The sequence below is a fragment of the Paenibacillus sp. P3E genome (assembly GCF_001909045.1).
GTDB classification, from domain to species: Bacteria; Bacillota; Bacilli; order Paenibacillales; family Paenibacillaceae; genus Paenibacillus_AQ; species Paenibacillus_AQ helianthi.
Map to the genome: position 1 here is coordinate 1 of NZ_LVWH01000114.1, position 57671 is coordinate 57671.

General features: G+C 48.5%; 56 protein-coding genes and 1 pseudogene (1 of these 57 running past the window's edge). 50 read left to right on the plus strand and 7 right to left on the minus strand.

Annotated features, from left to right (window positions below):
• Positions 1–41: 41 nt before the first annotated feature.
• The 20 genes from A3842_RS10190 (at position 42) to A3842_RS10285 (ending at position 17831) form a co-directional block, all read left to right on the plus strand.
• Positions 42–614 carry a TetR/AcrR family transcriptional regulator gene (locus A3842_RS10190; protein ID WP_074101297.1) on the plus strand — a complete coding sequence of 191 codons (573 nt, stop codon included), beginning with the start codon at positions 42–44 and terminating at the stop codon, positions 612–614.
• A gap of 639 nt (positions 615–1253) precedes the next feature.
• Positions 1254–1841 carry an RNA polymerase sigma factor gene (locus A3842_RS10195; protein WP_074087633.1) on the plus strand — a complete coding sequence of 196 codons (588 nt, stop codon included), beginning with the start codon at positions 1254–1256 and terminating at the stop codon, positions 1839–1841.
• A gap of 152 nt (positions 1842–1993) precedes the next feature.
• Positions 1994–2440 carry a hypothetical protein gene (locus tag A3842_RS10200; protein ID WP_143186235.1) on the plus strand — a complete coding sequence of 149 codons (447 nt, stop codon included), beginning with the start codon at positions 1994–1996 and terminating at the stop codon, positions 2438–2440.
• 156 nt (positions 2441–2596) lie between these two features.
• Positions 2597–3184, plus strand: a complete 588-nt coding sequence (locus A3842_RS10205; RefSeq protein ID WP_074087635.1) for a histidine phosphatase family protein — start codon at positions 2597–2599, stop codon at positions 3182–3184.
• A 90-nt stretch (positions 3185–3274) separates the two neighbouring features.
• Positions 3275–4360, plus strand: a complete 1086-nt coding sequence (locus tag A3842_RS10210; protein WP_074087808.1) for a hypothetical protein — start codon at positions 3275–3277, stop codon at positions 4358–4360.
• Between the two features lie 107 nt (positions 4361–4467).
• Positions 4468–4974, plus strand: a complete 507-nt coding sequence (locus A3842_RS10215; protein ID WP_074087636.1) for a gamma carbonic anhydrase family protein — start codon at positions 4468–4470, stop codon at positions 4972–4974.
• An 18-nt stretch (positions 4975–4992) separates the two neighbouring features.
• Entirely contained in the window at positions 4993–5172 is a 180-nt protein-coding gene (locus A3842_RS10220; protein WP_020427670.1) for an IDEAL domain-containing protein, read from the plus strand.
• A gap of 192 nt (positions 5173–5364) precedes the next feature.
• Complete coding sequence (locus A3842_RS10225; protein ID WP_074101301.1) at positions 5365–5784, plus strand: DUF2487 family protein; 420 nt, start codon at positions 5365–5367, stop codon at positions 5782–5784.
• Positions 5785–6008: 224 nt separating this feature from the next.
• On the plus strand, positions 6009–6563 hold the full coding sequence (locus A3842_RS10230; RefSeq protein ID WP_074087638.1) for a Rieske (2Fe-2S) protein: 555 nt from the start codon (positions 6009–6011) through the stop codon (positions 6561–6563).
• 5 nt (positions 6564–6568) lie between these two features.
• Positions 6569–7240 carry a menaquinol-cytochrome c reductase cytochrome b subunit gene (qcrB, locus tag A3842_RS10235; protein WP_020427667.1) on the plus strand — a complete coding sequence of 224 codons (672 nt, stop codon included), beginning with the start codon at positions 6569–6571 and terminating at the stop codon, positions 7238–7240.
• A gap of 30 nt (positions 7241–7270) precedes the next feature.
• Positions 7271–8146 (plus strand): menaquinol-cytochrome c reductase cytochrome b/c subunit, encoded by an 876-nt coding sequence (locus A3842_RS10240; RefSeq protein WP_074087639.1) that lies wholly within the window; start codon positions 7271–7273, stop codon positions 8144–8146.
• 93 nt (positions 8147–8239) lie between these two features.
• Positions 8240–8887 (plus strand): DUF1405 domain-containing protein, encoded by a 648-nt coding sequence (locus A3842_RS10245; protein WP_074087640.1) that lies wholly within the window; start codon positions 8240–8242, stop codon positions 8885–8887.
• Positions 8888–8943: 56 nt separating this feature from the next.
• Positions 8944–9837 carry a sporulation protein YpjB gene (locus A3842_RS10250; protein ID WP_074087641.1) on the plus strand — a complete coding sequence of 298 codons (894 nt, stop codon included), beginning with the start codon at positions 8944–8946 and terminating at the stop codon, positions 9835–9837.
• A gap of 271 nt (positions 9838–10108) precedes the next feature.
• The gene (locus A3842_RS10255) at positions 10109–11464 is read left to right on the plus strand and encodes an extracellular solute-binding protein (protein WP_074087642.1); all 1356 of its coding nucleotides are present in this window, start codon (positions 10109–10111) and stop codon (positions 11462–11464) included.
• Between the two features lie 23 nt (positions 11465–11487).
• Positions 11488–12390, plus strand: coding sequence for a carbohydrate ABC transporter permease (locus tag A3842_RS10260; RefSeq protein WP_083609549.1), 903 nt, complete (start codon positions 11488–11490; stop codon positions 12388–12390).
• Between the two features lie 13 nt (positions 12391–12403).
• A complete protein-coding gene (locus A3842_RS10265; protein ID WP_167374673.1) occupies positions 12404–13339 on the plus strand; it encodes a carbohydrate ABC transporter permease in 936 nt (311 codons plus the stop codon).
• A gap of 47 nt (positions 13340–13386) precedes the next feature.
• Positions 13387–14451 carry a LacI family DNA-binding transcriptional regulator gene (locus tag A3842_RS10270; protein ID WP_074087643.1) on the plus strand — a complete coding sequence of 355 codons (1065 nt, stop codon included), beginning with the start codon at positions 13387–13389 and terminating at the stop codon, positions 14449–14451.
• 21 nt (positions 14452–14472) lie between these two features.
• Positions 14473–15462: an N-acetylglucosamine kinase gene (locus A3842_RS10275; protein ID WP_074087644.1), complete on the plus strand. Its 990-nt coding sequence runs from the start codon at positions 14473–14475 to the stop codon at positions 15460–15462.
• Complete coding sequence (locus tag A3842_RS10280) at positions 15452–16756, plus strand: 6-phospho-beta-glucosidase (protein ID WP_074101302.1); 1305 nt, start codon at positions 15452–15454, stop codon at positions 16754–16756. The genes A3842_RS10275 and A3842_RS10280 overlap by 11 nt, the downstream gene beginning before the upstream one ends.
• Positions 16757–16793: 37 nt before the next feature.
• Positions 16794–17831: a glycosyl hydrolase family 18 protein gene (locus tag A3842_RS10285; protein ID WP_074101304.1), complete on the plus strand. Its 1038-nt coding sequence runs from the start codon at positions 16794–16796 to the stop codon at positions 17829–17831.
• A 94-nt stretch (positions 17832–17925) separates the two neighbouring features.
• Here the strand turns inward: A3842_RS10285 and A3842_RS10290 are convergent, their stop codons facing one another.
• A complete protein-coding gene (locus tag A3842_RS10290) occupies positions 17926–18801 on the minus strand; it encodes a YitT family protein (protein ID WP_074101305.1) in 876 nt (291 codons plus the stop codon).
• A 207-nt stretch (positions 18802–19008) separates the two neighbouring features.
• Here A3842_RS10290 and A3842_RS10295 point away from each other — a divergent pair, with 207 nt between their 5' ends.
• The 23 genes and pseudogenes from A3842_RS10295 (at position 19009) to A3842_RS10400 (ending at position 41184) form a co-directional block, all read left to right on the plus strand.
• Positions 19009–19338, plus strand: a complete 330-nt coding sequence (locus A3842_RS10295; RefSeq protein ID WP_074101307.1) for a nucleotide pyrophosphohydrolase — start codon at positions 19009–19011, stop codon at positions 19336–19338.
• A 59-nt stretch (positions 19339–19397) separates the two neighbouring features.
• Positions 19398–19919, plus strand: a complete 522-nt coding sequence (locus A3842_RS10300; RefSeq protein ID WP_074087649.1) for a tetratricopeptide repeat protein — start codon at positions 19398–19400, stop codon at positions 19917–19919.
• Between the two features lie 37 nt (positions 19920–19956).
• Complete coding sequence (gene dapB / locus A3842_RS10305; protein ID WP_074087650.1) at positions 19957–20760, plus strand: 4-hydroxy-tetrahydrodipicolinate reductase; 804 nt, start codon at positions 19957–19959, stop codon at positions 20758–20760.
• Positions 20761–20775: 15 nt separating this feature from the next.
• Positions 20776–21198, plus strand: coding sequence for a methylglyoxal synthase (gene mgsA, locus A3842_RS10310; protein WP_074087651.1), 423 nt, complete (start codon positions 20776–20778; stop codon positions 21196–21198).
• A complete protein-coding gene (gene bshB1 / locus A3842_RS10315; protein WP_074101309.1) occupies positions 21195–21914 on the plus strand; it encodes a bacillithiol biosynthesis deacetylase BshB1 in 720 nt (239 codons plus the stop codon). Before mgsA ends, bshB1 begins: the two co-directional genes overlap by 4 nt.
• Before the next feature lie 87 nt (positions 21915–22001).
• Positions 22002–23159: an N-acetyl-alpha-D-glucosaminyl L-malate synthase BshA gene (gene bshA / locus A3842_RS10320; protein WP_074087653.1), complete on the plus strand. Its 1158-nt coding sequence runs from the start codon at positions 22002–22004 to the stop codon at positions 23157–23159.
• 41 nt (positions 23160–23200) lie between these two features.
• Positions 23201–24004 (plus strand): annotated as a pseudogene (locus A3842_RS33765) (CCA tRNA nucleotidyltransferase); the annotation flags it as partial.
• Between the two features lie 93 nt (positions 24005–24097).
• Entirely contained in the window at positions 24098–24592 is a 495-nt protein-coding gene (locus A3842_RS33305) for an HD domain-containing protein (RefSeq protein WP_256701650.1), read from the plus strand.
• Positions 24582–25382 (plus strand): biotin--[acetyl-CoA-carboxylase] ligase, encoded by an 801-nt coding sequence (locus A3842_RS10330; RefSeq protein ID WP_074087655.1) that lies wholly within the window; start codon positions 24582–24584, stop codon positions 25380–25382. The genes A3842_RS33305 and A3842_RS10330 overlap by 11 nt, the downstream gene beginning before the upstream one ends.
• A 423-nt stretch (positions 25383–25805) precedes the next feature.
• Positions 25806–26672: a 3-methyl-2-oxobutanoate hydroxymethyltransferase gene (gene panB, locus A3842_RS10335; protein ID WP_074101312.1), complete on the plus strand. Its 867-nt coding sequence runs from the start codon at positions 25806–25808 to the stop codon at positions 26670–26672.
• A gap of 1 nt (position 26673) precedes the next feature.
• A complete protein-coding gene (panC, locus tag A3842_RS10340; protein WP_074101314.1) occupies positions 26674–27564 on the plus strand; it encodes a pantoate--beta-alanine ligase in 891 nt (296 codons plus the stop codon).
• Positions 27557–27940 (plus strand): aspartate 1-decarboxylase, encoded by a 384-nt coding sequence (gene panD / locus A3842_RS10345; RefSeq protein ID WP_074087658.1) that lies wholly within the window; start codon positions 27557–27559, stop codon positions 27938–27940. The genes panC and panD overlap by 8 nt, the downstream gene beginning before the upstream one ends.
• A gap of 107 nt (positions 27941–28047) precedes the next feature.
• On the plus strand, positions 28048–28689 hold the full coding sequence (locus tag A3842_RS10350; protein WP_074087812.1) for a tetratricopeptide repeat protein: 642 nt from the start codon (positions 28048–28050) through the stop codon (positions 28687–28689).
• A 116-nt stretch (positions 28690–28805) separates the two neighbouring features.
• Positions 28806–31667, plus strand: a complete 2862-nt coding sequence (gene dinG / locus A3842_RS10355; RefSeq protein ID WP_074101316.1) for an ATP-dependent DNA helicase DinG — start codon at positions 28806–28808, stop codon at positions 31665–31667.
• Positions 31668–31853: 186 nt separating this feature from the next.
• The gene (locus tag A3842_RS10360) at positions 31854–32507 is read left to right on the plus strand and encodes a redox-sensing transcriptional repressor Rex (RefSeq protein WP_074087660.1); all 654 of its coding nucleotides are present in this window, start codon (positions 31854–31856) and stop codon (positions 32505–32507) included.
• Positions 32494–33795 (plus strand): amidohydrolase, encoded by a 1302-nt coding sequence (locus A3842_RS10365; RefSeq protein WP_074101317.1) that lies wholly within the window; start codon positions 32494–32496, stop codon positions 33793–33795. Before A3842_RS10360 ends, A3842_RS10365 begins: the two co-directional genes overlap by 14 nt.
• 46 nt (positions 33796–33841) lie before the next feature.
• A complete protein-coding gene (locus tag A3842_RS10370; RefSeq protein ID WP_074087662.1) occupies positions 33842–34360 on the plus strand; it encodes a cell wall elongation regulator TseB-like domain-containing protein in 519 nt (172 codons plus the stop codon).
• Positions 34361–34831: 471 nt separating this feature from the next.
• Positions 34832–35374, plus strand: a complete 543-nt coding sequence (locus A3842_RS10375; protein WP_074087663.1) for a hypothetical protein — start codon at positions 34832–34834, stop codon at positions 35372–35374.
• Positions 35367–36869, plus strand: a complete 1503-nt coding sequence (locus A3842_RS10380; protein WP_074101319.1) for an AAA family ATPase — start codon at positions 35367–35369, stop codon at positions 36867–36869. The genes A3842_RS10375 and A3842_RS10380 overlap by 8 nt, the downstream gene beginning before the upstream one ends.
• 132 nt (positions 36870–37001) lie before the next feature.
• Positions 37002–37874: a 3-hydroxyacyl-CoA dehydrogenase family protein gene (locus A3842_RS10385; protein WP_074087665.1), complete on the plus strand. Its 873-nt coding sequence runs from the start codon at positions 37002–37004 to the stop codon at positions 37872–37874.
• Positions 37871–39079, plus strand: a complete 1209-nt coding sequence (locus tag A3842_RS10390; protein ID WP_074087666.1) for an acetate/propionate family kinase — start codon at positions 37871–37873, stop codon at positions 39077–39079. Before A3842_RS10385 ends, A3842_RS10390 begins: the two co-directional genes overlap by 4 nt.
• Positions 39080–39100: 21 nt before the next feature.
• Positions 39101–40396, plus strand: a complete 1296-nt coding sequence (asnS, locus tag A3842_RS10395) for an asparagine--tRNA ligase (RefSeq protein ID WP_074087667.1) — start codon at positions 39101–39103, stop codon at positions 40394–40396.
• A 20-nt stretch (positions 40397–40416) separates the two neighbouring features.
• Positions 40417–41184: a DnaD domain protein gene (locus tag A3842_RS10400; protein WP_074087668.1), complete on the plus strand. Its 768-nt coding sequence runs from the start codon at positions 40417–40419 to the stop codon at positions 41182–41184.
• A gap of 136 nt (positions 41185–41320) precedes the next feature.
• Here the strand turns inward: A3842_RS10400 and proC are convergent, their stop codons facing one another.
• The 6 genes from proC to A3842_RS10430 all read right to left on the minus strand — a co-directional run bounded on the left by proC (position 41321) and on the right by A3842_RS10430 (position 48057).
• Positions 41321–42187, minus strand: coding sequence for a pyrroline-5-carboxylate reductase (gene proC, locus A3842_RS10405; RefSeq protein ID WP_074087669.1), 867 nt, complete (start codon positions 42185–42187; stop codon positions 41321–41323).
• 77 nt (positions 42188–42264) lie between these two features.
• Positions 42265–43512 (minus strand): glutamate-5-semialdehyde dehydrogenase, encoded by a 1248-nt coding sequence (locus A3842_RS10410; protein ID WP_074101320.1) that lies wholly within the window; start codon positions 43510–43512, stop codon positions 42265–42267.
• Positions 43513–43580: 68 nt separating this feature from the next.
• The gene (gene proB, locus A3842_RS10415; protein WP_074087671.1) at positions 43581–44684 is read right to left on the minus strand and encodes a glutamate 5-kinase; all 1104 of its coding nucleotides are present in this window, start codon (positions 44682–44684) and stop codon (positions 43581–43583) included.
• 531 nt (positions 44685–45215) lie between these two features.
• Positions 45216–46127 (minus strand): LysR family transcriptional regulator, encoded by a 912-nt coding sequence (locus A3842_RS10420; RefSeq protein ID WP_074101323.1) that lies wholly within the window; start codon positions 46125–46127, stop codon positions 45216–45218.
• 133 nt (positions 46128–46260) lie between these two features.
• The gene (locus A3842_RS10425) at positions 46261–46713 is read right to left on the minus strand and encodes a hypothetical protein (RefSeq protein WP_074101324.1); all 453 of its coding nucleotides are present in this window, start codon (positions 46711–46713) and stop codon (positions 46261–46263) included.
• A 390-nt stretch (positions 46714–47103) separates the two neighbouring features.
• A complete protein-coding gene (locus A3842_RS10430) occupies positions 47104–48057 on the minus strand; it encodes a hypothetical protein (RefSeq protein WP_074101326.1) in 954 nt (317 codons plus the stop codon).
• Positions 48058–48659: 602 nt separating this feature from the next.
• Here A3842_RS10430 and A3842_RS10435 point away from each other — a divergent pair.
• The 7 genes from A3842_RS10435 to A3842_RS10470 all read left to right on the plus strand — a co-directional run.
• Positions 48660–49061, plus strand: a complete 402-nt coding sequence (locus A3842_RS10435) for a hypothetical protein (protein ID WP_083606823.1) — start codon at positions 48660–48662, stop codon at positions 49059–49061.
• A gap of 484 nt (positions 49062–49545) precedes the next feature.
• Positions 49546–50970, plus strand: coding sequence for a 3-isopropylmalate dehydratase large subunit (leuC, locus tag A3842_RS10445; protein ID WP_074101328.1), 1425 nt, complete (start codon positions 49546–49548; stop codon positions 50968–50970).
• Positions 50971–50997: 27 nt separating this feature from the next.
• On the plus strand, positions 50998–51600 hold the full coding sequence (gene leuD / locus A3842_RS10450) for a 3-isopropylmalate dehydratase small subunit (protein ID WP_074087676.1): 603 nt from the start codon (positions 50998–51000) through the stop codon (positions 51598–51600).
• A gap of 177 nt (positions 51601–51777) precedes the next feature.
• Complete coding sequence (locus A3842_RS33585) at positions 51778–53391, plus strand: N-acetylmuramoyl-L-alanine amidase family protein (protein ID WP_074101330.1); 1614 nt, start codon at positions 51778–51780, stop codon at positions 53389–53391.
• Between the two features lie 162 nt (positions 53392–53553).
• Positions 53554–54993 (plus strand): N-acetylmuramoyl-L-alanine amidase family protein, encoded by a 1440-nt coding sequence (locus tag A3842_RS10460; protein WP_074101332.1) that lies wholly within the window; start codon positions 53554–53556, stop codon positions 54991–54993.
• Between the two features lie 111 nt (positions 54994–55104).
• On the plus strand, positions 55105–55764 hold the full coding sequence (locus tag A3842_RS10465) for a GerMN domain-containing protein (protein WP_074101333.1): 660 nt from the start codon (positions 55105–55107) through the stop codon (positions 55762–55764).
• Between the two features lie 81 nt (positions 55765–55845).
• Positions 55846–57671, plus strand: partial view of an S-layer homology domain-containing protein gene (locus A3842_RS10470; protein WP_178382330.1) — the 5' portion only. The gene runs 928 nt beyond the window's last position; 1826 of the gene's 2754 nt are visible here — the first part of the coding sequence; its start codon is at positions 55846–55848; its stop codon lies beyond the right edge, outside the window.

Here is a 57671-nt window from a genome sequence, read left to right on the forward strand (position 1 = left end):
ATTAAATGTATTAAAAAAACGTGGGATGTGAGTGAAGCGGTATGAACAAATTTGAAATCAGAACACAAATCAAGAAAGATGCGATCGTTGCAGCCGCCCTGAAGCTTTTCCAGGAAAAAGGCTTCATAGACGTCAGTATAAAAGACATTGCCGCTGAATCCGGCGTATCCTCTGTGTCACTATATAACTATTTCGGCAACAAAGAAGGGGTAGTCAGGGAATGTGCGAATGTCCTAATGCAGAATACCGTCCGCAAGGCCAAGGAACTTCTGGGCCAAAATATAAATTTTAAAGATAAAATGCTCCAGGCTTTGGAGATTTGTGCCGATCAGGATTATCACTTACTCACTTCCCCGGGCGCAGTTGGGGATCAGGTGTTGTCTAGTCTGTACAATGAAAACACAAACCGGATCAGAGTCGAAATCATAGAGGAGTTCATCGGGGTGGGGAAAAAGGAAGGGGTTATTGATGCTTCTGTTTCTATGGAAACCATATTGGAATTATTAACAGTGTTTGGGGCGATCCAATCGTCCTGGGCGAAAACTGAAAATTACAAGGATAAAATGGTAGAGCTTAACCGGCTGCTCTTGTTTGGATTAATCGGACGGTCTTAAATACAGGATTTGAACCGGCACGGGGCGGAAATTAGAAAAATCTATCTTTTTACGCTAATGGCTGCTAAAAATAGACAAAAAAAAGACCGCTTACATAATAAGCGGTTACAGTTCACAATTTCTTGGAACCGTGTAGTATTTGGATAGGAGTGGAGAGAAACCATACTGTACTTTTATTATATGTATCCGTTTACATTTTGTCAACCCTTTATTCAAAGATAATAAAATAATCTTCAGAGGCAGTTTTCAACACCAGGTAATTACAATGACTGTACACGCTAATCGGTGGTCATCCTGAATTTGATGGCAACGCATCTCCAACGTAATTCGACGCTAAAAGTCTATTAATGTCATCCTTCCAGATTGTATGATATACTAGGTTAAGTATGTTTATAGATTTCCAGTGTTCAGCAAGCGACCCGGTATTTGGCTGCCCGGAAATTAATGGATGTGTATTTTTGTTTCTGTATCCACTTACAACATGCCTTATTTTTTGGGTACATGAATATACATAGGAAGTATTGCGTTTTTACAGAGCAAAATTTGAGCAATTACCGCAACTTTTTGAACCTCGGCCGGTATAAGAATTATGGACCGGACGGGATTACACGTGCAAGGGCGAGGAGGGCCGAACTCACCATGACGGATTCCCAGTTGATCCAGCTAATCAAGCAAGGAAATACAGAGATATATTCAGAATTAATGCGGCGCTATCAACGTAAAATATTGGCTTTTGTCTACCATATGCTTAAGAATTCCCATATGGAGCTTCTTGCTGAGGATCTGTGCTCGGAAACCTTCTATAAGGCGTTCCGGAGCTTGCATTCCTTCCGTGAAGTAGATGCATCATTCTCGACGTGGCTGTACACCATTGCCCGTAATACTGTGCTCAGTGAGCTTCGCAAGAATCGTGCCGGAAACATATCTCTCGAAGAAAGCGGATATACCCCGGTCGCCCCGATTGAAGTGGCTCCGGAACAGGCTGCCCTTCGCAAAGAACGAATGAATCTGGTACGGGAAGCGATTAATAATCTTCCGGAGAAGCAGCGGTCTGCGCTGATACTGCGGGAATATGATCAAATGGACTACCAGGAAATAGCTGTGATTCTGGATCAGAGTGTCAGCTCCGTGAAATCATTATTGTTCCGTGCCCGGAGCAGTGTGAAGCTTCAACTCGAATCCTATTTTTATGAGCCTGAACCAGAAGAGCAGGCTGAGAGGGTGTAAGGCCTATGAATTGCAGGGAAGCGCAGGATTCCATTCCGCTGTTGTGGGACGCTCCCCCCACGGATCCCAGGCGGTTCAAGCTTGAAAGGCATATTGCGAATTGTTCCTACTGTTCCGCTGAATGGGCGTTGTGGCAGGAGAGCAGCCAGCTTATGCTAGAAACACAGATTGAAGTCAGCGAAGAACGTGCGGAGGCTGTGAATCTTCGGGTGATGGAGCGGATTTATCTGGAAAGTCCCTGGCTGTTGCCGGGAGATGGTAAATCTGCCGGAAATTCTGCCGTTTTCCGCCGTAGGCTAAGTCTTTGGATTGCCTGTTTCTTGGCTGTTTTTATATCCAGTTTTCTGTATTTTACAATGTTCAGAATACCCGCCAGTACTTCAGAGGCACAGAGCGGGATTGTGGAGACCGGCGTAGCTGGTTTGTCCTTGGATTGGTCCTCCTCATATCCTGCCTCTGAATCGGGCGGAGGCATCATTGAACCGCTAGTGGTAAGCATGGGGCCAACGCACCCGCAATATTGGATGGTGCTCTCCATGCTGGGTATAGGCCTGTCGATTTTTTTACTGTATCGTTTGAATCGTTACCGCAGACAATAAAAAGCTCACTTTACTCCAGGGTAAAGGGGGCTTTTTTTATATTCAAGGATTTATTTGATTTTAGCTATACATCATCCTACTTCAAAAAGAAGACATTTGTTTTCATTCGTGTTACATTATTAAGCAAACATAAATGGAAGGGCAGGGTGATAGGCGATGCTGATCGGCTTAATACGCCACGGGCTGACCGATTGGAATGCGGAAGGCAGAATACAAGGACAAAGCGACATTCCGCTTAACGACGAAGGCCGGGGGCAGGCTGAGATGCTGGGAGACCGGCTTCTGCAGGAAACGTACCGTTGGGATTTCTGTATCACCAGCAGTCTTTCCCGTGCAGCAGAGACTGGAAGAATTGTGGCAGCCAAGCTGGGAATTCCAATGCTGGAACCGGATGATCGCATCCGTGAACGTGCCTATGGCCAGGTTGAGGGGATGACTGCTGTACAGCGTGAAGAGAAATGGGGCAAGGATTGGAACCAGTTGTCTCTTGGACAAGAAACGGATGATCAACTCCAGGCGCGAGCCCTTGCTTTTATGGAGGAGATTGCTGAGCGTTATCCGGAGAAAAATATCCTTGTCATCTCGCATGGAGGTTTTTTAGCGCAGCTCTACATTGCCTTGTACAAAGACAAATATTCTGAGCGTCTGGGGAATCTATCGCTAACCATTCTGGAGAAGAAAGAGATGGAATGGAATCCGCTGCTATACAATTGTACCCGTCATATTCTTCAAAACCAGCATTAACCCGACCCTTCGGGTTATTTTTTTTGTGCAATCAGGAATAAAAAGGGCTGTATTTCCCATAATGGTAGTAAAACGGTGAGGCGATAAATGATGAATCTGGCGGATATGCTTAACTTTGCGGACATTGGTCAGCTTACCGCCATTGCGGGACGCTACCAATGTGATTGCAAACGAAATTCCAAACATGATTTGATTCAGAGTATATTGATCACACTGGGAAGCCGCCAATTCATGGAGTCCCACATTCGGGAGTGTGCTCCAGAGGAACTGCGGTTTCTGAATACCCTGCTGTTCGACGAACGCAGCCAGTTCAGTCTTGAGGATTTGCTCGCAGCTGCAAGGCAGGCGTCCTTCGATACGGACCCTGGCAAAAACGGAGGATACCGCGAGATGGTGGCCAGGTTCAAAAATGCCGGTTGGCTCTTCAGAGGTGCTTCCCAGCAAAGCAGGTATTTGTTCCGGGTTCCACAGGATCTGAAGTTGCGTTTCCGCGAACGTATGGGTGAATATATCAGGGAACAAATTTCACCAATAAGCGAGCCTGCAATCTACCGGAGCGAAGGAGAGATGCTGGCAGAAGATCTGCTGCTCTTTATGCGTTATGTCAGGGAGAACGAGCCGGAGCTAAACCAAGAGGGTGCGATGCACAAGAGATACCAGCAGGGTGTGATGAACGCTATCCAGATTCCCGAGCCTCTCTTGGGTAAAGGCGGCTGGAAATTCGGCTATGGAAGAGCCTGTGAGCATTATCCTCCTAGACTTGCGCTTATGGTTGATTACGCCCGCCACCGCCGCTATACTTCCGAGGAAGGCTTTCGGCTGAGGCTTACATTGGCGGGGGAAACACTACTGGAGCAGGAGAAATCTGAAAAGCTGATGCAGATATACGCCTTTTGGTTAAAACTGTATAAAGGCGCTATACCAAATCTGCCCTCCCTCATATACTGGATAAGTGTAAGTGCAGGGAAATGGGTCACTGTGGCTTCACTTGTTGAAGGTCTCGGCTGGTTAGTCAAACCCTTTTATTATGATGATGCCGCTTCAATTCTGGAACAGCGCATCCTTCGGATGCTGCTTCATTTGGGGATGCTTCGGCTGGGTGAGACACCTGAGGGTCCGGCTGTGATGATGACCCCATGGGGGATGGAGGCGGCTGTGCCTAAGCAGCTGCAGTAGATAGTCCGAGTGCAGCTGTAGACTTGGGGAAGTGACATAGGCTTTTTTAGCAGAAGCGGGCGGTTCAAATTTTGAGTTAGTATTGAACGCGCACTAGGGGGAGAAGAATGCGGATTGCTTATGGGAATTACATACCGCAGCTTGACGAATCTGTATATGTGGCGGAAGGTGCGAAGCTTGTCGGTGACGTTAGGATAGGGCGTCAGTCGAGTGTCTGGTTCAACGCGGTATTACGCGGGGATTTGGCCCCGGTAATCATTGGGGATCGCTGCAATATCCAGGACGGGACTGTGGGGCATGTGGCTGATGGGCTCCCGCTGGTGCTGGGTGATGACATATCGGTGGGCCACTCTGCGATTATCCATGGATGCAGGATAGGCAGAGGCACATTAATTGGAATGGGTGCAATTGTATTGAACGGTGCAGAGATTGGTGAATATGCTTTAATAGGAGCCGGATCAATTGTAACCGAAAACAAAATCATACCACCCTATACTCTGTCATTAGGTTCACCTGCCAAAGTGGTCCGTGAATTAACGGAACAGGATCTGCAGCGGATGGTCCGCACAAGCGAGAGTTATGTACTAAAAGCAAAAGAATATGGAAGGATCTAAACAGCGGAGGTGTATCGAATGGACAAAATGAAGGCTACCTATGAAGTGATGCTAGGACTTGCGGCAGAAATGGTGTGGGATGAAGCACTGCGAAAGCGTCGTACCGACATCTTGTACCGGGAGATCGACACGGCGCTGGCTGCCGGAGATAAGACGGCGTTTCGCAATCTGACGGAGGAACTGAAAAGTTTGGCATGAAAAAATTACGGGAAATGCGCCTGGCGCATTTCTTTTTTTGGAATATAAGGGTTTATATGGCTCACGCTATTAATCATCCTTCTATTTCTCACTGAAACGGATACCGTTCCTTGTAGTACGGTAAGCCGTTTCTACTAGTTACTATGATATTTATAGCAAAAAGTGTAAACCTTAGAAAAGGGGTGAACTGTAATGAAATTCAGTGACTTTACTGTGGATAGCTGGTCGGAAAACCGCAGGTTTTTTGATACCTGTATAATCCCGTTTACAGGACTTAGGGGCACGGAGAGCCCGCCTGAAGTGGCTGAAGCTCTCGAGAGACTGCGGGACTTTCTGGACCTTGCTGAAAAACCGTTTCAGGGGCGTGTTGTCACTTACCCGGCTATACAGTATACAGGAGCTGAAAGTTTGGCTTATGTAAACGAGATTTGCCGGAAAGTCAAATCCAGTAGCTTCCAGTATGTGGTTGTGCTCAGTGCAGATATTCCACTGACTACCTCTGAAATTTATGAAAGCGATTTAGTTCTTTCTCCGCCTGACATTAGTGTGTCTCAGAGTAAAGTATTTGGAAGCTATGTCAGAGATGAAATCGCAGCATTGTGGCTTAAATAAAACTGGGGTAAATGTGACGAAAAATCAACAATTCATGCGAAAACGATAAAATGTCACCGTCACAATTTAGACAATATTCTTGACGGGTTTTAGTAGCTGGGCTATGATTAGATTGAACTTATGTCATGTGATAATTATCATTGAAAACGTATTATTAACAGAAATTTGCTTTATATCTACACTGCAGGTGCCTTCTCAAATGTGAAAAGGGGGTTACACACCATATGAGCAGCCATAATGAGGAGCATGAATCATTCCCGCAAGGACCTCCCACCCGGAAAGAGATGTCCCGGAGGCAGTTTTTAACGTATACGCTTGGTGGGGCAACCGCATTTATGGGTGCAGGTGCGATTCTGCCAATGATCCGTTTCGCGGTAGATCCGGTATTACATAAAAAGGGTGCGGGTGAATTCATTAAAGTTGCGGAAGCAGCCAAGATCACCGATGTTCCTCAGGAGTTTACCTTCGAACTCGCACAGCAGGATGGATGGTACGCCAGCACAGCTACACTGACAGCGTGGATCCGAAAAGACGAAAACGGAGATATTTATGCGCTTTCACCCGTCTGCAAGCATCTCGGCTGCACGGTGGGCTGGAATAATGACAAGGCCTATCCGGATGAATATCATTGCCCCTGCCATGGAGCGAGATATACGAAGCTGGGCAAAAACCTTGCCGTTGCGCCCAAGCCCCTTGACCAGTACAAAACCAAAATAGATGGGGATTGGGTCTATCTGGGCGAGATCGTTCCCAATACCGAGGTTAAAAAGGAGGCGTAGATCTGATGTTTAAGAATGTCTACAACTGGATTGATGAACGTCTGGATATTACGCCGATCTGGCGAGATGTTGCCGACCACGAGGTTCCTGAACACGTCAATCCGGCCCATCATTTCTCTGCCTTTGTGTATTGCTTTGGAGGACTCACTTTTTTCATTACGGTTATTCAAATTTTATCAGGTATGTTTCTCACCATGTATTACGTGCCCGATATTATCAATGCTTATGCCAGTGTGGAATATTTGCAGACCAAAGTAGCTTTTGGTCAAATTGTGCGCGGTATGCACCACTGGGGGGCGAGTCTGGTTATTGTTATGATGTTCCTGCACACGATGCGGGTATTCTTTACCGGTTCCTACAAAGCGCCGCGTGAGATGAACTGGGTAGTGGGGATGCTGATTTTTTTCGTGATGCTGGGCCTCGGTCTTACCGGCTATCTGCTTCCATGGGATAATAAAGCTTATTTCGCTACCAAGGTTACACTGGAGATTGCCAATTCCGTACCGGTCATGGGGCCGGTGCTGAAGGAGCTGATGCAGGGCGGCACCATCGTTGGTGCGGAAACGCTGACCCGTTTTTTTGCCCTCCATGTATTCTTCCTCCCGGCGGTCCTGCTTATTCTGCTCGTCGGACACTTTATTATGATCCGCAGACAGGGTATTTCTGGTCCGCTCTGAGCCCTGACCACAGCTAAAGGAGGAAATGCAATGGCTCACGGAGACAACTCCAAAGAAAAGATTGTTTATGTGGGAGATTCCCGGGTACGGAGAGGCAATGGCTTCATCACGCCACCGGATTACACGGCTTACCCCGGCAAATCGGAAGCCTTTATCCCTAACTTTCTGCTTAAGGAATGGATGGTAGGCGTAGTGGTGCTAGTAGGCATACTTGTCCTGACGATTTCTGAACCGGCTCCATTAGGGTTTCCGGCAAATGCCAGTGCTACAGTCATTCCGATTCCCGACTGGTATTTCCTGTTTCTGTACCAGTATTTGAAGCTGCCCTATGCCTCTGGCGATTATATCGTTCTGGGAACGCTTGGTGTGACAGGGGTAGCCTTTGGTTCGCTGCTGCTGGCTCCTTTTCTGGATACGGGCCGGGAACGCCGCTTCTACCGCCGTCCTATAGCCTCCTCGCTGATGTTCCTTTCCCTGGCTGCAATCATTTATCTGACCAATACGGCCTGGACGGAATACAAGCATGAAATGGCTGAAACCGGCCAGATTCCTGAGGATGTACAGCGTGAGGAAAAAGCGGCTGAGAACAGGGCGAAGGGGTTACCGACCACCAGCGCTGTCCAGACGAAAGAAATTGCTATCGTCGACAAGGACGATCCAGCGATGGCATTATATAAGCAGGCTACCTGTATCTCCTGTCATGCGGTTGATATGAAGGGGGGCGGAGGGCCGCCGTCACTGAGAGGCGTGGGAGACACCCATGATAAGGAAGCCATCCTCGCCATTATTAAGAATGGCCAGGGGCAGATGCCTCCAATGTATGATACTGCGATGTCAGCAGGTCTTAGCGAGCAGGATATCGATAGTCTGGCGGGCTGGCTTGCCAAACAAAAAAGCGAACAGTAAAATAATGATAACGCACAAACCTGATCGAGCCTGCGGTCGGGTTTTTGTATGCATTCATACCAAGCTGCCACATTCGGGAGGTTAAGATTGTATATGCCGGTTCACTGGTTTGAGAAATTATTTAAACACCGGGGAGTCATGTGGCTGCTCTTCATTGTGAATTTCCTCGGAACCATTTATGGATACATATGGTATGGTAATCAATTGGAATTCACGGCAGAAAATTATCCTTCGTGGCTGCTTCCGTTCGTTCCGGACAGTCCGACGGCAAGCTTGTTCTTTACACTCGCTTTGCTGTTGCTGCTTTTTCCACCCAAAGGGATCAAAGGAATGCTCGTCCGTGAGCTAATAGAAGCTCTGGCTGTTGTTACCTCGGTCAAATATGGCATATGGGCTGTCAGTATCATCTTTGCCGGAGGGGTTCAGGGAGATACAATAAGCCTGAAGGATTGGATGCTGGTCGTTTCGCATACCGGCATGGCGGTTGAGGCACTGATCTACGCCCGGTTCTTCTCCTTCCGCAGAATGCTGCCGCTGGCACTGCTATGGGCTTTTGCCAACGATATGGTGGATTATTCGGAAGGTGTGTTCCCGTGGCTGCCGAATGTGCTCGAAGATAACGTAATCGGAGTACAATATTACACTATCGCTTTAACCTTTCTTAGTACTGCTGCAGCCTGGATATTCGGAGGCAGATCCAGGAAGTCTAAACGGCTGGACAGGCCTCCGGTCAGGGGCTGAAAGATGTTCTAACTCTTGTCCTCCTGCCATACATTTAGGGGTAGGAGGGATGTCTCATGCCGTGCAGGACATATAGGGTGCTGACTGGATTGATGTTGTGCTGGCTGCTGGCCGGCATGAATGCTGGGACCGTTAATGCGGAAGCAGCAATGCAGGGGAGGGACGGCAGTCTTTCTGTTCAATCAGGAGATGCTGCAGGAAGTTATGCGCCGGCGCTCACTGCTAAGAATGCTGCCCAGCGGCTGGATGAAGCGGCCGAGGCTTTATATGGTTATGTGCTGGAAGGCGACGTGGTGAAGGCTAGACAGGAAAGCGGGAAGGTTTCACAGATTTTTGTATCGTCATCTTTTGAGGGCCTGACTTCTGTGGAAGGGATCAATGCGTTGTCAGATGTTATTATTGACTTAAAGGCGGCACTTGCCGCAGCGCAGGTTGATCCGGAGAAATGGGAAGCTGCCGCAGCAAAGCTCCGGCTTGCTGCCAACAGTCTAAACCATCCGCGTCAGCCGATGTGGCTGCAATATTATAAGCTGATCCGCGAGGATCTTAACGATATGGAGCGGAGTGCCGCAGCGAATGATCTCAAAAGCTGGCAAGCTGCACTAGAACGTCTGCAGAGCAGGTACGATAACATCCGTCCTGCGATCATCATTTCCCGGCCCCCGGAAACGGTCAATGCGTTTGATTCATGGCTGTCCTACGCCGCCGGAATTCCTTCTGCCTCACAGCCTGTGGGCCGCGCACGGCTACTGGAGATTATCTCTTACGGGCAGGATGCTGCCAGAGTACTGTTCGGCAAAGAAAGGGATGAACCTGCTTTGTCGCTACCGTTAGCATCGAAGGAATATGGAATTTGGGGAATGCTCGTGGCTATGTTTATTTTATCATCGCTTCTATATGCCGGTTACCGTAAATACCGCGGTGAAAGCCAGGAGTGGAAGCCGGTTTAGACAATGTGGAGAACTAAAAGTAATAAATATAAAAAGAGTGCAGGCGGGGATCGTCTATACTCTTTTTTTCTACTTTAACTATAAAAGTGATGTAATTTCAAAAGAAGATTAATAATCATACATATGAAATTTTTTTTCGAGTCAGGTTATTTGACATTAAGGTGGTTGACACTACCAATAAAAGGGGTTACTATGTAGCTATAAAGTATAAACGTTTATACTTTTGAGTGAATAAGATCGCAGAATGCTCAACAAACAAGGAGGGATATATTTGAAGAATCTTAAGCTGAGAAGTATTGTTTCATTTTTAATGGTTACTGTTTTTTTATCAGCCTGTAGCGCCGTTCCAACCAAAACGGATGGTACTAACACTCCGTCCAATGCTAAAACATCAGGATCTGATTCATCTAAGCTCAGTTGGGATAAGGTTAATGACCCTTCGTTAAAAGGTCAGGAGATCAACGTTCTTGTTGTCGATACGGATGGGAAAATTGGAAAGATATTTAAACAATTCACAGATGAAACAGGAATTAAAGTGAATGAGCTTGCCGTGGACTATAATTCTCTGTATGGAAAAATTACTACAGCAGCTTTATCTAACTCCTCTGATATTGATGTTTTTGAAATGGACACCATTTGGGCAGGTCAATTCTTCAAAGGGAATATTGCTGAAGATTTAACGAATATAGTTCCAGAAGATGTACAAAAGAAGTACACGAAATCCTCGCTCTCATCCGCCATGTTTGATAATCATCTGATTGGTATTCCTTACTATTCAAGCACCAAACACTTTTACTGGAATAAGGATTTGCTGAAAAAGGCAGGTTATGAAGCTCCACCGAAAACCTGGGATGAATTTAGAGAAGTGTCCAAAAAGCTTACAACCAACGGCGTTTACGCTTCTGGCTGGTCATGGAAACAAGCGGAGAGCCTAATTTGTGATTATGTGGGCATGGTATATGCTTTTGGCGGGAATATGATTGGGGATGACGGTAAGCTTATTGTTAACTCCAAGGAATCCATTCAAGCGCTGCAATATATGTCTGACTTAATAAATACGGATAAAACAGTTGATCCTGCAAGTATGCAATGGACAGAAGAAGATGTTAAGAATGCTTTCATGGCAGGTAAGATTGCAATGATGAGCAACTGGGAGAACATGTATCCTGACCTAAATGATCCGACTAAATCCAAAGTTGTGAACCAAAGTGATGTGGGTTTATTACCTGGACAAGGAAGTATTGTTTCTTCTTCAGTGACAGGCTCAGAAGGGATTGCAATTATGAAGTCCAGTAAAAAGAAGCAAGCAGCGCTCGCATTCTTACATTGGATAGGCTCAAGAGAGTTTCAGATTCCATTTTATTCGATTACGGGTACTTACCCTTCACTGGAAGAACTTTATTCTGACCAAGAGATCATTAAAGCTGATAAGACGAAAACATTGGCAAAAATTATGCCGGAATTTCAATATGGGCACAATCGTCCGAATGCTCCTGGTTATGTGGAATGGGCAGATATTTTATCAAGTCAGGTTTACTCTGGGTTGATGAAGCACCAAACACCGGAGCAATCACTGAAGGAAGCTTCAAGGCTAATCGACGATGCAATACAAAAAGCTGCTAAGTAAAGCCGGGTCTGGAGGGGAAGCAAGTGCAGAAAATTTTAACGGTTTCAAAGAAGGAACGTAAAGATATCCTCTTTGCAATTCTCTTGTTGGCACCTACGCTTTATCTCTTGTTAAGAATATTTATCCTTCCGATCATGCAATCACTTGTTTGGAGCTTTTTTAAATATAATTTAATGGATGGTTCAGCTATTGAGTACGTTGGTCTAAGGAACTATGTTGATATTTCGGTGCTGAATGACTTTTGGATTTCAATGAAAAATACAAGTTATTTCACCGGCTTCTCTGTGCTGGCGGAATTGGCTATCGGTTTCATCTGTGCCCTCCTGCTGAACCAAACCTTCACTGGGAGATCGTTCTTTAGAGGTATCATTATTATACCTTGGGCTATGCTTACGTTAGTTAACGGCTTGCTGTGGAATTCTATCTATCAACCTGGTTATGGTGCTTTGAATAACATCCTGCATCAATTGCATCTGCTGGAAGCTGGTACGAATCCGGTTTGGCTCTCTAGCTCCACCAATGTTGTGTTTTTTGCGGCCATATCGGATATTTGGAAAATGACGCCATTGATGACCTTGCTGCTGTTAGCGGGTATGCAATCCATTCCGGCCTCCTTATATGAGGCTGTTGTGATTGACGGAGCCGGTTTTTGGAGAAAAGTATGGCATGTGACCCTGCCTCAGATTAAGCCTTCTCTGCTGATTGCATTGGTGTTGCGAGTGATTGGTGCATTTAGGGTTTATGATATTTTAACGGTTTTTACGGCGAATCCGAATACTTCGGTTAGCTATTTAACCTATAATTTTGCCTTCCGATATTTTTACTTGGGCAGGGCTTCGGCGATGGCCTGGATTTCCACAATTTTCATCCTAATATTAATTACCATCTATATGGTGCTGTTGAAAAGACAGCAGAAAGAACAATAAAGGGGGAACAGTGTTGAGGAGAGCAGCGAAAACGGCCCATCCGTGGAGGATTCGTATATTTAAAGTCAGTCCGAGTGAGCTTATCCCTCCTTTCTATTTATGGATTGGCCTCTTACTACTAACGATATTTACCCTTCTACCCTTTCTGTATTTGATTACTTCTTCCATCAGCCAGACCCAGGAGATTATTTCAGGGCATCTATTCCCTGATCTGCCGACGATTCAGAACTATTTGAAATTGTTTCAAGGCGATATAGGGAATGACTTTATTCAAGCTTTGGAGAATAGTATAACAGTCTCCTTATGGACCACCGCGGTTACGATTTTTGTTGGCCTATTTGCTTCTTATGCGTTAGCGCGAATTAAATTCCCGTTCCGGGTAACGTTACTCTTTGTAATATTAGCCATGCAGCTGTTACCATCCATCAGTATCATAGTTCCCTTATATATTATGATGAGAGAGGGCATCTCGATTTCGATTCCATTTACATCTATGGTTATCCTGCATACAAAACCTCTCTTAGATACAACATGGTCATTGGTGATTGCTTATATCGCAACGGGCCTACCCTTTGCAATCTGGCTAATGACCGGGTATTTCCAATCCATCTCCAAAGAGATGGAAGAAGCTGCTTATATGGATGGGTGCAGTAAAATAAAAACCATGCATAAAATCATTTTGCCACTGGCACTGCCTGGCGTTGCTGCTACAGCAATTTTCACTTTTTTAAATGCCTGGGATGAATTTATTTTTGCGAGTGCGTTTACCCAGACCTATGCGTCCAAGACGTTGCCCATTGCCGTGCGAGAATTTATTGGAAAACACAGCATAGACTGGGGCTTGATGACTGCCGGAGGATTTGTTGCTTCGCTGCCACCTGTAATTCTTTCCCTATTTTTGTTCAAATACATCGTTAGCGGCTTGTCAGATGGGGGAATAAAAGAGTAAACTTAAGGAGGTTTTAAATATAAACGTTTATATAAACGCAGCGGCTGATGTCAGATTTCATCAATGAAACCGCTGAAACAGGGAGATTGATTACGATTAAAAAGATCAGTATTTTAGATATCGTGGAGAAGTCAGGGGTTTCGCTTGTTACTGTATCCAGAGTGCTGAATAATGTGCCCACTGTTCGTGAAGAAAATCGCCAGAAAGTATTGCAGGCTATCAAAGAACTCGATTACCGACCTAACTCAGCAGCACGCAGTTTGGCACGGGGAACAACGGGTTTAATCGGACTTACGCTGATTACATTAAATGATACGGTATTCGATGGTATCGTACATTCTGTAAATGAACACTTGGAGGAGAATGGTTACCTCTTGGCGCTGTCGGTATCCTCGCCTAAAGAGGAAGAGGCCGGAAAACAAAATAGCTTTTTGTTTCAAGAGGATCGTGTAGACGGCATTATTGTGCTCTCTCCTTTGAACGAGAAACAAGTTATTTTGGAGCTGAAGCGTAAGAAAATTCCGTTCGTTATTATTGATAATCACTTAGAGAGTTCAAAAGCTCTAACAGTGAATGTGGATAATTATGCCGGAGGTTATAAAGCGACCAAGCATTTGCTTGACTTGGGTCATACTCATATTGCTCATGTCAGCGGACCGGAGCATTTTCTCAGTGTCAGGGAGAGAAAGCGTGGATTTGCAGAGGCATTGGAACAAGCAGGGGTAGCTCCATGCATTGTAGCCCATACCGACTTCGGTATTCGCTGCGGCTATGAGATAGCAATGGGATGGATACAACAAGGAATCCTTCCAACGGCTGTGTTTGCGGGGGATGATGCATTGGCACTTGGGGTCATGGATGCCTTCCGTGCCCATGGCTACCGCATACCAGATGACATTTCTATTATAGGTTATGACGATCAGGTATTTGCCTCTGAAATCCATCCGCAATTAACAACTGTGCGGCAGCCTACGGAGCAAATGGGGAAAGAGGCAGTTCGGCTTTTGCTGAAACTCATCGAAGGTTCGAAGCGAAACAGTTCTGTGCTTCTACAGCCCGAGTTACTGATTAGACAAACAACAGCTAACTACAAACATAGAGAAAAGCAATAATAGTCGTAGGGGTGAGATCAATTGAACTACTACTTGGGTGTGGATGCTGGCGGCACGAAAACTTACGCTATCATTACGGATGAGTCCGGGCGCTGGCTGGCAAGTGGTACTAGTGGCCCAGGCAATCATCAGATTAACGCAGATATAGCAAATGCAAATATTAAAGCTGCCGTATTCCAGGCTTTGAATCATGTACATCTTCAACCTGCAGATATAAGAGTAGCTTGGTTCGGTTTGGCAGGGGCAGATCGGGAAGCGGATTATAGGGTATTAACGCCAATGATTCAGCAATTTGGCTTTCCTGATTTCCATATTGTATGTGATACCATTATCGCCATGCGTGCGGGAACGACTAAGTCATATGGAGCTGTACTTGTATGCGGGACCGGTATGAATGCAGCAGGGATTGGCAAGCAAGGTGAGACGGTTCAGTGTGGCGGATTTGGGTATTCATTTGGTGATTTTGGAGGGGGTGAGGAGCTTTCCATTGAAGCGTTCCGGACCGTGATTCGCGCCTGGGAAGGGCGCGGTATGCCCACCCTGCTGACGGGTTTAATCCCTCAGGCCCTGGGTTATGGTTCAGTAGCAGAGATGTTTCATAGTTTTCTTGACCATCATAAGCGTATTCCATCTGACTTGACGAAGCTGATCTTCGATGCGGCAGCAAGGGAGGACAATGCTGCTATTCAGATTTTGCAAAGACAAGGTACTGAATTAGGCTTATCGGCTAGGGCTGTTATAGAACGTTTACAGTTGCAAGGGGAGAACTTCGATCTCGTGCTGGCCGGAAGCGTATTGACAAAAGGCAGCAGTGAGTTCATCCATCCTTATATTTCCAAAGAGGTCCTTGAAGTTGCACCGGGTTGCCAGTTGAAGCTTTTGACAGTGGAACCGGTGGTGGGTTCAATTTTGCTTGCGATGGAGAAAGACGGAATAACGATCACATCTTCGATTTATGAAAAGTTAGATGAAATAGCTGACATCAAAGGAGTTGTCTGCAATGGAAAATAGATTAAAAATTGCTGTGATTGGCGGGGGGTCCTCCTATACCCCGGAATTAATTGAAGGAATTATTCTCAATCATGCGCAGCTGCCTGTATCCGAAATCTGGCTGGTAGATATTGAGGCGGGCAAACACAAGCTCGAGATTGTGGGCAATCTGGCAAAACGTATGGTTAAAAAATCAGGGTTGCCCCTTGATGTTCACTTAACGCTCAATCGGCGTGAAGCATTGGATGGGGCGAGCTTTGTATCGACTCAGATGCGTGTTGGCCTTCTCGAAGCCCGAATCTGGGATGAGAGGATTCCGCTGAAATTTGGTGTGATTGGACAAGAAACAACAGGGCCCGGGGGTATGATGAAAGCCTTGCGAACCATCCCTGTTTTACTTGATATCTGCAAAGATATGGAGGAGCTGTGTCCGAGTGCTTGGCTGCTCAATTTCACGAATCCTGCAGGTATGGTCACTGAAGCTATTCATAAATATTCAAGCATCAAGACGATTGGCTTGTGCAATGCCCCAACAGGAGTCTACAAATGGCTGTCTGAATTATTCGAGGTTCCGGCAGAGCAGATTTATGCGGAGTTCGTTGGCTTAAATCATTTGCATTGGGTAACCCAGGTAAGTATCAACGGGGAATCCAAGCTAGAACAACTTTTCGATCTCCGCGAAGGGTACTCAGCGAAAAATGTGCCGCAATCCGAATGGAATGCTGACTTCATTCATGGATTAGGTGCTATTCCGTCCTATTATTTGAAATATTACTATTTAACAAAGGAAATGCTAGAGGAACAATTAACTTCCTCAGCTAAAGAGGGGACCCGTGCGGAGATTGTGAAACGTCTGGAAGACGAGTTGTTTGAACTGTACAAAGATCCAGACTTGGCGGAGAAGCCCGAACAGCTTGCGAAGCGAGGAGGTACTTATTATTCTGAAGCCGCTGTAAATCTGATGAAATCACTCTATAATGACACACGCGATATTCAAACGTTAAACGTGGCGAACGGCAGAACGTTGGACTTTTTACCGGCTGATGCTTGTATTGAAGTTAATTGTGTGGTTACCAAGCAGGGGCCGATACCTTTACCTGTATCCCGTGTTCCGGTTTCTGTAAAAGGACTGATACTAGCTGTAAAAACCTATGAACAACTTGCTATTGAAGCAGCTGTACATGGGGACCGAAGCTTAGCGCTTCAGGCATTGGGTCATCATCCGCTTATTCCCTCGGTAAATGTTGCCGATAGCTTGTTGAAGGAGATGCTAGAGCAGAATAAAGCGTTCTTACCACGGTTTTTCCAAAGTTAGAAGGGTGGATTTAATCAAACGAAGGAGGAGAAGTCAATTGAAATCCAAAGGACTAGTTAGTTTGTTCGCAGCTGCTGCACTCATCATAACTCTATGTACCGGAACAGCAAGTAAAGCCAGTGCATCTTCCACTATTATCTTGGGCTACTACACGAACGATTCATCCACGGCCCTTACCGATTATCACAGTTACTTGAATCAAATTTCAACGGATACATTCAATACCGATGCCAGTGGCAACATTGTTGGAGGCGTTCCTGCCCAGGCAGTAGATTATGCCAACTCCGTTGGTGTTCTCCCTTACGCTTTGGTTTCAAATTATGGATCAACGGATTGGGATAGCAATGCAGCTCACCAAGTGTTAACGAATGCCGCAATAAAGCAAAAATTGATTACCAATATGCTTTCTTTAGTAAAGACGAATCACTATAAAGGCATAAACATTGATTTTGAAGCCGTCTTGCCAAGCGACCGCGATGCAATGACCATTTTTGTTAGGGACGTTGCCAGTACAATGAAGGGACAGGGATTGCTGACTATGGTTTCTGTACCTGCTAAGTCGGTCGATGATCCTGCTGATGACTGGACCGGTGCTTTCGATTATGAGTCTCTTGGCACTTATGCAGATATCATTCAGGTGATGACCTATGATGAGCATGGTGTATGGGCAGATCCAGGTTCGGTAGCGAGTAAGCCATGGATTACTGAAGCTCTTCAATTTGCTATCACTTATGTGCCTTCAGAAAAAGTACTGATGGGTATTCCGGTTTATGGGAATGATTGGAATCTTTCGGATAAATCCAATAGCAGCAACCGTTTGATCCCATGGAAAAATATCCCTCAGCTGATCTCGAGCACCAAAGGCAAGCCAGTAAGAGATAGTGCATCTGGATCCATGACTTTCAAATATACAGCGAAAGACGGCTCAAAACATGTCGTCTGGTACGAAGACGAAACAAGCATCAAGACCAAAACTCATTATACACTTTCATATGGCCTTGCAGGTGTCTCTGTTTATGCAATGGGGGAGGAAGATGAGAGGTTTTGGAAAGCAATAGCAGCCGGTTTAAAATAAGCGGTCGGTAGAGAAACAACGTAAAAGTAATGGCTATCCCGGAAGGTCTGAACAGACTGGAGGGGATAGCCAATTTTTTTGGATGATATGTAGTTTAGGTTTCGCGGAATCCTTCTCCGTGTACATCATGGACATCACTGATAATGACAAACGCTTTGGGATCAACGGATTTAACCAATTGGCTTAGCCGGCGGATCTCCTGACGGGAGACTACGCAGTAGACCATGTATTTGGCCTGTTTGGAATATGCGCCTATGGCTGGGATCAGTGTTACGCCACGGTCCATTTCTGCTGTAATCAGATCAGCGATTTGCGGAGCATCGTCACTGATGATCGTGAAGGCTTTGGCGGCATAGGCACCCTCCTGGATGAAATCAATCATTCGCGAAGAGATGAAGACCGCTACCAGGGTGTATAGAATTTTTTCACGGGGAATATAGAGCAGGGAAGCGCCGATAATGATTACATCAACTGCCAGGATAATCTGCCCCATGCTCCATCCGAATTTACGTCCCAGAATTCTTGCTACGATATCGACTCCGCCTGTTGTGCCGCCAAAACGGAAAACGATGCCGAGTCCCAGCCCGAGCGTAACCCCCGCATATAATGAAGCAAGAATAAAGTCATGCTCGGTGCTGAAGGTGACAATCCAGCCTGCGTTAATCATCCGCTCGAACAGCCAGAGGAAAAACGACAATGCGCCGATTCCAACGCCTGTATAGGCAATTTGCCGTCCGCCAAGAACCTTCCAGCCCAGTAGAAAGAGCGGGAGGTTAAGCAGCAGGGTAGTTAAAAAGATGGGGATGTTGAAAGCATAGTTAAGAAGGATGGTTATCCCGGTTACACCGCCCTCCATCAATTTATTGGGTACGATAAAGTAGAGCAGACCAAATGCATATACAGCCGCTCCCAGCATGATTGGTGCTGCTGTTTTGACAATGGTGGAAGCTACTTTGGAAGATGAATTCATGTAATCCCTCGCCTGGCCCTGTTATGGGCATAATGTATTGGTAAACTTCTTTTATTGGTTGCTTTTCATGTGGCTATAGCATTCACCGAATGTCCGGGGCCTTGAAAAATGTGCAGTTGCCAAAAAAGATTTGTCTTCAAAACGTCTTTACGATAACATAGGGGCAAACAGAAGGCAAGAACATACAGGGGGGCGAAGAAACAATTTATGGATAAAAGTCTTGGTGACATACAGCGTGAGGTTGACGCTTATATCTCACAATTTAAAGAAGGTTACTTCAGCCCGCTGTCCATGCTGGCCCGGATGTCAGAGGAGGTGGGCGAGCTTGCCCGGGAAGTCAACCACCAGTTTGGCGAGAAACCCAAAAAGACAGATGAAGCGGAAAACTCGATCGAGCTTGAGCTGGGAGATATTCTGTTTATTACGGTTTGCTTCGCCAATTCACTGGGAATTGATCTAACCGAGGCCCACAATAAAGTGATGCACAAGTTCAATACCCGTGATGCAGGACGGTGGACACTAAAAAACACCGATTAGGCTTTTATAACATATGCTGTACCAAACGAACGGGATTTAGCCGTGAGGATGGTGGGCAAATGGATCATAACGATTATGTTAAAGCGGCATACCGATCAATTCTCCGCAGTGATTTTGCAGAGGCAATCACATTGTTCGAAGCGGCTATTGCAGCCAGCCCGGATGATGCCGAGGTCAGATACCGCTGCTCTATTACGTATGCCCGCAGCGGCATGCTTGAAAAAGCGCTGGAGCATGCACGGGCGGCGTTAAATCTGGATAGAGGAAAACCGGAGTATGGGCTTCACCTTCAGCATTTGCAGGCCTTGCAGCTTGTCCGGAAGGCCAAAAGGCTGCTTGAGGATGATATTACGGGGACTAATAACCCGTATCATCCGATTACCTTATTGAAGGAAGCGATTGTTCTTGACCCTTTGTACGGGGATGCATATGTATGGTTAGCCATCGCACACAGCCGGATGAATGAGCATGTGCAGGCGATTGCCGCACTTAAAGAAGTCATGTCCCTGCATCCGGATGATTCCGGGCTGCGGCAGCTTATGAAAGACCTTCAGAAATCATTGCAAAAGTATATGGGATAAGATAATTATCAACCAGTCATAGCGAGGAGGAATAAGGGTGAGTGACAAGATCAGGGTTATCGTCTCCGGGGCAGGAGGCAGAATGGGCAAAGAGGTTATTAAGCTGGTGCTGCAGGATGAAGAGCTGGAGCTTGCGGCAGCCGTAGACCGTTCAGCTAGCGGCAGCGACGCCGGCCGTTTGGCTGGGCTGGAAGAGTGCGGAGTTAAGGTTGTAGCTGATTTGGAAGCTGCCCTGGCGGAGAGCGGCGGAGAGGTTCTCGTTGATTTCACCACGCCGCAATCGGCTTATACCCATACTGCACTTGCTATTAAATATGGGGTGCGTCCGGTTATCGGTACTACCGGATTTACCACGGAGCAGATTTCCGAGCTGGACAAGCAATGCCAGGATCGGGGGATTGGGGGACTTATCGCGCCAAACTTCTCAATCGGAGCGATTCTGTTAATGAAATTTGCCGCTCAAGCGTCCAAATATTTTCCGCATCTGGAAATTATCGAAACCCATGGAGACCAGAAACTGGATGCACCTTCAGGTACGGCGATCAAAACCGCAGAGATGATTTCTGAAGCAAGGGAGGAACTTCGTCAGGGGAATCCTAAAGAAGAGGAAGTAATTGAAGGCGCACGGGGGGGCTATTACAACGGCTTTCGTATACACAGCTTACGGCTTCCGGGTGTTTTTGCACAAGAAGAGGTGGTTTTTGGCGGGTATGGGCAATCGCTCAAAATCCGTCATGATTCCTATGAACGGGCAGGCTATATGCCCGGGGTCAAGATGGGGGTCCAGAAGGTGATGGGCTACACCGGTTTGATTTATGGTTTTGAGCACTTTATTGAATAGACGGGGGATATCATCATGTTGAAAATAGCATTTATTGCGCATGACCGGAAGAAAGATGAAATGGTTAATTTTGTGACTGCTTATGAACATGTGTTTGTAGGGCATGAGTTATTTTCTACCGGAACTACCGGTCAACGTATTATGGAAGTTACAAAGCTATCTATTCACCGCTATATGTCAGGGCCGCTTGGCGGGGATCAGCAGATCGGTGCGATGGTAGCTACGGATGAGCTGGATCTGATTATTTTTCTTCGGGATCCGCTGATGGCGCAGCCGCATGAACCCGATATTACTGCCCTGCTTCGCCTGTGTGATGTATACGGCATTCCGGTGGCAACCAATATCGCGACAGCTGAGATTCTGGTCAAAGCGATTGACCGCGGCGATTTCGCCTGGCGTGAGCTTGTACATAAATACAAGCCGGGTGTGGATGAATGAAGCTGGACATTCTTGTGTTCGGTGCGCATGCAGACGATGCAGAAATCGGCATGGCGGGGACTATTGCCAAACATACTGCCGCCGGACTCCAGGTTGGGTTATGTGATTTGACCGCTGCGGAAATGTCATCGAACGGAACTGTGGAACGACGCAAAACCGAGGCACAGCAGGCTGCGGATGTACTCAGGGTTTCTGTGCGCACGAATTTGGGTCTTCCCGACCGTGGGCTGTACCTGACAGAAGAGCATCTGGCGGCAGTGACACTGGAAATCCGCAGATTTGCACCGGACATTGTGTTTGCACCTTATTGGGAAGACCGGCACCCGGATCATATTGCCTGCAGCAAGCTGGTGGAAGAAGCAGTGTTCAATGCCAAGCTCCGGAAGTATATACCGGACAAGCCTGCAGTGCCTGCTCCACAGCTGTATTTTTATTTCATTAATGATTTGGGGCGTACTGATCTTATTGTTGATGTGACTGAGCAGTACGGTCTTAAAGAGCAGGCACTGTCCTGCTACCGGTCACAGTTTGAGAAAACCCCGGGAGAGGATGTTGTCTCCACTCCCTTAACGGAAGGCTATATTGAACGTGTACGCTCCAGGGATATGCTGCTTGGACAGCGGAGGTTGATTCCTTATGCGGAGGGGTTCGCCAGCAAAGTGCCGTATGCTGTAGATCTGTTCAGTTCACCCCTCAGGCAGCGGTTGAATCAATAACCTTTCTAAAATGGTCATAAACCACTATAATAAATTCATATCATTACACGAAGTAATGAACTCAAGTCTTATGAAGGGGACGGAGCGATGGACCGGCTAAAAATAGGCATCACCTGTTATCCGTCTCTTGGCGGCTCGGGTGTTGTGGCAACCGAACTGGGCAAGCTTTTGGCCGAAAAGGGTCATGAGGTCCATTTTATAACACATAGTATCCCGTTCCGGCTAGGAACGTTTCAGAAGAATATCTTTTATCATGAGGTAGAGGTCAACGATTATTACGTCTTCCGTTACCCTCCTTATGATCTGGCGCTTGCGACCAAGATGGCCCAGGTGGCCAAGATGGTAGGGCTGGACTTATTCCATGTCCATTACGCAGTGCCCCACGCAGTTTGCGCCTATCTGGCCAAGCAAATGCTGGGCAATGATATCAAGGTAGTGACTACCCTGCACGGGACCGATATTACGGTACTTGGACAGGATGAATCGCTGAAGGACCTGATCCGTCTGGGTATTAACGAGAGTGACGCGGTGACGGCTGTTTCGCAGGACCTTATCAAGGAGACCCGCAAGGTTCTCGATATCACCCGTGATATCGATCTGACTTATAACTTTGTCGACAAACGTGTGTATTATCCCCGGGATGTGACCGATCTGCGGGAGGATTTCGCCGCACCTGATGAGAAAATTCTGATGCACATCAGCAACTTCCGTCCGGTCAAACGGGTATCGGATGTGGTGGATATTTTTGCCAAGGTTAATCAGGAGCTGCCGTCACGCTTGCTGCTGGTTGGGGAAGGACCCGAGCTGCCCAAAATCCAAGCTAAAATCTGTGAAATGGGACTGGAAGACAAGGTTCGTTTTCTCGGCAAGCAGGATGAGATCGCGCAGGTAATTTCCTTGGCTGATCTGCTGCTGCTGCCTTCGGAGAAGGAAAGCTTTGGTCTGGTGGCTCTCGAAGCGATGGCTTGCGGCGTGCCGACTATCGGTTCGGAGGCTGGAGGCATTCCTGAACTGATCCAGCATGGGAAGACCGGATTTCTGGCACCTATCGGAGATACAGCCGCAATGGCAAAATATGCGGTTAAGCTGTTGTCCGATTCCCGCATGGAGGAGCAGTTCAGACAGGCTTGTCTGGAACGGTCCTGTAATGACTTCAGCAGAGATGTGATCACTAATCAATATGAGGATATCTATTATAGGGTGCTAGGGCGCAAAGTGCGCGGATTGGATACAATCCAGAGTTAGGGAGTGCTTGCAATATGGACTGGACAATGGCGCCTTCCGGAATGGCCCAAGCGGCAAATGTAGTGTTATCAGCCCTGCTTGAGCATGGTCACGAGGCATACTTCGTTGGCGGCTGTATCCGTGATGAGCTTCTGGGGCGGCCGGTGCATGATATCGATCTGACGACTTCAGCACTTCCCGGAGAGGTCATGAAACTTTTTCCTCGCTGTGTCCCAACCGGACTTGCTCATGGCACCATTACCATTCTTCAGGATGGCTGGAGCTTTGAAGTGACGACGTACCGGACGGAGAGCGGGTATGCCGACCACCGCCGTCCGGAGCACGTCTTATTTGTAAGAGATGTGAAAGAGGATCTCCGCCGGCGTGATTTTACAATCAATGCGATGTGCTGTGGTCTTGATGGAATTAGAGTTGATCCTTATGGCGGAGCAGAAGATTCGGTACGACGCCTGATCCGCTGTGTAGGTGATGCAGAGGAACGCTTCGATGAAGACGCGCTTCGCATGCTGCGCTGCGTCCGCTTCGCATCAGTGCTTGATTTCCGGGTCGCCAAGAATACTTGGCGGGGTCTCCTGCGCCAGCGTGACAAGCTGGCGCACATTGCCGTGGAGCGCGTTCGCGCGGAGCTTGAACGCATCGTCCTCGGCCCGCATCCACAGCGAGGCCTCGGTCTGCTGGCGCGCAGCGGTCTGCTGCCGCGCGGCAAGGCGCCGTTCCCCTGGACCGGCAGCGACATGGCGGCAGCCGCCGCCCTGACGGCCGGGATCGGGGACCTGCAGGACGCCCACCTGCGGTGGGCGCTACTGCTGCATGCCCTGAAGCGGTCGGCCTCCGAGGCCGACGAGTTGCTGCGGGCATGGACGTTCCCGGGGGCGACGCGCAGCGCCGTCGCCGGGGTGCTGCGCGTCCGCGAAGCGTGGGACGCAGCGCTTGCGGAGGTGCCGCCTGGGGAACCCGGCGGCACGGAGGCCCTGCGGCGGCGCTGGATCGCCGCCGTGCTGGCCCACGGCCAGTCAGCCGCCGAAGGGTGGCTGACGCTGCTTGCGGCGCTGCCGGAGGACGCAGCGCCTGGCCTTGCTCTTGGTGCGCCTGCTCCAGGCGCCCCTGCCGCGCAGCGGCCTAACGCGCCTGCCCCAAGCGCCCCTGCCGCGCAGCGGCCTAACACGCTTGCCCCAGACGCCCCTGCCGCGCAGCGGTCTAACGCGCCGGACATCCCCGCTCTGTGGTCCTGGACCGCGGGGATGCCGCTTCATACCTTGGCGGAGCTGGCAGTGACGGGCAGGGAGCTGGCAACGGTACTACATAAGCGCCCGGGTCCGTGGCTGGGAGAGCTGTTGCAGCGGCTGCTCATGGCTGCAGCGGCAGGTGACATTCCTAATGACAATCGATTATTGCTTTTGGAAGCAAAAAGGATGGATAGTAATGAACAGTAATGAGAGGCTCCGGCTGCCTTGGGCCGGGCGGGACACTTTTGCATGCAGTTGGCTGGATCGTGTTCAGCTGCTGGAAGAGGTGGTATCTACTCAGGAAGAAGCCAAGAAGCTTGCCGAGAACGGTGCTCCCGAAGGTACATCCGTCCGGGCTGAAGAACAGACCGGCGGCAGGGGGCGGATGGGCCGGAAATGGCATTCCCCCCGCGGTAAAGGCATTTGGATCAGCATTGTGCTTCGTCCAGAGCTACCATTGTCACTAACTCCTCAGCTTACACTGCTGGCAGGAGTTGCCGTCTGCACAGCTATCCGTGAGGTTACTGGTGTACAGGCGGGGATTAAATGGCCCAATGACCTGCTCGCGGGCGGGCGCAAAATCTGTGGCATCCTGCTGGAATCCTCTCTTCGGGAAGGCGGTCTGCATTACTGCATTGCCGGAATAGGCATTGCCGTTAATTTGACGGAAGAGGATTATCCCCAGGAATTGAAGAGCATCGGCACCTCTCTGTTGATTGAAGGCGGAGGAATCCCTGTTGACCGTACAGTGCTTACTGAGGCTGTTCTGACTGAGCTGGAGTACTTATATATTCTTTACAGTGAACAGGGATTTAAGCCCATCAGGGAGTTGTGGGAGTCCATGTCCGTCACACTGGGACGCCAGGTCTGTTATAATACCCCGGAAGGACGCTGTGAGGCTCTGGCGGTGGGGCTCGATGATAATGGCGGGCTGCTCCTTAAGGATAGGACGGGTGCTGTAATGAGTGTGCTCTCGGGTGAGATTGAAATGATCTGAGATGACGAGGTTCCATTCCTTGTCATCTTTTTTGAACATAAAAAATGTATTGGTTCTACGCCCTAAATGGTCTTTAACTTTCTGGTGAAACAGAATGCGGTTTTTTCAAAGGACCAGCAAACTGTTTCTTCATGGTTTACTTGCTTGAAGATTTTGTTATAATAAGGACAGAGACGGTATCGATTGTCGGGCTGTACTCGGGAAGAAACCTTTTATATCAGGGGATTTGCTGTTAGATTCACCTTCATAACTGTATTTCACGGTTACGTTGGATTCTGCTCTGAGCCGTAAGGACCGAGACAGAAGGGACGATCGCGAGTGACTCTTTTTTGCCCATCGGACCTTTTTAGCGGACTTATGCTAAAAGGTTTTTTTGTTTGCGCGTTTACGCGTAATTAACTGCGAAAAGGGGAATGGGAGCCTATGGCTGACAAACATGCGTTAAATATTGTGAAAATGAAAAAAATGAAAACGGATGGCGTTCCGCTGAGCATGCTGACTGCTTATGATTATCCCTCAGCCTTGCTGGCTGAGGAAGCGGGGATAGACCTGATACTGGTCGGCGATTCTTTGGGGAATGTAGTTCTTGGATATGACACCACCTTACCGGTGACTATAGAAGATATGGTGTACCACACCCGCTCGGTCACCCGGGGGGCCCAGCATACTTTTATTGTAGCGGATATGCCGTTTATGACCTATCACGGCAGCATCGATGAAACCTTGCGCAGTGTTCGTAGACTGATGCAGGAAGGACGGGCACATGCCGTCAAAATGGAGGGCGGAATGGAAATCTGCGATACGGTATCCGCCGTCGTAGCTGCCGGTGTTCCGGTGCTTGGCCATATCGGCCTCACCCCGCAGTCTGTAAATATGATCGGCGGCTACCGTATTCAAGGTAAGGACGCCAAAGATGCACAGCGGCTGATGGAGCAAGCGAAGGCGCTTGAAGCTGCCGGTGTGTTTGGGATCGTCCTTGAGCTGGTGACCGAAGAAGTGGCTGAAGCCATCTCCAAGGCCGTCAGCATCCCGACCATTGGGATTGGAGCAGGCCGTTATTGCGATGGACAGGTGCTGGTTTTCCATGACCTGTTGCGTTACGCCTCTCCATACCGGGAGAAACGTTTTGTCAAAACCTATGCCGATGTAGGTACACTGATCCGTGAAGGGATCAGCAGCTATGTCCAGGAAGTGAAGGACCGTTCCTTCCCGGCGGAAAGTCATGTTTTTAACGCAGAAGAGCATGTGCTGGAATCTTTATACGGCGCGGCCGGAAAAGGAGAGAAATAAGATGAGAGTAGTCAGAACGGTTCTACAGTTGCGCGAAGCGCTGGATTATATGCGGATGGGAGGACATACACCTATAGGCTTTGTGCCGACGATGGGCTATCTCCATGAAGGACATGCCAGCCTGATCCGTAAAGCGGGTGAAATGAGTAACACGGTTGTGATGAGCATTTTTGTCAATCCGCTGCAATTTGGGCCGAATGAGGATTTCTCTTCTTATCCGCGCGACGAACGCCGTGATCTGGAGCTTGCAGAGCGTGAGGGTGCCGATATCGTGTTCATACCTTCTGTGGAAGAGATGTACCCTCAGCCTATACGTACCAAGGTATCGGTGGACTCGCTAACGACCCAGCTGTGCGGGGCTTCCCGCCCTGGACATTTTGACGGTGTAACCACAGTAGTAAGCAAGCTGTTCAACATGGTGCAGCCGGATTATGCCTTCTTCGGACTCAAGGATGCCCAGCAGGTTGCTGTTTTGCGCCGGATGGTATCTGATCTCAATATGAATGTGGAAATAGTCGCCTGTCCGATCGTCCGGGAAGGGGATGGACTGGCGCTTAGCTCACGGAATGTTTACCTCAGCAGTGAGGAGCGCAATCAGGCCCTGGTTCTGTCCCGCTCACTCCGTGATACCCGCAAGGCGCTGGAAGAAGGAACCGTCAGAACAGTGGACGAAGCACGCAAGCTGCTGGTATCGATTATTTCTTCATCGCCGCTCGCCGTCATTGATTATGTGGAAATCCTGTCCTTTCCGGACCTCGAAGCGTTGGAAGACGGGTCACCGCTCAGCAATGCAGAGGGAGAGGTTATCATGGCGCTCGCAGTGAAGTTCGGCAGAACAAGGCTGATCGACAATAATGTTTTTATTCCCAAGGAGGTACACGCTCTTGTTTAGACATATGATGAAATCCAAAATCCACCGTGCTACCGTAACGGAAGCCAATCTGAATTATGTGGGCAGCATCACCATTGACGAGAACCTGATGGAAGCAGCTGACCTGCTCGAAAATGAGAAAGTACAGATTGTTGACAATAATAACGGTTCCCGCCTGGAAACGTATGTCATTCCCGGACCCCGGGGCAGCGGCGTTATTTGTCTGAACGGAGCAGCAGCCCGGCTGGTGCAGCCGGGAGATACAGTGATCATCATCTCCTACGCTATGCTGTCCTCTGAAGAGCTGGCCGCACATAAACCGACGGTTGTATTCGTGGACACCGATAATAAGCCGGTTAAACTGACAGATCATGAGCTGCATGCAACCATTGCCTGAAGCTTAAGTCATGCAATGAATGCCAGGGATGAAGAGGCCCGTACTTGTGAAAAATGAAGGCAGGCAAGCTTAAGCTGATTTCATTTTCAGTAAGGGTGGGATGTCCCGTGTTTCAACATTTATTTGCTGAGATGAACAAGATGCTTCAGGAAATCACCGCCGACTTCCCTACTGCGGAGGGTGCCCGCCGGAATGATCTTTTATGCAAGTACAACATGCTGCACAGACTTAGTGACGAGGTAATGGATGAATGGCTGTCCTTTGCCGAGAAGCTGAGTGATTTTCGTCAAAATGCTGATTTTTCTCTGCCTTCCGATGAGGAAATGCCACAGGCAGAGGCACCTGAGCTTGTTATGGACTCCTTTGTCCGTGGACAGGGCTACTACAAGCTGCTTATGTACAGGAAATGCATCGAACAATTCAAGGATGTCATCACCAGGTATCCGGACAGTCTGGCAGCACGCCTCTATTTGGCAATGGCCTATCTCCAGGAGGGGGAATTAGACGTTTCCTGGGGTCATTTGCATCACATGCTGGCCCTGATCCGTGAGAAGAAGCTAAAAGCCATGATCTACAATGCACTCGGCTGCATCAGAGCCTCTCAGGAACGCTATAGTGAGGCTCAGGAGCTCTTCAACCTCTCCTTACAGCATGATCCCCTGCTCGCTGAACCCGGCGTCAATTTGGAGGTCTGCCGCAGGCGTGGAGGGAAGCTGCAATTTGGGCACCAGCTGGTTTCGCTTTTATAACCCTTATTCCTCCATTTAAGCGATGCATCCCGCTAACCAAGGGGTGTGCATCGCCTTTTTTCGTAACATCTGTTATGCTGATAAGGAGTCTCAAGTGAAAGGGAATAGAACTTATAATGAAATTTGCCGTGCTTGATTTTGAAACTACGGGAACCCAATCCGTGGGTGAGATCATCCAGGTTGGCCTTGCCATTATAGAAGAAGACCGGTCTATTTCACGGGTGTATGGTTCCTACGTTAAGCCCGGAACACCGATCCCCCCGTTTATTACAGGATTGACCGGTATTACAGACAGTGATGTGCAAGGTGCACCTGAACTGGATGAAATGATGATGGAGCTTGTCCCTATGCTGGACGACGTCGTTCTGGTTGGACACAATGTGGCTTTTGATTTTCATTTTCTGCAGAATGCGCTCGACCGGTGCGGCTATTTGCCGTTCCAGGGCCGGATTCTGGATACGATTGATTTTCTTAAAATATGCTTTCCGTCATTGACCACGTACCAGCTTGGAGCGGTAAGTACCTATTTTGGCCTGACGCATGACCGTCCGCATCAGGCGGACAGCGACGCGCTTGCCACTGCTCTCGTACTGTTGAAATGCCTGGAGGAACTGTATAGCCTGCCTCTCCTGACCATTCAGCGTCTGAATGAGCTGTTTGTCGATGAGGACAGTGATCTGGCCTGGTATTTCGACGGGTTGCTCCGTGAACGTGAAATGGAGACCTTCCAGCCTGAAGGGGAGCTAACCTTTTACCGTCAGCTTGCGCTGGCTGTCGGGGATTGGTCGGAGCTATCTCCTCCCCGTGAGGAGGGAACTGGCAATCCTCTGCAGAATATTACCTTTGAGGAATATATGGAAGAGGTGACCCAGCGGCTGAAGGAGACTTTACCCCAATATGAGAGCCGTGAAGCCCAGGAGATTATGATTCACGAGGTCATGGCTGCACTAGAGGGTGACAAGCATCTCTTGATCGAGGCGGGAACGGGTACCGGCAAGTCGCTGGGCTATCTGCTTCCGGCCATTTACCACAGTGTGCGCTCAGACCAGAAGGTAATGGTGAGCACACATACCATCAACCTTCAAGACCAGCTGCGTGAGCGCGACATCCCTCTGTTGACGAGTGTCGTGCCGTTCCCGTTTAAGGCTGCAATCTTCAAGGGGAGAGGACACTATTTGTGTCTGCGGAAGTTTGAACATAAAATAAACAAAAAGGACTTTACAAGTCCGCGGGAAGAAGCGCTTACTGCGGCACAAATGATTGTATGGCTGACCCAGACTCAGTCGGGTGATGATGAGGAGCTGAATCTGAACGGTCGCGGTGGTGATTTCTGGGAGACCGTAGCCAGTGATACGGATTCCTGCCTTGGACGTTCCTGCCCCTGGTTCCGCAAGTGCTATTATCACCGGGCCAAGCACGAAGCCGGGATAGCGGATGTCGTAGTGACCAATCATTCCAAGCTCTTCGCGGACGTCAAGGCCGGGCATCAGCTGCTCCCGGCGTATGAGCACCTCGTCATCGACGAGGCCCATCATTTGGAGGATATTGCAGGCAAGCACTTGGGCATGCAGATGAAATACTTCACCGTCGCCCATACGCTTACGCGTCTCTATAAAGACAGCCGGAGCGGCCAGCTGCCGGCTCTGCGTCAAACGCTGCAGTCATCAGGCAGTGAGCAGGCGGCAGAATGGAGCGGTGTGATCGACAGGATCTACCCGGATCTGCTTACGGTTAAGGAATCGTGGGACACGCTTAGTGACAAGCTGTTTGCCCTGCTGCCCGAACGCAGTGACGCCGCTGCCGGAGAAGCCGGACAACTGGTTACCCGGCTTCTGCCGGGCAAGAGGCCCAAGGACTGGGAAGAACTAACTGCGCTTGAGAACACACTTCATCTTAGTCTAAGTGATATTATTCGCAAGGGCGACAAGATGCTCAGTGAAATGCGCGAATCGGAGAGCCAATCATCATCGGATAGTCTGGTAACGGATATCGGGGGGTTATTCAAGGACTTGGCCTCCATCCGTGAGCAAGTGCGTTTTTTCATGAACCTGAATGACGAGAATATCGTCTACTGGATGGAAGGTAGCGGCAACTATAGAGGGAAGTCACTGCAGTTGTATGCCGTACCAGTCGATGTCAGTGCCCAGCTCAAGGAACTCTTTTTTGATAAAAAGAAAAGCATAGTCCTTACTTCAGCTACTTTGTCCGTAGATAAGTCCTTTCAATTTATGATTGATAATCTGGGACTGGGCGAGTCTGCAGAACAGGGAAGGCTGATGACAGCACTGCTCCCATCTCCGTTTAAGTACCGTGAACAGGCACTTCTGGTCATACCGCGTGATTTCCCCAGTGTCAAAGGCAGTGTGGGCGATGCCCGTTTTGTCGATAAGCTGGTGCATTCATTGGCGGAGGCTGCTGTGGCTACACGGGGCCGGATGCTTGTGCTCTTCACTTCCTATAAAATGCTGCGCCAAGTCTATGATCCTCTAAAGGAGGCGCTTGTCTCCGAGGACATTACGGTACTGGGGCAGGGAGTGGAAGGCGGCAGCCGGAGTAAGCTGATCCGGCGTTTTCAGGACAGCTCCGCCTCTGTATTGCTCGGAACAAGCAGCTTCTGGGAAGGTGTGGATATTCCCGGCGAGGCTTTGACCTGTCTGGCCATTGTCAGACTGCCTTTTCAACCACCGAACCATCCGCTTGCGGAGGCTAAGGCAGAGCTGCTTCAGGCACAGAAAAAGAACCCGTTTATGAAGCTGTCGGTTCCCCAGGCGGTTATCCGCTTCAAACAGGGTTTCGGCCGGCTGGTGCGTACTGCCCAGGACCGGGGTATTGTTATAGTATATGATACCAGGGTTATCGAATCTTATTACGGAAAGTATTTCCTCTACTCGCTGCCTGGACCCAAAATGGAGCATATGCTGACGGATCAGATGGTTCCGCGAATTGCGGAATGGCTTGAAGACGGCAGCGTATCTTAACCTGCAATCATTTCAAATATAGTCAAGGAACAACGAAGCTCTGTTCTCCTGGTATCCGGTTCGTGCTGAGATACCAGGGAATGGATTGTACTTATGCTCACAAAACTTGGCATATGCTTACGAAGTGAGTTTTGTACGAAGTAATACTATGATGCATTGCTCACAAAACTTTTAGGAGGAGAAAATATGAAATCGGATAAAATATCGGAGGCCGTGGTACGCAGACTTCCAGTGTACCTGCGCTTCCTGAATGATCTCCTGAAGCGTGAAATCTCCACCGTATCTTCCCAGGAGCTGGGACAAAAGCTGGATCTGAATCCGGCGCAAATCCGCAAGGATTTGGCCTATTTCGGGGATTTCGGCAGAAAGGGTATTGGCTATGATGTGTCATACCTGATTGAGAAAATCCGCCATATCTTGAAGCTTGACCAGCAAATCAACGTGGCATTGGTGGGTGCAGGTAATCTCGGCCACGCTCTCTCAAATTACAATGCTTACTTGAAGGACACGATGAAAATCACTGCTGTTTTTGATTCCTATGCTCCCAAGGTCGGGCAGAAAATCAACTCACTCATTGTCCAGCCCATGGAAGAGCTGGGAAGCACGATCCGCGAACAGGGCATCCGCATCGGTATTATCACTGTACCGGATAGTGAAGCACAGAATGTTGCAGATATTCTGGTAGATTCAGGCATTGAGGCGATCCTTAATTTTGCACCCGTAATCTTGAAGACGCCATCCAACATCCGGATTCACGCCGCTGATTTTACTACCGATTTGCAGAGTCTGGCCTATTATTTGCACGATGGAAAGGACGAAGTGGAAGATGAACAGCAATAAGACAGTAATTGTAAATGGGCGATTTCTGGTGCCGGGTACGGAAAGTCCGGTTCTAAGCGGCTATATGACTATAGAAAATGATCTCATCACATACATAGGAGAAGTCAAACCTGTTATTGAAGAAGGGACACAGACCGTTGACGGCAGCCGTCTGTTGTTCATGCCGGGTCTGGTCAACACCCATGGCCACACCGCCATGTCTCTGCTCCGCGGATATGGGGATGACATGGTTCTTCAGAACTGGCTGCAGGAGAAGATGTGGCCCATGGAAGAAAAATTCACTAGTGACGATGTCTACTGGGGAACCTCTTTGTCTGTACTGGAAATGCTGAAGGGAGGCACAACCACCTTCCTGGATATGTATGACCATATGGACAGGGTTGCTGAGGTTTCAGAGCAGTCGGGAATGCGTGCCGTGCTTATGCGCGGGGTTATCGGCCTCTGTCCTGAGGATGTGCAGAACCATAAGCTGGCGGAGGCGATAGCCTTTGCGCGAAATTGGCATGGAAAGGCGGATGGAAGGATCACGACGATGATTTCCCCGCATGCCCCTTACACCTGTCCTCCTGAATTTTTCGTGAAATTTGTACAGGCTGCCCATGATTTGAACCTGCCTATGCATACACACATGTCCGAAACCCGGCGGGAGGTCGAACAGAATGCTGCAGATTACGGCCTGCGTCCGGTAGCGCATCTGGAGAAGCTGGGGATGTTCACGCGGCCGGCCCTCGTGGCTCACGGGGTTCATTTGAATGATGAAGAAATAGAGATTCTAGCACGTTACAACGTAGGGGTATCCCATAATCCTGGCAGTAACTTGAAGCTCGCAAGCGGTGTAGCACGGGTACCGGAGCTGTTGCGTGCGGGAGTCAAGGTATCGCTGGGCACTGACGGTGCGGCAAGCAATAACAATCTGGATATGTTCGAGGAGATGCGCCTGGCTGCTCTGATCCACAAAGGTGTGAGCGGAGATCCAACAGCAGTACCTGCACCGGAAGCATTGCTGATGGCGACCGAATACGGCGCACAGTCGATTTTCCTGGACAACACAGGCCGGCTGGCTCCGGGAATGAAGGCTGATTTCATTGCGCTGGATATCGACCAGCCGCACTTCCTGCCTCATACAGACCTGCTCTCCCATGCTGTGTATTCAGCGAGTGCTAAGGATGTCGAGCATGTATGGGTGAATGGTAAGCAGGTTGTGAAGAATGGACAGTGCCTGACTTTAGATGAGGAACGAATCCGCCGCAAAGCACAGGAAACCTTTGAAAGCCTGCTGAAACGGTAAAAAGAACAGGATCTATGAAGCATCCAGAGGAAAGGGAGCTGCAACTTTGAAGAAAAGAAGAAAATGGCTTCTGCTGGGGATACTCCTGGTTCTGCTCCTTCTGTTCGGACTAAGCCAGTTCTATGCTTATGTGATGAAAGACCAGTGGAACGAACGCAGTGCAGCCAGAGAGGTTGCTGAAGCAAGGGCAGGATTGACCGAGGTAACCAAAGCACAGAAGTCCGTATGGGACGAAAATTCGGTATACTGGGTACTTACAGGACGAAATGCAGCTGGAACGGACCTTATGGTATGGGTACGCTTTACGCTCGACGGCAAACCTGCCGGAGGAGACAACGGTGTATACGTGGAAGAGGTGTCCAAAGGCACGTCTGAGCAGAAGATCCGGTCTATCATTGCGTCAGACCTCCCCGGAAGCAGCATTGAGCGGCTTCTGCCCGGGGTGTACAACGGAGAGTATGCCTGGCAGCTATTTTACAAGCTGGAAGGCCGGTATTATTACAAGTTTTATCGTTTCGCGGATGGCAGTGCGATTGGAGACGGCTACAGCTTGCCCAGCCGCTAATGCCATTAGTTCAAGGGAAAAGACAATAGCGGGTGGACCATACTCTGTCTGCCCGCTTGTTTGTATGTGGAAAATGTTATGCTCGTGTCACTTGATATTAATCAGTTGACCGTAGAATATTGAAATGGAATATATCAGCAAGTATATACTTGAGATAATGGTTTGAATGTGGCTCGATGCATAATTAGACAAGAAACAAGGACATGAAAAAGACCGCAGCGCTAAACGTTGCGGTCTTTGCTGACGATATAAGGGGAAAAGAGCTGTCAGTTCGCCCAAAAATTAGTACTGAAAATTTTAAATATATTCACACTTTTCTTCGAAATCGTATATACACCTGTGATATACTACTATTTGTATTAAGGCATGCTTAATAGCAGGCCTGTCTCGGAAGAGCGCTAGACACGCTATTTTGTAAGTTTAATATAATTTATTCACTTTGTTTTCTTATCTTTGAGAGGAGGACGTTTCTTGAAACTACGCCTAATGCCTGTACTGCTAACGTCTCTGCTGTCTGCTGCGCTTTTATTTGGCGGCTGGTATTCCTATCGTGAGTTCGCCGTGCAGGAACCGCTTCAGAAGATTGTATCTGCATATGAGGGAGTGAATGATTCCCATATCTCTATTAAACGCAATGAGGTTACTTTGAAACTTGATTTGAAGCCAGGCACAAAATTACGTGAGCTGGTACAGTATGTGAATACTGAGGGCAGATCAGTTATAGACGGCCGGACTCTTAAGCTGGATGTTGAGCAGCATTCCAGCCAGCTTTTGGATGAATATTGGGATAAAGCGATGTTCTCGGTTGCCGAAGCGATGGAGAGCCGTAAATATACATTAATACCTGCGAAGCTGGATGAATTGAAATCTCAGAATTCCAAATACAGCAGTGTGATCGCAACGACCGAAATCGATGACAGTAACGTATATGTGAGCCTTAGCGATGGTAAGGAAAGCAAATTCATTATTTTGCCTCGCGTAGCGGCAACGATGGGGGTGTGGAATAATGCCTAAGTTCTGGAAAGAGGTATTAGTCGGATTTGTTCCTGTACTGGTGATTTTTATGGCTTTTATCGGCATCAATATTTTTCCGGTTATCATTGCAGCTGGCATGGTTGGCGCATTGCTTCTTATTGCCCATCTGCGCGGCGGACTAACCGTGAATGCCGGCGGAGACAAAAAACGCAAGAAGAACGGCCCTTCGAAGCTGACTTTTGAAGAAATCGGGGGACAGGACAATGCCAAGCAGGAGCTGCGTGAAGCGCTGGATTTCCTGATCCGCCATGAAGAAATTAGTAAATTCGGTATCCGCCCGCTCAAGGGAATTCTTCTGACAGGCCCTCCGGGAACCGGGAAGACGCTAATGGCCAAAGCAGCAGCCCATTATACAAATTCTGTATTTGTAGCCGCATCGGGCAGTGAGTTCGTCGAGATGTATGTCGGTGTCGGTGCCGGACGCGTACGTGATTTGTTTAAGGATGCACGGACGCGTGCCTTGAAGGAAAATAAACAGAGTGCAATTATTTTCATCGATGAAATCGACGTCATCGGCGGTAAACGCGAAGGCGGACAGCAGCGTGAGTATGATCAGACGCTCAATCAGCTCCTGACTGAGATGGATGGAATTTACAACAATGAAACGCCGCGTATTCTGCTGGTCGCGGCAACAAACCGCAAGGAAATGCTCGATTCAGCACTGCTGCGTCCCGGCCGATTCGACCGTCATATCCAGGTGGACATGCCGGACAAGAAAGGCCGCAGATCCATTCTCGATCTGCATGCCCAGAACAAACCGCTGCATGAAGGGGTTAATCTGGACAAGATTGCGGAAGAGGCCTATGGCTTCTCCGGCGCCCAGCTTGAGAGTGTGATGAACGAAGCAGCGATCTACATGATGCGTGAGAACCTGACAGAAGTGGAGCAACGGCATCTGTCAATGGCGATCGACAAGGTGATGATGGGCGAGAAGACAGACCGTGAGACGAACCACGAAGAGAAGAAACGGGTGGCGATCCACGAACTGGGACATGCAATTATGGCTGAGATGCTTCGTCCGGGAAGTGTCAGCCAGGTAACGCTTACGCCGCGTGGGCAAGCCCTAGGTTATGTACGGCATAATCCTCAGACCGAACAGTACCTGTACACTAAGGACTACTTGGAGAACCAGATTATGATTGCCCTGGGCGGAGCGGTAGCAGAAGAAATGTACTACGGCGGAAGAAGCACCGGATCACGCGGAGACTTCGACCAGGCGCTCAATATTGTTGAGACGATGATGAAATCAGGACTGACGTCCCTGGGGATTGCCAATCTGCAAATGGTTACCACAGAAGAGTTAATGAAGGAAAACAGTAAAATACTGGATGAATTAATGGTGCGTACTCATGAGCTTCTCGGGAAGCAGCGAAATGTGTTTGATTACTCCCTTGACATTTTAATGAAAGAAGAAGTTCTCTCCGGAGAGCAATTTCGTTGTCAATTTCGTGACAGCGTCCTTTTACCGGCATAATTCTTTATGCCGGTTATTTTTTTTTACTTTTCAGACATGCTAAGATGTTATTATATGTCGGGCTACATATTTTTTACGACAGACAAGGTACAATACAAAAGTATAGATACCTGAAAGGATGGAGACTTTTACATGAATTTTAAAAAAATCGGTGTCATCGGTGGTGGCACAATGGGTCAAGGGATTGCTGAAATGCTGGCAGCCAAGGGCCTGGATGTTATGCTTGTGGAGAAAACCGCAGAAAGACTGGACTATTCTTATGCAATGATCGAGACGAGTCTCGACAAACAGCTGGAGAAATGGGCAATTACCCAAGCTGAAAAGAAGCTGATTCTCAGCCGTATTGAAAAAGTAACGCATTTCGCTGAACTCAGCTCCTGTGATATGGTCATTGAGACCATTACTGAGGACCTGGACGCCAAGCAAAAGGTATTCAATCAGCTCGATCAGGTGTGTCCGAGCCACATTATTCTGGCCAGCAACACGTCTACACTCAGCTTGACTGAGCTTGCCAGCTCTACAATGTACCCGGAACGCGTCATCGGCATGCATTTCATACATCCTGTAGCTAAGGTAGATCTCGTTGAGATTGTGCGTGGACTGAAAACCTCTGACAGCACTTTTGAAGATACCAAAGCTTTTGTTGATGAAATTGTTGAGAAAAAAGGCGTTATGATTTACGAATCCCCAGGGTTTGTATCTTCACGCCTCATTTGCCTGTTCATTAACGAAGCTATGCATGTCCTGCAGGAAGGTGTCGCTTCCCCAGAGGATATTGACGATGCTATGCGTATCGGCTATCAGTTCCAGCACGGGCCGCTTGAAATGGCTGACCGTTTCGGTCTGGATTCCGTTCTGGCCGCTCTGGAGAATATGTTCCGTGAGTACGGTGAACTGAAATACCGTCCATCCACTATTCTTAAGAAAATGGTGCGTGCAGGACAACTGGGCATGAAATCGGGCGAAGGCTTCTTCAAGTACGACAAGGATGGTGACCGTGTATGAATATTCTAGTTATTAACTCAGGCAGTTCTTCTTTGAAATACCAGCTGTACAATATGACGGATGAATCTGTACTTGCCAAAGGTCTGGTAGAACGCATCGGGATGGACTCCTCCATTCTGAACCACAAGCCAACAGGCAAACAGGAAGTAACAGAAGTCAGTGAAATTCTTGAGCACAATACAGCGATCCGTAAAGTGCTTGCTTGTCTGACGGACAAAGAGCACGGGGTTATTTCTTCGATCGATGAGATCAACGCAGTTGGACACCGTGTAGTTCACGGGGGCGAATTCTTCAAGGCTTCCGCGCTGGTTGATGCCGATGCCAAAACCAAGATCCGTCAATTGTTCGACCTTGCACCGCTGCACAATCCGGCAGCAATGATGGGGATTACGGCTACCGAAGTGAATATGCCCGGTGTGCCGCAGGCGGTTGTTTTTGATACTGCTTTCCATCAGACCATGCCTGAGAAAGCTTATATGTATGCCATTCCTAGAGTGCTGTACAACAAATACAAGGTTCGCCGCTACGGCGCACACGGTACCTCCCATGATTTCGTGAGCAAGGCTGCAGCTGAATATCTGGAGCGTCCGCTTGAAGACCTTAAGATCATTACTTGCCACATCGGTAACGGCGCGAGTGTGACTGCCGTTGACGGCGGACTGTCGATTGATACTTCAATGGGGATGACACCGCTTGAAGGTCTCATGATGGGTACCCGCAGCGGCGACCTTGACCCGGCAATCGTTCCTTATGTAATGAACAAGGAAGAACTGTCCGTGGGCGAAGTGAATTCGATGCTGAACAAGCACAGCGGACTTTTGGCTATTTCTGGCATCAGCAGTGACATGCGTGATATTATTGATGGTGCGGAAAAAGGCGAGCCGAACTCTACGCTTGCTTTTGATATGTATGAGTACCGTCTGCGGAAGTATATCGGTTCTTACGCGGCAGCGATGAACGGAGTAGATGTGATCGTATTTACTGCCGGTGTCGGCGAGAATGCCGCCGTGCTGCGTGCCAAAGTGCTGAATAACCTTACGTTCCTTGGAATTGAACTGGATGCTGAAGCTAACAAGGTCCGCTCCGGTGATCCGCGCCGTATCTCTACGGTAGAGTCCAAGGTGCAGGTGCTCGTGGTTCCGACAAACGAAGAACTTGTCATTGCACGCGATACTTATCGTATTGTGCAAGGAATTAACGGCTAAACAGAGGAGAGATCAGTTGGGATGGCTAACAAGAGTGTAATCAAGAACGTGAATGAGCATGTTGGGGAAACTGTTGTGATCGGCTGTTGGGTGAACAATAAGCGCTCCAGCGGTAAAATTCAGTTCCTGCAGCTTCGGGATGGTACAGGCTATATCCAGGGCGTTGTGGTGAAATCGGAAGTGCCGGAGCAGGTCTGGGACGATGCCAAGAGCCTCACCCAGGAAAGCTCATTGTATGTGACCGGAATCATCCGTGAGGAGCCCCGTAGTCAATCTGGATTTGAGATGACTGTAACGGGTATAGAAGTATTGCATCTTACAGAGAATTATCCAATTACCCCGAAGGAGCATGGCGTCGATTTCCTGATGGATCACCGTCATCTCTGGCTTCGTTCTGCGAAGCAGCGGGCAGTCCTCGTGATTCGTGCGGAGATTATCCGGGCGATTCAGCAATTTTTCAACCAGAACGGGTTCACGAAGGTGGATCCGCCGATCCTGACGCCAACGTCGGCAGAGGGTACAACGAACTTGTTCCACACCAAATATTTTGATGAAGACGCCTATCTTACGCAGAGCGGACAGTTATACATGGAAGCTGCGGCGATGGCACTTGGCCGTGTGTATTCCTTCGGTCCGACTTTCCGTGCAGAGAAATCCAAAACCCGCCGTCATTTGATCGAGTTCTGGATGATTGAGCCGGAAATGGCATTCACGGATCACGAAGAAAGCTTGAAGGTTCAAGAAGAATTTATCAGCTTTATCGTACAGTCCGTGCTAACTAACTGCCGTGCGGAGTTGGAAGCGGTAGGCCGCGATGTGTCCAAGCTGGAAAATATCAAAGCTCCGTTCCCGCGTATCACCTATGATGATGCAATAAAATTCCTGAATGATAATGGACATGAGATTGCCTGGGGCGATGACTTCGGGGCGCCGCACGAAACGGCGATTGCGGAAGCCAACGATAAACCGGTGTTCATTACGCATTATCCGGCCTCCTTCAAGGCATTCTATATGAAGCCGGATCCTGAACGTCCAGAGGTTGTCCTCTGCGCAGATATGATTGCACCTGAAGGCTATGGGGAGATTATCGGCGGATCACAGCGTATCGACGATCCGGCTTTGATGGAGGAGCGCTTCAAGGAACATAATCTTTCAATGGATACTTACAAATGGTACATGGATCTGCGCACCTATGGTTCTGTGCCACACTCCGGTTTTGGCCTTGGCCTTGAACGGACGGTAGCCTGGATTTGCGGTCTGGACCATGTACGGGAAACGATTCCGTTCCCTCGTACATTGTACCGTCTATACCCATAGGCAATCAAAGGGGGCTGCGCATGGAAGGCAAAGGATGGAGTACCTGGGGCGAAGGCGTGTCTTTTGGCCTCCAAAACGGGATGGCCGTCATTCCTTACGCACTCTTGAAGTATTACCGGAAGCTGAACCTGACCGGCAGTGAAGCGATGCTGCTTATTCATTTGCTGTCTTTCCGCCAGGTGGAGGGGATTGAATTCCCTTCCCTGGAGGAGCTTCAGACAGTAACCGGACGCAGTATATCAGCAATAGCGGGAGAACTGCAAAAGCTTATGAAGGAAGGCTTCATCAGCATTGATGAGGACAACGACGAGCTGAGAGATATCCACTATGAACGCTATAACTTCTCAGGCTTGTATGATAAGCTAGGTGCGTTTCTGTCGGTACTTGCTCAAGAATCCGTAAAGGAGAGAAGCAAACCTGTAAGCAGCGCACCCAGTCTTCGGGCGTCTGCACATCATACAGGGACTGCTGCTCCGGATGGAGGCTACGGGAGTCCGGCTACTCCTGCGGGCAGGGATGCGGAGGAGAGCCGCAGTCTGTTCACAATTTTTGAGAAGGAATTTGGACGTCCGCTTTCCCCGATGGAATGTGAAACCATTTCCGGTTGGGTAGATCAGGATAAGTACCCGGAGGAATTGATTCTTCTCGCTCTGAAAGAGTCTGTATTCGCCGGAAAAGTTCATTTCCGCTATATTGACCGTATACTGCTGGAATGGGCCCGTAACCGGGTAAAGAATGCCCAGGATGTTAAGGCCTACTCCCAGAAGTTCCGCAGCGGCGGCAGGTGAAAAGAGGATCAGTTGAAGTTTCTTGTCCTTAAAGGACGGGAGACGTTCAACGTCCTTCCTAACATAGAAACAACCGTACTTCCGTTGGCTGGTTAGCCATCGGAAGTACGGTTGTTTTTGTTTTGAAGATGTGAATTTATGAAAGCTCTTTTTCCAGTGCTACTCCCATTTCGCGGGAGCGCTCGGCGCAGCGGTTAACAGCGGAAATCACGGTCTCGAAGAAATCTCCCTTTTCAAGCACCTCTAGAGCAGCCTGTGTGGATCCATTGGGTGAGGTGACTTTTTTACGCAAGGCGGCTGGTTCTTCACCGGTCTGCTGCACCATCCGGGCAGCACCAAGGACAGTCTGAACGGTCAGCTCTCTGCTCTGTTCAGCCGGGAGACCTCCGCGTATTCCTGCTGCAATCATGGCCTCCATCATGTAATAAATGTACGCCGGACCACTACCCGAAATTCCAGTGAGGGTTTCCATGCGTTCTTCATCGATCACAGAAGTTAATCCAACCGCTTCAAAGATGTTGAGCGCGGTCCGGCGGCTTGGCTCATTAACTTCCTTAGAAAAGGCAATGCCGGTTGCTCCCAGTCCGATGGAGCTGGAGGTATTAGGCATGGTACGCACAATCGGCTGTGGCTTCCCAAGCAGGCCTTGCATCGTACGGATAGTCATCCCTGCGATGACGGAAATCACCAGCTGGTCAGAAGAGAGCAGAGGCCCTAAACCTCGCAAAGCTTCGGCAGCATCCTTGGGCTTCATAGCGAGCACGATAACCGGAGCCGTGCGCAGATATTCATTTTTTTGTTCAGGTTCGTTACTGCCAAGCACTCCATAACGGCTGCGGAGCTCGCTAAGGCGTTCACTGCTGCTGCGGTTCAGCATCACGATATTGCCGGAATCCACCACATTACGGGTAATCATGCCGCGCACAATCGCTTCCGCCATCGAGCCAGCGCCGTAAAAAACAATGTTGTGATTAATTAATGGTATTGCAGGTTGCTGACACATGACTTAAACCCTCCTAATAGTTTTGAGGTTATACTTCGTTGGTAGTCCTATAAAAAACTAGCTTCGGCATCATAGGTTTATCCCCGGATTTGTCCGGAGCCGTGAATTTTGTATTTGGTTGAAGTCAGTGCCGGCAGTCCCATCGGGCCGCGTGCATGCAGCTTTTGGGTGCTGATGCCAATCTCTGCCCCAAATCCGAACTCGAAGCCATCCGTGAAGCGCGTTGAGGCGTTATGATAGACAGCGGCAGCATCCACTTCTTGAAGGAAACGTTCCGCGTTACCCGCATCCGCCGTTACGATGCATTCGGAATGCCGGGTGCTGAACTCAGCGATATGCTGCAGCGCTTCATCCAGCCCGCCGACGATTTTGATATTAAGAATATAGTCATTGTACTCCGTAGCGAAATCCTCGTTGGATACCAGCAATGCCCAAGGAATCCTAGCAACCGTTTCTGGACAGCCGCGCAGCTCGACAGGGATTTCGCGGAATGCTTCCGCCACAGCAAGGAGATGCTTTGCAGCAAAATCCCGGTGAACCAGCAGCGTCTCCATGGAGTTGCACACGGAGGGACGCTGGGCCTTGGCGTTCAGACTGATCGACAAGGCCATTTCCCGATCAGCACTGGCATCCACATAAGTATGGCATATGCCTGCGCCTGTTTCAATGACGGGCACGGTGGCATTAAGCACGACATTCTGAATCAGCGCACTCCCACCGCGCGGAATGATTACATCAAGCAGTCCGTTCAGCTTCAGCATCTCATCTACCGAGGAACGGTTCGGATCTTCGATTAATTGCAGTGCTTGGCTTGGGATGGCTGTTTCGATAAGTGCACGGTGCAGCACCTCGATGATTTTACGGTTGGAAGACAGAGCAGAGGAGCCGCCGCGCAGGACTACGGCATTCCCTGTTTTTAGGCATAAACCCGCTGCATCTACCGTTACATTAGGACGTGCCTCGTAGATAATGCCAATGACACCCAGCGGTACACGGATTTTCTCAATAAACAGTCCATTTGGACGTTCGATGGTTTCCAGATTGTCACCGATTGGATCAGGCAGTTCGGCTATTTGCCGGAGTCCTTCTGCGATGCTCGTGATCCGTCCGACATCCAGTGCCAGCCGGTCAAGCATTGATTCCGGAGTACCGCCCAGCCGCCCTCGCTCCAAATCTTCGCTATTAGCAGCAATGATCGCGGGAGCTTCACGGATCAAGGCTTCGGCCATAACCAGCAAGGCCTCATTTTTTTGGCCGGTGCTCAGACTGGCTAGCACACCGGCCGTTTCTTTGGCTAATGCTGCTTTGTTTACAACCTCACTCATGTTACAACCTCCTAAAAGTTTTTTAAGTTTTACACCCTGGAATCAGGTTCGGAAAACGCTTCGAGCTGTTAACGCAAGGTAATCCATTCATCACGGTGAATAACCTCCAGCCGGTGGACTTCACCCAGCATCGGCACGATCTGACCGCTTGGCAGTCCCTGAATACTGCGGAGCTGGGTGTCGTCATAGTTCACAATTCCCCGCCCAAGCAGCTTGGCGTCAGGTCCAAGGACTTCCACAACATCCCCTGAATGAAAATTCCCTTCAATCCGTTTTACACCAACTGGCAGCAGGCTATGCCCGCCATGGAGAAGTGCTTCCACCGCACCTTCATCCACATACAGAGAACCAAGAGGAGTGGACATGAAGCCGAGCCACTGTTTCTTCACGGGTAAGGAAGAAAGGGTCGTTGCAAAGTAAGTGCCTTTTCCGTTGCCATCGGCAGCCAACTTCAAATCTCCGGGCTCGGTTGCTCTGCCTATGAAGACGGGGACTCCGCCTCGAGTGGCGATTTTGGCAGCATCGATCTTGGAACGCATGCCGCCAGTGCCGACACTGGAGCCCGCGCCTCCGGCAAAGGCATAAATCTCGGGGGTAATCTCCTCCACACGCTCATAGCGTATGGCCGCCGGATTCTTGCGGGGATCACCACTGTATAAGCCATCCATATCGGTTAACACGAGGAGATGGGAGGCTTTTAGCAGATTTGCCACCAGGGCTGATAAGGTATCGTTATCGCCGAATTTCAACTCATCTACCGAAACGGTATCATTTTCATTAAATACGGGAACAGCTCCTTGCCGCAGAAGCTCCTCTACCGTCATCACTGCGTTGTTCATTGCCCTCCGGCTGCAAAAGTCGGTTCGGGTCAGCAGAATCTGCGCAGTGGGAATGCCGTGCTCCGCAAAGGCTTCCTGATAGGCCTGCATCAGCATCACCTGGCCGACCGCAGCGGCAGCTTGCTTCTCATGCAGCAGCTTGGGCCGCGACGGATAGCCGATGCCCCGGAATCCGGCGGCTACGGCACCGGAGGTAACTAGCAGTACTTCACACCCGGCTTTGCGCAGTCCGGCAATTTCGGCAGCAAAGAAAGCTACTGCTTCACGGTTCAATCCACCCTCAGGTCCGGTGAGCGAGCTGCTGCCGATTTTGACCACGATTCGTGTTGTCAATGTGGTTCACTTCCTTCTCAAATTTACATCTATGTCACGCTGAAAACGACAAAAAGCCCCCATCCTTAGACTTAGCAAAGGACGAAAGCTTGGTTAACTTCCGCGGTACCACCTTCATTGATGAGGGTTCATCCGACTTCATTCTCATAACGGGAGTTTCCGTCCTGCAAGGGCAGGCCGCTCGGGGGTAGGATTCGGAAAGGACAACCGCGGTAAATTCTCCCAGCCTGCCGGAATTTACTCTCTGATCACGGATAATCGCCTATTCGTACTGGTCCCGTCTGCACGTTTCACTATTTGTCATTTAGAATAACACGCAAATGTCGGGTTTGCAAAGTGCGCGAGCGTAATATTTTTTACCAGTGAAGACATTAACAAGGTTGACGAAAGCACAGCCCATTGGACGGATGATCAGAACCGCCTCATGAATTAGCATAATTTGAGTATATAGACTGTGGACGAGCCTTCCCGGCTCATTTATGAGGCCGGAAGGCTCTTTTCATAAGAATGCATACGCTGATTGCTGGTTGGCTACTCATCGGAAAGATCTTTGACGGTTGTTTTGAAGGTCTCTATAAAGGCTTCTGCTGCTTTGGATAAATAGCGTCCGCGCCGGTAGGCAACCACCAACGTACGGCTGGGTACCGGCTCGGCCAGGGGTAAATAGACGGGAACGAACTCACTGCGTGGTGCCCTGGCGATAAAATGGGGGACGAGCGTTACTCCCATTCCGGTAGCGACGAGTGATTGAACGGTCTCCATATTATTACTCTCAAATACGATACGCGGCTCAAATCCGGCTCCCCGGCATAATTCGACAGTCATTTTACGAAAGCCCTGGCCTTCTTTTAGAACAATGAATGGCTCATCCTTAAGCTCCTCCAGAGAGGTGCGAATCCCCGCTGCACTCCTTGAAGCGAAGGGGTGCTCTGGCGGGACGGCCAGATCGATCCGCTCTTCACCCAGCACTTCGTAGGCGAGTGTCGGGATCTCCAGAGGCAAGGAAAGCAGGCTTAAGTCCGTTTGACCGCTGGCCGTGAGTTTTTCCAGATTCATGGAGGAGTCTTCGAGCAGCGTGATTTCAACCTCGGCGAATTTGCTTTTGAACACAGGCAGCACATGCGGCAGCAAATGCGCACCGGTGATGGGCATGCTCCCTACAACTACATGTCCGGTCCGCAACTGGGAGATATCCGACATCTCCTGCCGTAATAGCTCTACAGCATCAATAATCGTCTGCGCCTGCTCCACAAATTTCTCCCCAGCATGAGTAAGTTCCACTGAGCTGGTATTCCGCTGAAAAAGAAGAACGCCCAGCTCCTTCTCAAGCTTCGAAAGCTGCTGGCTGAGTGAAGGCTGAGCGATATGCAGCTTGTCTGCAGCACGGGAAAAGTTACGTTCTGCTGCTATCTGTAATGCATATTGCAGCTGTCTGAGTTCCATAAACAGATTCCACACCTTTAAATAGATTGTTACTTATAAGTATAACCTATAAATATTGTTATTAATATAAGTGGTATTGCCAAAAGGGATTACCGGAAGTAGGAAAGCCGATGCTCAACCCCAATGGTATCCATTAGCCTGCAACTGCAATTCCAGAGAAGCATCTAGCTCCCAAAGTGACACCATAATTTGTAGTCACGCTTATGATATATCGGATTTGACCTGCGAGCACATCGGCAGAGGGAGGGAAATCAACAGCTGTAATACCGGCCATCTCATACGTCAGCTCCGTCATCGATTGAGACGCTGGCTTTTGATAGACCGTAGTAAAGATAGGGATCGAATTCCGGATGATTGTAAAAGTGGCATCCGGAACGATCGTAGGGTTGGACGAGATAGCCATAGTCAGACGGGCATAGGCATTAAGCGTCACACGCACCAAACTTACATTACCAGGGGCAATACCAGCCGTCTGCAACCCAATATCACCAAAAATATAGGGGAATGAAGAAGAAGATAATGAAGCGCCCGGCTGATCCGTAATACTGTCCTGGGAAATCCGCATATCTAAAAACTGAATGCTCATTTGTTATTCACCAGTCCTCTCATGTAGTTGACACAGCTTATGAGAGGGGATGATAGAGTGCTTGGACAAAATTAAATAAATACGAGGGGCCATCTTGCTGCTTATAGGTCAAGCCTATGGCTTTTATAGAATATATCAGGCAAAAACCCTTTGATATACTAGGTATTGCAGGGGATCCGGCAGCAGAAAGCTTGTCCGTATAAGATGCATCAATGATGATGATGTGATGAACACGGAACCGGCTGAGGAACTGGGATTCAATGACCGACATTACTGACGAATTAAGTCAATGGCCATTTATAAACTGGGAGGTATGCTGGGTCTGATGATCCTACTGGAGGATTAGGGGAGAAAGAGCAGTTTTGATTGATTACACTGCTCTTTCTTATCTTAATTTGTTGGTACTGGTTCTGTAGCTGCTTTTGATATTTCTCTCCATTTTGAAATTGCTTTACTGGTAGGTTCTAATAAAAAATTCAAATTATCAATTCTTTTTTGCATAATCTCCTTTCGATTCTTCTCAATTTCAAGATATGAATTTGTCCCTTTAATATCATCAAGTGTAAATTGTCTGTACGCCGCACCACCAATTAAATCCTGTGAGTTCCTTATTCCTCTAAAAGGATAGACCTGTTGCCCCGTTTCTTCACGCATGTGAGGGATATGCAGATCCAAAAAGTAAACTTGTAATTTGTAGGTGAATCCGTTTGCATAGGTGACGGGTTGAAAAGGTCTTTCTGATTTGATTTGAAGTAATGCGTCTTTAACCTCAAATATATTCCAAATCAAAGTTTCTGTTTCTGGAGGACTTACAGTATCATTAATTTGATTTTTGAAAGCTTCACACTTTTTTTCAATTAAGTCAGAGTAATAAATCAAATTAGACTTCGCTTCACTTCTATATGTCGGAAATTCTGTTGAACGTGCAATGAGTGTTTGAATAAAAACATTGACACCGTAAACCAATGCAGTCAATGCTTCAAAAGAATTTTTTTTCGCAATTGCATTTAGTAAGCCTGGAAGCAACAGATGAACACCAGCAATCAATTCGTGATCTGCCTTATTTGGATTGTAAGCATAAGTAACAAGGTATGCTTTTAAATTTGCTCCTAAGCCAACTAATTGAGCTACATCTTGATCCAAAAATGCTTGGTCAATCATTTCATGAATACTAACTTTCAAGTCCTTTATTGCATCAGCAAATTTATCCTCACCGCCTTTATCGAATAAAGTTGCTGCCAATTGTGTTGCAATTGCGGCGCCAATACCTTGGCCAAATGCAACCTCAGCCGCTTCAGCCCCCTTTTGAATAGCTGGTCCCCATTGAAAATCTTCATCTGACATAATAGTCACCCCATTTTTTAAAGGTATTTTGGCATTAATTCATGAGAAATATTAATCCAAAATATTCATGTCCGCTCCATGTCCACAGCACACATTGACTCTCCGCTCAAATCCGTAGTATGCCAGCAGCATACACTGAATATTTTGAAATCAGTGACAAGCGCCTCTATGGGCGTTATGACGGCCAAGTACCACTTGGCTCAGTACACAAGGGTGCTTCACATATAACCTATCTGCCTTGTGCAGAAAAGGACTTGACTCGCTAAGTTGAATCATGGCCTGTAATAAGCCGTATCGCTTCCGGCTACAGGAGCTTATATCCGATGTGCTCACGGATAAATGAACGCAAGAAGAGGTATGCTGGCAACCTTTAATAATGGGTTTGGTGGTGTACGGTATTCATTTTCCCAAGTGTTTGCGAATATGGGGTGTAAACTGTTCTTCTTTATTTTATCCGAAGGAGTGAGTGAAATGGAGATAAGGTGTCTCCGAGAGCGCCTGAGAAGGTGATTTGGGAAAAAAATCCAGTTTGCATTCATTTCTCAATAAAAGATACCGATATTTAATGATAAATAAAATCTATTGGAAGAGGATGTGGAAGCATGCGTATTAACAATTCTAGTCCTAGCGTTTATTATAGTAACCAACGCAACAATCTATCAAGTAATAAAGATTTGTTTGAATCAACGCTACTCGTACAAACAAATGAAAAGAAAGAAGAAGAAAAGAAAGACAAACCGGTAGAAAAAAAAGGGCACCTGGTTACAGCAAAGGAAGGCGCTTATATTAGACAGTACATTGTTAATTCAGACGGATCAAAGGTTCTATTGAGTGAAATAAAACAAGCTGAGAACGAGTCTACAAGTACAGAAAACAATTCGCAGCTACTTTTCAATTCTAAAAAGAATCAGAATGTTGAAGACGGAATGAGTAATAATTCAAAGGAATTAGTAAGTCTGTTAAATCAACAAGTAGGTAATATTGATCATCCAAAAAATAATTAATTGAAAATTGAGTTGTTAAGTTTATTACTAAAATGATGGGCATTCCTTAATTTTTTTCTTGGAGTGTCCTTTTTTGTGCCGTGGTGGGTTTATTGGTTGCTGTTCAATCCGAGGTGGTTTTATGAACGAGGTACAGCCGATCCGGGACATTGCTGGCATAATCCAGATATGAAATTATCTGAAGGTGAGCAGCTTTCGAAATAATATTTTCTTCTGCATGGGCATTCACAGCAGCCTACGCGTTTCTGACCTGCTGCAGCTTAAGGTGGGATCGGTCAGGGATCAGTTGCATATCAATTATGTGGCGGAAGCGGAAGGAATTCATCAATATTCCTCTATTCTTATCCAGACTTATAGGCTCCACCTATGGCTTTTATAGAAATCATATCTTGGAATTATAAACGTGGCGATGTTATATTTAGAGCATTCAAGAGAGACTCCACTTTCTCTTCCAATGAACGATTCTACTATATGAGGTGAAAACATGGGCAACAAGACAATGTTTGAAAAGATTTGGGACAATCACGTAATCCATCAGGAGGAAGGCAAGCCAAGTATCATTTACATCGATCTGCATCTGGTGCATGAGGTTACTTCCCCGCAGGCCTTTGAAGGACTTCGTCTCAGCGGCCGCCAGGTTCGCCGTCCGGGTCTTACTTTTGCAACTATGGATCATAACGTGCCTACCAAGGACCGCTACAATATCACGGATCCTATTTCCAAGCAGCAGATCGATACCCTGTCGCAGAACTGTCGTGACTTTGGTGTAAGACTGTTCGATCTGAATGATATTGACCAAGGTGTAGTGCATGTAATGGGTCCGGAAATCGGATTGACTCATCCTGGTAAAACCATCGTCTGCGGCGATAGCCATACCTCCACACACGGGGCATTCGGCGCGTTGGCTTTCGGAATTGGTACCAGTGAAGTAGAGCATGTGCTGGCCACCCAGTGCCTGCAGCAATCGAAGGCCAAAACGATGGAAGTCCGCTTCACCGGCAGACGCAATCCCGGTGTTACTGCCAAGGATATGATCCTCGGTGTGATTGCCAAATACGGTACGGATTTTGCTACCGGCTATGTTATCGAATATACAGGCGAAGCGATTCGCGAACTGTCGATGGAAGAGCGCATGACCGTCTGCAACATGTCGATCGAAGGCGGGGCAAGAGCCGGTCTGATTGCGCCGGATGAAACTACCTTCAACTACCTGCGCGGACGCCAATACGTGCCGCAGGGTGAAGCTTATGAAGCTGCCGTTGAAACCTGGAAAGGGTTTGTCAGCGACGAAGGTGCAGAGTACGATACGATTGTTGAATTCGATGTAGAGACTTTGATTCCGCAGGTAACCTGGGGAACCAGCCCGGGTATGGGTACGGATATCAGCTCCACTGTGCCGAATCCGGCAGATTTCACAACAGAAAATGAACGCAAAGCCGCTGAAAAAGCGCTTGAGTATATGGATTTGGTGCCAGGAACACCGATTTCCGAAATCGGCATCGATTATGTCTTCATCGGATCTTGCACGAATGGACGCATTGAAGATTTGCGGGCTGCCGCTGAGGTAGCCAAGGGACATAAAGTGTCTAATCAGGTTACTGCAATAGTGGTTCCGGGATCTGGACGCGTGAAGCTTCAGGCCGAGAAGGAAGGGCTCGATAAAGTATTCACAGAAGCAGGATTCGAATGGCGGGAAGCCGGCTGTAGTATGTGCCTGGCTATGAACCCGGATGTTCTGCAGCCTGGACAGCGCTGCGCATCTACCTCGAACCGTAACTTTGAAGGACGTCAGGGACGCGGCGGACGCACGCATCTGGTTTCTCCTGCTATGGCGGCTGCGGCTGCGATCAAGGGTCACTTTACTGATGTCCGTGACTGGAACTACAAGACGGAAGCCGTCAACGCATAGAACTTGAGAGAGCAGGAGGATATAATCATGGATGAATTCAAGAAATTAACCGGAATCGTTGCCCCGGTGGACCGGGTAAATGTAGATACGGATGCTATTATCCCTAAGCAATTTTTGAAACGGATCGAACGTACGGGGTTTGGACAATTTCTGTTCTACGAATGGCGTTTTGATGAAGCTGGAAATGATAATGCGGCATTTGAAATGAACAAACCCCGCTATAAAGGGGCTTCGGTTCTGATCTCCCGGGCCAATTTCGGCTGCGGCTCCTCACGTGAGCACGCACCTTGGGCGATTATGGATTACGGCTTCAGAGTCGTGATTGCACCTTCGTATGCGGATATTTTCTATAACAACTGCTTCAAAAACGGTATTCTGCCGATTAAGCTCTCAGAAGCACAGGTAGATGAGCTGTTTAAACGTACGGCAGAGCATGAAGGTTATCATTTGACGGTAGATCTGGAAAATAACCAACTTAGTGATGATTACGGCCTTAGTATTACGTTTGAACTGGATGAGCACCGCCGCCAGTTCCTGCTGCAGGGACTGGATGATATCGGGCTTACGCTTCAACATGCGGATGAAATCGCGGCCTATGAGGAGCGCCACGCGGCTAAGCTGTTTTCTTAAGAGAAGTCAATACGAAAACTTTACAATATTTACACAAAACTTCTATTTCCGGGTGTCGGAAATAGAAGTTTTTTTGCTATAATCGATATATTCATTGCCGGAGAAGGCAACTTTTGGAGTTTTCTGTCGTCTTAATCTTATCTATGTATTTATCATTTGCCAGAAGGAGAGGAAAGGATGAGAAAAGCCGGACAACGGGTGCTATTTCTATTGCTGCTGCCACTGCTACTGCTATCATTCGCCGGCCATGATGCCGCTGCTGCCGGGAACAGCACGGGCAGAATTGTAATGGACAACAAGGAGTTAGAGCTTCCCAAGGGAATTAACCTGGAAAACGTAAATGGAAGCGTTATGATTCCTATCCGTGTGGTGGTTGAGAATTTGGGATTTGAGGTGCTGTGGGAGCAGAAGTCACATAAAGTCACCGTACAGCAGGATGGGAAAAGCGTCCAACTGGCTGTAGGCAGCAAAACAGCCGAAGCTGATGGAGTGTCTCTGCCACTGAATGCAGCACCGAAACAAACCCGTGGCACAGTGCTGGTGCCTATCCGTTTTGTCAGCGAGCAGTTTGGCCTTAAGGTTGGATGGGACAACAGTGACAAAACGGTCTATTTGAGTGGCGGAATAACTGGCGAACCAGGCAGTTCAAGCGTTCCACAGCCGACTGCAACACCAATTCCAGCACCAACACCAATTCCAGCACCGACATCAATTCCAGCGCCAACACCAACATCACAAGCAAGCCCCGTCCCTACAGACGGTCAAGGGACAGGCGGAGATATTGTAACCGGAGTGATTGCACCTACACCTACCCCTATTCCGGGAAGCGCGGGTACCGTGGCTACTACGCCTCAGGTAATGGGCGCTGTATTCAGCGAGAACAGGTTAATCATCGCAGCGGCTGGGGGAGCCAAGCCTTCTGTGACCAAGATTAGCAGTCCGGACCGCATCATCATAGATTTTCCCGGCGCTGCATTTGCATCCGATTTTGTCGGGAGCTTTCCTGGTGTTTCCACCAGCGGGAGTCCACAGGGCAAGCTCGATGTAAGCGGCTATCCGCTGATTACCGATGTGAGATATGCACTATTCAGTGTAAGCCCGCCCACTGTCAGATTTGTTATACAAACCGTTGGCAGCCAGCCGTATAAAGTCAGTACGGATGACAGCACAGGGCTAGTAACCATTGATTTGAATACTGGGAGTATTGGAACCCCGACCACAGGAGGAACCGGAATCACCGGGAAGCCGATAGTCGCCCTTGACGCAGGGCATGGCGGGTCGCAATCCGGTGCCGTCAGCTTGACGGGCAAACTGGAGAAAAACTTTAACCTCGCTGTGATTCAAAAGGTAGGAGCACTGCTGAATCAGGAGGGACTGGTTACCGTTGTCTACACGCGAACCACGGACAGCACACTTGGACTGCAGGACCGTGTAGTGATTGCGGAAGCGGCAAAGGCTAATTTGTTTATTTCCGTGCACGCCAATTCTTTACCTGCCGATTATCCGAACAAAGACAAGGTCAATGGCAGTGAGACTTATTATTCACGGACGGAAAGCTTGCCTCTCGCTCAGATCATGCATAAGCATCTGGTAGCTGGAACGGGCTTTAAAGATAATGGGGTAAGAAATAAAAGTCTTCATGTTACTAGAGAAACGAGTATGCCTGCTGTATTACTGGAGGCAGGCTATCTTACCAATCCAGGTAACGAATCGGCGCTTTACAGTGATCTGTTAGAGGATAATCTGGCCCGGGAAATCGTTGCCGGAATCAAGGAGTATCTCGGATTGTAGAGTGGCCGCCTCGCTAAATTGAGGTAAGGAAATGTGTTTTAGTATGGCAGATATTCGCAACTTTTATGGGCAGCCGGAGTCTAATGATTGTCGAAGGTTGTCAGTCGGATTGTCAGCATGAACGCTTTTTTAGGCGGAATACTAGATTCTTAGAGGTGAAGAATGAAGAAATTTGCTTTTATGCTGTTGCTGCTGCTCTTTGTACTGGTTCTGCCGGAGCAAGGACATGCCGCCTCCGGGACCAGCAAGATTTTTCTGGATGACAAGGAGCTCACCGCAGGACAGGACGTTTCTGTTGAGAATGTAAACAACTCTATCATGGTACCGCTTAGGATGATTGCCGAAAACCTTGGATATAAGGTGGACTGGGATCAGAAGAGCAAGACGGTTACGATTGAACAACAGGGCAAGACTATTAAGCTGATTGTGGATCAGACAGCGGCATCCGTAGATGACAAGACCATGATTCTAACAACAGCACCGCTGCTCAGGAGCGACACGACACTGGTGCCGATCCGGTTCATCGGAGAACAGTTCGGCCTTACGGTCAAATGGGATAACACAGCCAAGGTTGTAAATCTTATTACCCCGGAAATACCTGAGAGTAACAATGATTCAGGGGGAAGTACGGTAGACGGCGGGAGCGGTGTAGTCGTACCTCCGGCAGATCCGACGGCCGATTTAACCATGGTTAATGGCGTCAGCTTTAGCGAGAACAGGCTGAGCATTGCAATGGATGGAAGTTCCCAGCCGAAGGTGTCCAAGGTATCCGGACCTGATCGGATCGTGATTGATTTGCCAAACGCCACATTCTCGGATGCATTCGGGACAGGCCAGGTTCTTGACCCGAATTTGAACGGCAAACTTAGTGTAACCAATTATCCGGATGTATCGGGCGTTCGCTACTCGTTATACAGCACTAATCCGTATACGGTTCGTTTTGTAATTGATCTGAATCAAGCCAAAAACTATAGTGTTGATGTGTCAGGAGATACCTCCAAGCTTGTCGTTATTGATCTGAATGCACAAAGCACAAATGACACTGCGACATTGCCCGGCAATAGCGGACGTAAGCTTGTAGTGCTGGATGCAGGCCATGGAGCCAAGGATTCAGGCGCAATCGGGGTAACTGGAAAATATGAGAAGAACTTTAATCTGGCAGTGATACTGAAGGCTGCTGCGTTGCTGAAGCAGGAAAATAACATCGATGTCGTGCTAACCCGGAGTGATGATACATTCCTGGAACTCAAGGATCGGGCAGGCATGGCCAATAATCTCAAAGCGGACCTCTTTATTTCTGTACATGCCAACAGCAGTGCTTCATCAGTATCAAGTGGATCGGAAACCTATTTTCAACGGGATGCCAGCAAGGCGCTGGCGAACGTAATGCATAAGTATCTTGTCCAGGCAACCGGATTAAGTGACCGGGGTGTCCGGTATGGGAACTTTCACGTCATACGTGAAACGACTATGCCTGCCGTACTGCTAGAAGTCGGTTACCTGAGCAATAAAGGCGATGAATCCCTGTTGTTCTCTGAGGATCTGCAGAATAAAGTAGCTGCAGGGATTGTCGCCGGTATTAAGGAATATCTCAAATTATAGCAGCAGTCAAGCGGCAGAGCAGGGCCGCAAAGTCAGCTTCGGCCGTAGCATCAGGTCAAAAAGGCTTTGCGGCCCTGTCTGCCCATATTCATCCAGAGGGGGTAATTGTTGATGAACAAGAAATGGACCTATGCAGGTATTTCAGCTTTGCTTTTGCTTGTGATCGCTGGATGCGGCGATAAACCTGCAGCAGCACCGGCTGATAACGCTGGACAAGATTCCACAACGGTCGTGAACGGCGCTGGCAGTACTGCTAAAAGCACCAACGGAGGCAGCGAGGACGCTATAGCCACTGCAACCGCTCAGCCGACCGCAGAACCTGCTACTCCTTCGCCCGCAGCGACAGAGCAGCCCACTGCACCCGACAAAAAGAGTCTGAACATATCCGTGTATTTCACTGATCCTCAGCAAATGGAGCTGGTCCCCGCTAAAGCTGACATAAGCTATGCAAATGATGTGGAGAAGTACAGTGAAGCTTACAAAGCCCTGCAGAGCAGCACCAACCCTGACCAGATTCCTTTATGGGGTAAAATTGAACTTAAATCGCTTAAATTTGCGGACGGCCAGATTACGATGGACATTCATAAACCGGATGAAGCCCAGCTTGGTGCTGGCGGTGAGGCTTTTGCCATTAGCGCACTGGCTGAGACCCTGTTTCAATTTAAAGAAGTGAAGAGTATAGAGGTTCTTGTAGATGGCGAAAAAGTTGAAAGTCTCATGGGCCATGTGGATCTTGAACATCCAATGACCAGAGAAAACAGCGGTTTGTAAGGAAGATGCAGGAATAATCCGGTTAACCGGAGAAATGATTTACTAGTATTTTATATGATCCACAGAGAGGGGAATAACCTATTGTCCGGGCAAAAAAGGTCAAAACGTTCTATTCATACTTATTCCAGCAAAGCGGCAACCGTAATTCTGGCCGGCACGATGGTGCTTGGCGGAGCAGCTTCCGCGTTTGCCGACACGGCTGCACCGGTGACAACCTCAGTAGTGACTAATGTAACTGCTCCGGCAGCGGCAGCAGGAATTTTTACTGACGTGAAAAGCGGCTTTTGGGCCGAAAAACATATTTATAAGTTGGCCTCTCAAGGGATTGTTGTAGGGAACAACGGTCTGTTCCGTCCGGGGGATTCCGTTACCCAGCAGGAGGCGGTGCTCATGGCACTCCGTTTCATGAAGTTGCAGGGCAATGTGAATACCGGTACCGATGTTGTGCTTCCGACAGATTTCAAAGTAACCAATTACTATAAGCCATATGTAGTCCTTGCTTTCCAGCAGGGGTTGCTGGACAAGACGGTGGAAATGGCTGCCGATAATCTGAAGACCTCCTGGGGGGAACGCAAGGCCAGCCGAGAATGGGTAGCCGAGCTTCTGATCCGGGCACTAGGCAAAAATGCGGATGCTGCTGCTGTATCCAGTCAACCGACCGGGTTTGCCGATGACGCCAAAGTTACTGCGAACAAACGGGGATACATTAAGACCGCAGTGGATCTGGGTCTAGCCAATGGTCTGGACGGTAACCGGTTTGACCCGCAAGGTGCTGTGACCCGTGCGCAGCTGGCTACTTTCTTCAGCCGTGCAGAAGCTCACAATACATTGGATTACGATAATACCGTCAAAGGCAGCATCAGTGCCCTTCAGAACGGCAAGCTGTCACTATACAATAACGGGAGAACAACTGTATTCGATTTGACTTACAGTACCGCCTATTTTACCAGTACTTCAGAAACTAGAATCAATTTCAGTGACATCAAGCCTTATACCAAAGTGACTGTTATCGGTGCTACCTATAATGCCGCTTATGTAGAAGTAACAGATCCAGCTCAGCAGGTTCAGACCATTGAAGGCGTATTTGCCAAAATCACACCGGGTACAATCTGGCTGGATTCTCCAACCGGATATGATCAGTACAGCTATGATGGAAGCACCTCCTTTGTGGATGTGAACGGGGCAGTAATTACCCCTGCCTCCATTACCGCTGCCAGCAAAGTTTCCCTGCTTCGGGAGACCTATAGTGGTGCAGGCAAGCTGGTTAAGGTACAGGTAACCTCGGGTATTGTGAACAAAACAGCGACCGGAACCATTCAAAGCGTCGATACTACAGCCAAGAGCATTACATTCAAAACAGCTGATGGGGCAACGGAATCCTTCAAATGGGAGGATGGCACCACCCTGTTCAGCTCTCAAAGCTCGGTGCTGCTGCCAGCCGATCTCAAGGTGGGGGCTTCGGTCAAATATTCTGTTAAGGATAATATGATCCGGTCCGTAGATGTGACTTCAGGGGTAGAACGCACCGTGCAGGGTACGATCACTGAACTGACCAGCTCCACAGTGGTCTACAAAAAATCTGATGGCACGCGTGAAGTGAAGCTCCTTGGATCAACGCCAGCCATCGTAATTCCAGGTGTTACCACTCCTGTCATTGGTGATCTGATCGCTGACGCCTCTGCCGGAGATAATGTGCAGATCACTTTGAACAGCAGTGACCAGGTGACGAAAATTGAAGTTCTGAGCCGCCAAATTGATCAATTCACTGGTGCGACAGTGGTTGATTATAGTGTGAAAACCCAACTGCTGACAGTTATGGACAGTAGTGGCAAAGCCCATCTGGTGAAGCTCGATACCACTACAAAGCTCGCTTCAGATGGAGTGGCGAATACTTCGTTAACGAATAT

Bases quoted from the DNA above. Each gene is read 5' to 3' on its own strand.
- dinG (WP_074101316.1), top strand. From the start codon at position 28,806: ATGAAATTTGCCGTGCTTGATTTTGAAACTACGGGAACCCAATCCGTG.
- A3842_RS10195 (WP_074087633.1), top strand. From the start codon at position 1,254: ATGACGGATTCCCAGTTGATCCAGCTAATCAAGCAAGGAAATACAGAG.
- A3842_RS10245 (WP_074087640.1), top strand. From the start codon at position 8,240: ATGCCGGTTCACTGGTTTGAGAAATTATTTAAACACCGGGGAGTCATG.
- A3842_RS10430 (WP_074101326.1), bottom strand. From the start codon at position 48,057: ATGTCAGATGAAGATTTTCAATGGGGACCAGCTATTCAAAAGGGGGCT.
- A3842_RS10230 (WP_074087638.1), top strand. From the start codon at position 6,009: ATGAGCAGCCATAATGAGGAGCATGAATCATTCCCGCAAGGACCTCCC.
- A3842_RS10220 (WP_020427670.1), top strand. From the start codon at position 4,993: ATGGACAAAATGAAGGCTACCTATGAAGTGATGCTAGGACTTGCGGCA.
- A3842_RS10365 (WP_074101317.1), top strand. From the start codon at position 32,494: ATGAACAGCAATAAGACAGTAATTGTAAATGGGCGATTTCTGGTGCCG.
- A3842_RS10380 (WP_074101319.1), top strand. From the start codon at position 35,367: ATGCCTAAGTTCTGGAAAGAGGTATTAGTCGGATTTGTTCCTGTACTG.
- A3842_RS10250 (WP_074087641.1), top strand. From the start codon at position 8,944: ATGCCGTGCAGGACATATAGGGTGCTGACTGGATTGATGTTGTGCTGG.
- A3842_RS10465 (WP_074101333.1), top strand. From the start codon at position 55,105: ATGAACAAGAAATGGACCTATGCAGGTATTTCAGCTTTGCTTTTGCTT.
- leuD (WP_074087676.1), top strand. From the start codon at position 50,998: ATGGATGAATTCAAGAAATTAACCGGAATCGTTGCCCCGGTGGACCGG.
- A3842_RS10210 (WP_074087808.1), top strand. From the start codon at position 3,275: ATGAATCTGGCGGATATGCTTAACTTTGCGGACATTGGTCAGCTTACC.
- A3842_RS10360 (WP_074087660.1), top strand. From the start codon at position 31,854: ATGAAATCGGATAAAATATCGGAGGCCGTGGTACGCAGACTTCCAGTG.
- A3842_RS10270 (WP_074087643.1), top strand. From the start codon at position 13,387: ATGTCAGATTTCATCAATGAAACCGCTGAAACAGGGAGATTGATTACG.
- A3842_RS10400 (WP_074087668.1), top strand. From the start codon at position 40,417: ATGGAAGGCAAAGGATGGAGTACCTGGGGCGAAGGCGTGTCTTTTGGC.
- A3842_RS10290 (WP_074101305.1), bottom strand. From the start codon at position 18,801: ATGAATTCATCTTCCAAAGTAGCTTCCACCATTGTCAAAACAGCAGCA.
- A3842_RS10425 (WP_074101324.1), bottom strand. From the start codon at position 46,713: ATGAGCATTCAGTTTTTAGATATGCGGATTTCCCAGGACAGTATTACG.
- bshB1 (WP_074101309.1), top strand. From the start codon at position 21,195: ATGAAGCTGGACATTCTTGTGTTCGGTGCGCATGCAGACGATGCAGAA.
- panB (WP_074101312.1), top strand. From the start codon at position 25,806: ATGGCTGACAAACATGCGTTAAATATTGTGAAAATGAAAAAAATGAAA.
- A3842_RS10225 (WP_074101301.1), top strand. From the start codon at position 5,365: ATGAAATTCAGTGACTTTACTGTGGATAGCTGGTCGGAAAACCGCAGG.
- A3842_RS10330 (WP_074087655.1), top strand. From the start codon at position 24,582: ATGAACAGTAATGAGAGGCTCCGGCTGCCTTGGGCCGGGCGGGACACT.
- A3842_RS10390 (WP_074087666.1), top strand. From the start codon at position 37,871: ATGAATATTCTAGTTATTAACTCAGGCAGTTCTTCTTTGAAATACCAG.
- qcrB (WP_020427667.1), top strand. From the start codon at position 6,569: ATGTTTAAGAATGTCTACAACTGGATTGATGAACGTCTGGATATTACG.
- A3842_RS10205 (WP_074087635.1), top strand. From the start codon at position 2,597: ATGCTGATCGGCTTAATACGCCACGGGCTGACCGATTGGAATGCGGAA.
- A3842_RS10215 (WP_074087636.1), top strand. From the start codon at position 4,468: ATGCGGATTGCTTATGGGAATTACATACCGCAGCTTGACGAATCTGTA.
- A3842_RS10200 (WP_143186235.1), top strand. From the start codon at position 1,994: ATGCTAGAAACACAGATTGAAGTCAGCGAAGAACGTGCGGAGGCTGTG.
- A3842_RS10460 (WP_074101332.1), top strand. From the start codon at position 53,554: ATGAAGAAATTTGCTTTTATGCTGTTGCTGCTGCTCTTTGTACTGGTT.
- A3842_RS33585 (WP_074101330.1), top strand. From the start codon at position 51,778: ATGAGAAAAGCCGGACAACGGGTGCTATTTCTATTGCTGCTGCCACTG.
- A3842_RS10420 (WP_074101323.1), bottom strand. From the start codon at position 46,127: ATGGAACTCAGACAGCTGCAATATGCATTACAGATAGCAGCAGAACGT.
- bshA (WP_074087653.1), top strand. From the start codon at position 22,002: ATGGACCGGCTAAAAATAGGCATCACCTGTTATCCGTCTCTTGGCGGC.
- asnS (WP_074087667.1), top strand. From the start codon at position 39,101: ATGGCTAACAAGAGTGTAATCAAGAACGTGAATGAGCATGTTGGGGAA.
- A3842_RS10240 (WP_074087639.1), top strand. From the start codon at position 7,271: ATGGCTCACGGAGACAACTCCAAAGAAAAGATTGTTTATGTGGGAGAT.
- proC (WP_074087669.1), bottom strand. From the start codon at position 42,187: ATGTGTCAGCAACCTGCAATACCATTAATTAATCACAACATTGTTTTT.
- A3842_RS10190 (WP_074101297.1), top strand. From the start codon at position 42: ATGAACAAATTTGAAATCAGAACACAAATCAAGAAAGATGCGATCGTT.
- A3842_RS10385 (WP_074087665.1), top strand. From the start codon at position 37,002: ATGAATTTTAAAAAAATCGGTGTCATCGGTGGTGGCACAATGGGTCAA.
- panC (WP_074101314.1), top strand. From the start codon at position 26,674: ATGAGAGTAGTCAGAACGGTTCTACAGTTGCGCGAAGCGCTGGATTAT.
- leuC (WP_074101328.1), top strand. From the start codon at position 49,546: ATGGGCAACAAGACAATGTTTGAAAAGATTTGGGACAATCACGTAATC.
- mgsA (WP_074087651.1), top strand. From the start codon at position 20,776: ATGTTGAAAATAGCATTTATTGCGCATGACCGGAAGAAAGATGAAATG.
- A3842_RS10295 (WP_074101307.1), top strand. From the start codon at position 19,009: ATGGATAAAAGTCTTGGTGACATACAGCGTGAGGTTGACGCTTATATC.
- A3842_RS10300 (WP_074087649.1), top strand. From the start codon at position 19,398: ATGGATCATAACGATTATGTTAAAGCGGCATACCGATCAATTCTCCGC.
- A3842_RS10410 (WP_074101320.1), bottom strand. From the start codon at position 43,512: ATGAGTGAGGTTGTAAACAAAGCAGCATTAGCCAAAGAAACGGCCGGT.
- A3842_RS10280 (WP_074101302.1), top strand. From the start codon at position 15,452: ATGGAAAATAGATTAAAAATTGCTGTGATTGGCGGGGGGTCCTCCTAT.
- A3842_RS10435 (WP_083606823.1), top strand. From the start codon at position 48,660: ATGCGTATTAACAATTCTAGTCCTAGCGTTTATTATAGTAACCAACGC.